Annotated in this window: 54 protein-coding genes, 1 tRNA gene and 2 riboswitches (1 of these 57 running past the window's edge); of the genes, 38 read left to right on the top strand and 17 right to left on the bottom strand. The window is 66.2% G+C overall.

Features of this window, described 5'->3' with window-relative positions; translation table 11 throughout:
- The 3 genes from BS38_RS25150 to BS38_RS25145 all read right to left on the bottom strand — a co-directional run.
- On the bottom strand, positions 1 to 1314 hold the 5' portion of the coding sequence (locus tag BS38_RS25150; RefSeq protein ID WP_051628907.1) for a sensor histidine kinase. The gene continues 198 nt to the left of window position 1, outside the view; only the first 1314 of its 1512 coding nucleotides appear in the window; the start codon lies at positions 1312 to 1314; the stop codon falls past the left edge of the window.
- Positions 1315 to 1316: 2 nt separating this feature from the next.
- Complete coding sequence (locus tag BS38_RS0113645) at positions 1317 to 2027, bottom strand: response regulator transcription factor (protein ID WP_028271318.1); 711 nt, start codon at positions 2025 to 2027, stop codon at positions 1317 to 1319.
- A gap of 73 nt (positions 2028 to 2100) precedes the next feature.
- A complete protein-coding gene (locus BS38_RS25145; protein WP_051628906.1) occupies positions 2101 to 2553 on the bottom strand; it encodes a MarR family winged helix-turn-helix transcriptional regulator in 453 nt (150 codons plus the stop codon).
- 66 nt (positions 2554 to 2619) lie between these two features.
- On the opposite strand from BS38_RS25145, the gene BS38_RS0113635 reads away from it, so the two are divergent.
- The 3 genes from BS38_RS0113635 to BS38_RS0113625 all read left to right on the top strand — a co-directional run bounded on the left by BS38_RS0113635 (position 2620) and on the right by BS38_RS0113625 (position 5089).
- Positions 2620 to 3816 carry a phosphotransferase gene (locus tag BS38_RS0113635; protein WP_028271317.1) on the top strand — a complete coding sequence of 399 codons (1197 nt, stop codon included), beginning with the start codon at positions 2620 to 2622 and terminating at the stop codon, positions 3814 to 3816.
- A 141-nt stretch (positions 3817 to 3957) separates the two neighbouring features.
- A complete protein-coding gene (locus BS38_RS0113630) occupies positions 3958 to 4215 on the top strand; it encodes a hypothetical protein (protein WP_028271316.1) in 258 nt (85 codons plus the stop codon).
- A 7-nt stretch (positions 4216 to 4222) separates the two neighbouring features.
- The gene (locus BS38_RS0113625; RefSeq protein ID WP_028271315.1) at positions 4223 to 5089 is read left to right on the top strand and encodes an FHA domain-containing protein; all 867 of its coding nucleotides are present in this window, start codon (positions 4223 to 4225) and stop codon (positions 5087 to 5089) included.
- A gap of 74 nt (positions 5090 to 5163) precedes the next feature.
- Here the strand turns inward: BS38_RS0113625 and BS38_RS0113620 are convergent, their stop codons facing one another.
- The 3 genes from BS38_RS0113620 to BS38_RS0113610 are packed head-to-tail and all read right to left on the bottom strand — an operon-like array spanning position 5164 to position 9608.
- A complete protein-coding gene (locus BS38_RS0113620) occupies positions 5164 to 6819 on the bottom strand; it encodes a DNA repair helicase XPB (protein ID WP_028271314.1) in 1656 nt (551 codons plus the stop codon).
- A 40-nt stretch (positions 6820 to 6859) separates the two neighbouring features.
- Positions 6860 to 9364, bottom strand: coding sequence for a helicase-associated domain-containing protein (locus tag BS38_RS0113615; protein WP_028271313.1), 2505 nt, complete (start codon positions 9362 to 9364; stop codon positions 6860 to 6862).
- Positions 9365 to 9374: 10 nt separating this feature from the next.
- Positions 9375 to 9608: a hypothetical protein gene (locus tag BS38_RS0113610; RefSeq protein ID WP_028271312.1), complete on the bottom strand. Its 234-nt coding sequence runs from the start codon at positions 9606 to 9608 to the stop codon at positions 9375 to 9377.
- 184 nt (positions 9609 to 9792) lie between these two features.
- Between BS38_RS0113610 and BS38_RS0113605 the strand changes: the two genes are divergently transcribed.
- Positions 9793 to 10176, top strand: a complete 384-nt coding sequence (locus BS38_RS0113605; protein ID WP_011690655.1) for a cold-shock protein — start codon at positions 9793 to 9795, stop codon at positions 10174 to 10176.
- Between the two features lie 8 nt (positions 10177 to 10184).
- Positions 10185 to 10760 carry a DUF3027 domain-containing protein gene (locus BS38_RS0113600; protein ID WP_028271311.1) on the top strand — a complete coding sequence of 192 codons (576 nt, stop codon included), beginning with the start codon at positions 10185 to 10187 and terminating at the stop codon, positions 10758 to 10760.
- Positions 10761 to 10842: 82 nt separating this feature from the next.
- On the opposite strand, the gene serC is transcribed toward BS38_RS0113600, so the two are convergent.
- The gene (serC, locus tag BS38_RS0113595) at positions 10843 to 11973 is read right to left on the bottom strand and encodes a phosphoserine transaminase (RefSeq protein ID WP_028271310.1); all 1131 of its coding nucleotides are present in this window, start codon (positions 11971 to 11973) and stop codon (positions 10843 to 10845) included.
- A 378-nt stretch (positions 11974 to 12351) separates the two neighbouring features.
- Here serC and BS38_RS0113590 point away from each other — a divergent pair, with 378 nt between their 5' ends.
- From BS38_RS0113590 to BS38_RS0113545, 10 genes are all read left to right on the top strand, one after another.
- Positions 12352 to 13047, top strand: a complete 696-nt coding sequence (locus tag BS38_RS0113590; protein WP_028271309.1) for a metal-dependent transcriptional regulator — start codon at positions 12352 to 12354, stop codon at positions 13045 to 13047.
- 139 nt (positions 13048 to 13186) lie between these two features.
- Positions 13187 to 13397, top strand: a riboswitch (cyclic di-AMP (ydaO/yuaA leader).
- A gap of 3 nt (positions 13398 to 13400) precedes the next feature.
- Positions 13401 to 14225 carry a M23 family metallopeptidase gene (locus BS38_RS0113585; RefSeq protein WP_028271308.1) on the top strand — a complete coding sequence of 275 codons (825 nt, stop codon included), beginning with the start codon at positions 13401 to 13403 and terminating at the stop codon, positions 14223 to 14225.
- A 148-nt stretch (positions 14226 to 14373) separates the two neighbouring features.
- Positions 14374 to 14533, top strand: a riboswitch (cyclic di-AMP (ydaO/yuaA leader).
- 70 nt (positions 14534 to 14603) lie between these two features.
- Complete coding sequence (locus tag BS38_RS0113580) at positions 14604 to 15278, top strand: C40 family peptidase (protein ID WP_028271307.1); 675 nt, start codon at positions 14604 to 14606, stop codon at positions 15276 to 15278.
- Between the two features lie 160 nt (positions 15279 to 15438).
- A complete protein-coding gene (locus BS38_RS0113575) occupies positions 15439 to 16200 on the top strand; it encodes an NlpC/P60 family protein (RefSeq protein WP_028271306.1) in 762 nt (253 codons plus the stop codon).
- A 222-nt stretch (positions 16201 to 16422) separates the two neighbouring features.
- Positions 16423 to 16923: an HNH endonuclease gene (locus BS38_RS0113570; protein WP_028271305.1), complete on the top strand. Its 501-nt coding sequence runs from the start codon at positions 16423 to 16425 to the stop codon at positions 16921 to 16923.
- A 151-nt stretch (positions 16924 to 17074) separates the two neighbouring features.
- Positions 17075 to 17638, top strand: coding sequence for a molybdenum cofactor guanylyltransferase (mobA, locus tag BS38_RS27625; protein ID WP_331280051.1), 564 nt, complete (start codon positions 17075 to 17077; stop codon positions 17636 to 17638).
- Between the two features lie 59 nt (positions 17639 to 17697).
- Entirely contained in the window at positions 17698 to 18036 is a 339-nt protein-coding gene (locus BS38_RS27620) for a DUF6457 domain-containing protein (RefSeq protein WP_028271303.1), read from the top strand.
- A complete protein-coding gene (locus BS38_RS0113555) occupies positions 18033 to 19490 on the top strand; it encodes a molybdopterin molybdotransferase MoeA (protein ID WP_028271302.1) in 1458 nt (485 codons plus the stop codon). Before BS38_RS27620 ends, BS38_RS0113555 begins: the two co-directional genes overlap by 4 nt.
- A 72-nt stretch (positions 19491 to 19562) precedes the next feature.
- Positions 19563 to 20435 carry a formate dehydrogenase accessory sulfurtransferase FdhD gene (fdhD, locus tag BS38_RS0113550; RefSeq protein WP_028271301.1) on the top strand — a complete coding sequence of 291 codons (873 nt, stop codon included), beginning with the start codon at positions 19563 to 19565 and terminating at the stop codon, positions 20433 to 20435.
- Between the two features lie 175 nt (positions 20436 to 20610).
- The gene (locus BS38_RS0113545; protein WP_028271300.1) at positions 20611 to 23637 is read left to right on the top strand and encodes an alpha-mannosidase; all 3027 of its coding nucleotides are present in this window, start codon (positions 20611 to 20613) and stop codon (positions 23635 to 23637) included.
- Between the two features lie 217 nt (positions 23638 to 23854).
- On the opposite strand, the gene BS38_RS0113540 is transcribed toward BS38_RS0113545, so the two are convergent.
- Together BS38_RS0113540 and BS38_RS0113535 are read right to left on the bottom strand one after the other, a co-directional pair.
- Entirely contained in the window at positions 23855 to 24589 is a 735-nt protein-coding gene (locus tag BS38_RS0113540) for a hypothetical protein (RefSeq protein WP_028271299.1), read from the bottom strand.
- Positions 24586 to 25332: a hypothetical protein gene (locus BS38_RS0113535; RefSeq protein ID WP_028271298.1), complete on the bottom strand. Its 747-nt coding sequence runs from the start codon at positions 25330 to 25332 to the stop codon at positions 24586 to 24588. Before BS38_RS0113535 ends, BS38_RS0113540 begins: the two co-directional genes overlap by 4 nt.
- 182 nt (positions 25333 to 25514) lie before the next feature.
- Between BS38_RS0113535 and BS38_RS0113530 the strand changes: the two genes are divergently transcribed.
- Positions 25515 to 27224 (top strand): ABC-F family ATP-binding cassette domain-containing protein, encoded by a 1710-nt coding sequence (locus BS38_RS0113530; RefSeq protein ID WP_028271297.1) that lies wholly within the window; start codon positions 25515 to 25517, stop codon positions 27222 to 27224.
- Entirely contained in the window at positions 27221 to 29134 is a 1914-nt protein-coding gene (locus BS38_RS0113525; RefSeq protein ID WP_028271296.1) for an ABC transporter ATP-binding protein, read from the top strand. Before BS38_RS0113530 ends, BS38_RS0113525 begins: the two co-directional genes overlap by 4 nt.
- Positions 29135 to 29143: 9 nt before the next feature.
- Here the strand turns inward: BS38_RS0113525 and BS38_RS0113520 are convergent, their stop codons facing one another.
- The 3 genes from BS38_RS0113520 to BS38_RS0113510 all read right to left on the bottom strand — a co-directional run bounded on the left by BS38_RS0113520 (position 29144) and on the right by BS38_RS0113510 (position 30092).
- Positions 29144 to 29548, bottom strand: coding sequence for an NUDIX hydrolase (locus BS38_RS0113520; RefSeq protein ID WP_028271295.1), 405 nt, complete (start codon positions 29546 to 29548; stop codon positions 29144 to 29146).
- A 2-nt stretch (positions 29549 to 29550) separates the two neighbouring features.
- A complete protein-coding gene (locus tag BS38_RS0113515) occupies positions 29551 to 30018 on the bottom strand; it encodes a DUF6314 family protein (RefSeq protein ID WP_028271294.1) in 468 nt (155 codons plus the stop codon).
- Between the two features lies 1 nt (position 30019).
- A tRNA-Arg gene (locus BS38_RS0113510) sits at positions 30020 to 30092 on the bottom strand.
- A gap of 85 nt (positions 30093 to 30177) precedes the next feature.
- On the opposite strand from BS38_RS0113510, the gene BS38_RS0113505 reads away from it, so the two are divergent.
- Complete coding sequence (locus BS38_RS0113505) at positions 30178 to 30978, top strand: DUF998 domain-containing protein (RefSeq protein ID WP_028271293.1); 801 nt, start codon at positions 30178 to 30180, stop codon at positions 30976 to 30978.
- Here BS38_RS0113505 and BS38_RS0113500 read toward each other — a convergent pair.
- The gene (locus tag BS38_RS0113500) at positions 30953 to 31573 is read right to left on the bottom strand and encodes a hypothetical protein (protein ID WP_028271292.1); all 621 of its coding nucleotides are present in this window, start codon (positions 31571 to 31573) and stop codon (positions 30953 to 30955) included. The two genes, BS38_RS0113505 and BS38_RS0113500, sit on opposite strands and share 26 nt — an antisense overlap.
- Positions 31574 to 31641: 68 nt before the next feature.
- Between BS38_RS0113500 and BS38_RS0113495 the strand changes: the two genes are divergently transcribed.
- From BS38_RS0113495 to sucD, 6 genes are all read left to right on the top strand, one after another.
- Positions 31642 to 32490 (top strand): inositol monophosphatase family protein, encoded by an 849-nt coding sequence (locus BS38_RS0113495; RefSeq protein WP_028271291.1) that lies wholly within the window; start codon positions 31642 to 31644, stop codon positions 32488 to 32490.
- A gap of 44 nt (positions 32491 to 32534) precedes the next feature.
- Positions 32535 to 35027, top strand: a complete 2493-nt coding sequence (gene pcrA / locus BS38_RS0113490) for a DNA helicase PcrA (RefSeq protein WP_043438673.1) — start codon at positions 32535 to 32537, stop codon at positions 35025 to 35027.
- Positions 35028 to 35082: 55 nt separating this feature from the next.
- On the top strand, positions 35083 to 36414 hold the full coding sequence (locus BS38_RS25140) for a glycosyltransferase (RefSeq protein WP_051628904.1): 1332 nt from the start codon (positions 35083 to 35085) through the stop codon (positions 36412 to 36414).
- 14 nt (positions 36415 to 36428) lie between these two features.
- Positions 36429 to 37136, top strand: coding sequence for a hypothetical protein (locus BS38_RS0113480; RefSeq protein WP_028271289.1), 708 nt, complete (start codon positions 36429 to 36431; stop codon positions 37134 to 37136).
- 224 nt (positions 37137 to 37360) lie between these two features.
- Positions 37361 to 38530 carry an ADP-forming succinate--CoA ligase subunit beta gene (gene sucC / locus BS38_RS0113475; protein WP_011690680.1) on the top strand — a complete coding sequence of 390 codons (1170 nt, stop codon included), beginning with the start codon at positions 37361 to 37363 and terminating at the stop codon, positions 38528 to 38530.
- Between the two features lie 11 nt (positions 38531 to 38541).
- Complete coding sequence (gene sucD / locus BS38_RS0113470) at positions 38542 to 39444, top strand: succinate--CoA ligase subunit alpha (protein WP_028271288.1); 903 nt, start codon at positions 38542 to 38544, stop codon at positions 39442 to 39444.
- Between the two features lie 111 nt (positions 39445 to 39555).
- On the opposite strand, the gene BS38_RS0113465 is transcribed toward sucD, so the two are convergent.
- The 3 genes from BS38_RS0113465 to BS38_RS0113455 are packed head-to-tail and all read right to left on the bottom strand — an operon-like array spanning position 39556 to position 40933.
- Complete coding sequence (locus tag BS38_RS0113465) at positions 39556 to 40050, bottom strand: SRPBCC family protein (protein ID WP_028271287.1); 495 nt, start codon at positions 40048 to 40050, stop codon at positions 39556 to 39558.
- Positions 40047 to 40574 carry an SRPBCC family protein gene (locus tag BS38_RS25135; protein WP_051628903.1) on the bottom strand — a complete coding sequence of 176 codons (528 nt, stop codon included), beginning with the start codon at positions 40572 to 40574 and terminating at the stop codon, positions 40047 to 40049. Before BS38_RS25135 ends, BS38_RS0113465 begins: the two co-directional genes overlap by 4 nt.
- Positions 40574 to 40933 carry an ArsR/SmtB family transcription factor gene (locus BS38_RS0113455; RefSeq protein WP_028271286.1) on the bottom strand — a complete coding sequence of 120 codons (360 nt, stop codon included), beginning with the start codon at positions 40931 to 40933 and terminating at the stop codon, positions 40574 to 40576. Before BS38_RS0113455 ends, BS38_RS25135 begins: the two co-directional genes overlap by 1 nt.
- Before the next feature lie 195 nt (positions 40934 to 41128).
- Between BS38_RS0113455 and BS38_RS0113450 the strand changes: the two genes are divergently transcribed.
- From BS38_RS0113450 to BS38_RS0113410, 9 genes are all read left to right on the top strand, one after another.
- Positions 41129 to 41533 (top strand): tautomerase family protein, encoded by a 405-nt coding sequence (locus BS38_RS0113450; protein ID WP_028271285.1) that lies wholly within the window; start codon positions 41129 to 41131, stop codon positions 41531 to 41533.
- Between the two features lie 209 nt (positions 41534 to 41742).
- Positions 41743 to 42747 (top strand): 5-dehydro-2-deoxygluconokinase, encoded by a 1005-nt coding sequence (iolC, locus tag BS38_RS0113445; RefSeq protein ID WP_028271284.1) that lies wholly within the window; start codon positions 41743 to 41745, stop codon positions 42745 to 42747.
- Entirely contained in the window at positions 42744 to 43694 is a 951-nt protein-coding gene (locus BS38_RS0113440) for a Cgl0159 family (beta/alpha)8-fold protein (RefSeq protein ID WP_028271283.1), read from the top strand. The genes iolC and BS38_RS0113440 overlap by 4 nt, the downstream gene beginning before the upstream one ends.
- A gap of 44 nt (positions 43695 to 43738) precedes the next feature.
- Positions 43739 to 45667: a 3D-(3,5/4)-trihydroxycyclohexane-1,2-dione acylhydrolase (decyclizing) gene (gene iolD / locus BS38_RS0113435; protein ID WP_028271282.1), complete on the top strand. Its 1929-nt coding sequence runs from the start codon at positions 43739 to 43741 to the stop codon at positions 45665 to 45667.
- A gap of 51 nt (positions 45668 to 45718) precedes the next feature.
- Positions 45719 to 47230 (top strand): CoA-acylating methylmalonate-semialdehyde dehydrogenase, encoded by a 1512-nt coding sequence (locus BS38_RS0113430; RefSeq protein ID WP_028271281.1) that lies wholly within the window; start codon positions 45719 to 45721, stop codon positions 47228 to 47230.
- A 22-nt stretch (positions 47231 to 47252) separates the two neighbouring features.
- The gene (locus BS38_RS0113425; RefSeq protein WP_028271280.1) at positions 47253 to 48164 is read left to right on the top strand and encodes a sugar phosphate isomerase/epimerase family protein; all 912 of its coding nucleotides are present in this window, start codon (positions 47253 to 47255) and stop codon (positions 48162 to 48164) included.
- 37 nt (positions 48165 to 48201) lie between these two features.
- Positions 48202 to 49215: a Gfo/Idh/MocA family protein gene (locus BS38_RS0113420; RefSeq protein WP_028271279.1), complete on the top strand. Its 1014-nt coding sequence runs from the start codon at positions 48202 to 48204 to the stop codon at positions 49213 to 49215.
- A gap of 85 nt (positions 49216 to 49300) precedes the next feature.
- Complete coding sequence (locus BS38_RS0113415) at positions 49301 to 50173, top strand: sugar phosphate isomerase/epimerase family protein (protein WP_028271278.1); 873 nt, start codon at positions 49301 to 49303, stop codon at positions 50171 to 50173.
- A 10-nt stretch (positions 50174 to 50183) separates the two neighbouring features.
- A complete protein-coding gene (locus BS38_RS0113410; RefSeq protein ID WP_028271277.1) occupies positions 50184 to 51662 on the top strand; it encodes a sugar porter family MFS transporter in 1479 nt (492 codons plus the stop codon).
- A gap of 81 nt (positions 51663 to 51743) precedes the next feature.
- On the opposite strand, the gene BS38_RS0113405 is transcribed toward BS38_RS0113410, so the two are convergent.
- Positions 51744 to 52193, bottom strand: a complete 450-nt coding sequence (locus tag BS38_RS0113405; protein ID WP_028271276.1) for a MarR family winged helix-turn-helix transcriptional regulator — start codon at positions 52191 to 52193, stop codon at positions 51744 to 51746.
- A gap of 166 nt (positions 52194 to 52359) precedes the next feature.
- Here BS38_RS0113405 and BS38_RS0113400 point away from each other — a divergent pair, with 166 nt between their 5' ends.
- From BS38_RS0113400 to BS38_RS0113380, 5 genes are all read left to right on the top strand, one after another.
- Positions 52360 to 53625: an MFS transporter gene (locus BS38_RS0113400; protein WP_028271275.1), complete on the top strand. Its 1266-nt coding sequence runs from the start codon at positions 52360 to 52362 to the stop codon at positions 53623 to 53625.
- Between the two features lie 28 nt (positions 53626 to 53653).
- A complete protein-coding gene (locus BS38_RS0113395; RefSeq protein WP_028271274.1) occupies positions 53654 to 54481 on the top strand; it encodes an aldo/keto reductase in 828 nt (275 codons plus the stop codon).
- A gap of 229 nt (positions 54482 to 54710) precedes the next feature.
- The gene (locus BS38_RS0113390; protein WP_028271273.1) at positions 54711 to 55706 is read left to right on the top strand and encodes a substrate-binding domain-containing protein; all 996 of its coding nucleotides are present in this window, start codon (positions 54711 to 54713) and stop codon (positions 55704 to 55706) included.
- A 71-nt stretch (positions 55707 to 55777) separates the two neighbouring features.
- On the top strand, positions 55778 to 56827 hold the full coding sequence (locus BS38_RS0113385; protein ID WP_028271272.1) for an ABC transporter permease: 1050 nt from the start codon (positions 55778 to 55780) through the stop codon (positions 56825 to 56827).
- A gap of 16 nt (positions 56828 to 56843) precedes the next feature.
- A partial coding sequence (locus BS38_RS0113380; RefSeq protein ID WP_043438666.1) for an ATP-binding cassette domain-containing protein occupies positions 56844 to 57671 on the top strand: 828 nt, incomplete at its 3' end.

Genomic DNA, 57671 nt, shown 5'->3' with positions numbered 1-57671 from the left:
GCCGCTGCCGCCCGTTTCCCGGGTCCGGGAGGTGTCCGCCCGGTAGAAGCGCTCAAAGATCCGTGACGCTTCGTCCTCCGGGATCCCGGCGCCGTGGTCGCGCACCTCGATGACGGAAAACAGTTGGCCCGCCTCGCCGGTGCGCACTCCGACGGCGAGCTCGATGGGCGTCCCGGCCGGGGTGTAGCGCAGGGCGTTTCCCATCAGGTTGCCCACCACCTGGCGCAGCTTGGCCTCATCGCCCAGCATCGGCGCGGGGGAGGGCGGTCCGCCGTCGAGGCCTGTCAGTGAAATCGTCCGGTCCCGGTCGCTGGCCTGGGTGTCCACCACGGCGTCGTTGGCGAGAAGCAGCAGATCCACGGGCTTCTGCTGCAGGGGGCGCTGCTCGTCCAGCCGGGCGAGGAGCAGAAGGTCCTCCACCATGGAGCCCATCCGTTTGGCCTCGCTCTCAATCCGGCCCATGGCCATGGCCACGTCCTCGTCCTTGGTCAGGGCGCCCTGGCGGTAGAGCTCGGAGAACCCCCGGATCGTCACCAGGGGAGTGCGGAGTTCATGGGAAGCGTCGGCGGCAAAGCGGCGCATCCGCTCTTCCGAGGCGAGCCTGGCCGCGAAGGCGGATTCAATGTGGCTGAGCATCGCGTTCAGGGAGCCGCCCAGCCGGCCCACTTCGGTGGCCGGATTCTCCACATCGACGCGGCGGGAAAGGTCACCGGCGGCGATGGCCGCGGCGGTCCTTTCCACGCGGGCCAGCGGACGGAAGGACCTGGACACTGTCCAGGTGGCAATGAAGAAGGCCAGCACCAGGGTCAGGAAGCCCACTCCCACCACCACCAGTGAAGCGTGTTCCACCACCGAGTCCACCGGGGCCAGCGACAGGCCGATGATGACGACGGCGTTGCGCTGGTTGCCGTCAACTACAGGCAGTGCCACGACGCGCCAGTTCCGCCCGTCGGTGCCGCGGACCTGGAACGGGGCGAGGTCGAGCTTGTTGGCTTCGGCCGGGGAGAGGCTTTCGATGTCCGGATGCGAGTCCTTGTTGCCGCCGAACGGGAACGGGTCCTGGTCCGGGCGCAGGAGCATGAGGGAGTAGTCGGTGGGAATGTTCGGATTCTGTTGCAGCAGCTGGTTGAAGGACTGCTGCTGCTTGACCGAATTGACGGCGACCTTGAGCTTGTCGTCCACCTGGCCCTGCAGATAGCTGTGCAGGAGGGTTAGTGTTCCCGAACCGGTCACGGCCAAGGCCACCAGCATAAGCGCCATCATGATGGCCACCAGCTGGGAACGCAGCGAGGCGGACTTCCAACGGTGCAGCAAGGTCAGCGCTTTTCGGCTGTCCGAAGTACGTAGCCCACACCGCGCTTGGTCTGGATGAGCGCCGGGGCATCGGGGTCGATGTCCACTTTGCGCCGCAGGTAGGAGATGTAGGACTCCACGATGGACGCGTCTCCGTTGAAGTCGTATTCCCAGACGTGGTCCAGGATCTGGGACTTGGAGAGGACCCGGTTCGGGTTCAGCATCAGGTAGCGCAGGAGCTTGAACTCCGTGGGGGAGAGCTCAATGACGGTGCCGCCGCGGCGCACCTCGTGGGCGTCGTCGTCGAGCTCGAGGTCGTCCACGCGGATGACGGCGTCGTCGTCGAGCAGGGGCTGGGTGCGCCGCAGCACGGCGCGGATCCGGGCCACCACCTCGTCCAGGCTGAAGGGCTTGGTGACATAGTCGTCGCCGCCGACGGTGAGCCCGGTGACCTTGTCCTCGGTGTCGTCCTTGGCCGTGAGGAACAGGACGGGGAAGTGCTTGCCTGAGGCGCGCAGCCGGCGGGTCACCGTGAAGCCGTCCATGTCCGGGAGCATGACGTCGAGCACCGCAAGGTCGGGGGCGTGGAGCTCGGCGGCGGCGAGGGCGTCGCGTCCGTTGCCGGCCGAGACGACCTCGAAGCCTGCGAACCTCAGGGAGGTGGAGAGCAGCTCGCGGATGTTTGGTTCATCATCGACGACGAGCAGCTTGGCTTCGGGACCGTTCTTTTTCATACCTCCCATGATGCTCCCAGAATCTGGGAGTTTTCTGAATGAATGTTGAGTGTCCCATGTGTGGAACCCGGCACTAGGCTGCCGGTGGCGGCGCAAGCCGGCCAATTTCCTGCAGTGACCGGCGCAGTTCCCGGTACCGCCCGGCCCCCAGCGCCGCCTCCCAGCGCGTTTCGGTCTCGGCAATGATTGCCGTGGAAAGTTCGACGGCGGAGGTCCCCGAAGGCGTCAGCCTTACGATTTTTGCCCGGCTGTCCGAGGGGTCTGGCCGGAGCGCCACGTATCCCAGATTCTCCAGGTACTTCATGAACTGGCCGATTCCGGCCCTGGTGATTGCGGCCCGCTCGGCGAGTTCGGACAACCTCAGGCCGCCGCCCGGAATGAGGGACATAACGCGGTAGTGCGAGGGCCGGAGTCCAGGGAGGGTCCGCGCGTTCAATTCAGCCCGGAGGGCGTCGAAGGCCCCTGCAAGCAGGGCGGCGATGTGCGGGGGAGGCGCGTCTGCCGGGAACTCATTGACATCAATCATAAAGTTACTTTACCATTTTTGGTCTCAGGCCTTTCCAGAGGCCGCCCGGCTACCGAGGGGTAATCCATGAAGGCGCCACTGCTCGAAAACATGGATGCCCTGGGTGCTGCCGGGGCGGAGCCCGCTGACTTGGCACTGCTGGCCGCTGCCGCCCTCGGGGAGCGGGACGTGGAGCTGCTGGGTGCCCGGGCCGACGCAATCGAGTTCCCCATGTTCAACATGACCACCGGAGGGCTCTGGCGGGTCGGCGGAACAGCCCGCACCAGTTGTGCCGGCGCTAGTAACACGGTCGGCGTCGCCCGCTTCAGCATGGTGGTCAAGGTTATCCAGTCGCCGTTGCTGTGGCAGGGCATCGGGCAGGTGCCGCCGCCATTCCGTGCTGCCCTCGCCGCCAACTATCTGTGGCGCACCGAGGCGCAGGTCTACGCTTCGGCGCTCGGCTCGGTGATGCCGCAGGGCGGTCGGCTTCCCGAGGTTTTCAAGATCGCGGAACTCGACAACCAGCGCACGGCGATCTGGATGGAGGACGTCGCCGAGGTCGCGGCGGCCGGCTGGACGGACCGGTGTTTCGTGGATGCAGCCAGATTCCTTGGCAGGCTGTCGGGAAGCTCCGAGGCGAGGGAATGCGTCGCCGCCATCCCGGATGCCAGCACTCCCGGCGCGCTCCGGTTCTTCGTGGAGGGTGTGGGCGCCAACGTCTTCATCCCCGCGATACAGGGCGACTCCCTGTGGCGGCACCCGGCGGTGGCTCCTGCCGCTGATGCCGCTCTGGTCGCGGGCCTTCGTGACCTGGCGGACAGGGCGTTCGCGCTGGTGGACGAAATGACCGCCCTGCCCCAGCTTCCCGCCCATGGTGACGCGAGTCCGCAAAACCTGCTGGTGGAGTCCCTGCCCGCCGGCACCGCCGCGGCGTCGTTCGCGGTTATCGACTGGGGGCGGTTCGGCCTGGCCTGTTGTGGCTTCGACCTGGGCCAGCTGCTCTCCGGCTGGGTCAACCAGGGCGTCATGGGCGGGGCCGAGCTGTACCGGCTGGGACCGCTGTGCCTGGAGGCGTACTGCGCCGGCCTGGCCGATGCCGGGGCTGACGTCGAGGAGGCGTCCGTCAGGCGGGGCCACGCGGCATCGATGGCCGTCTTCACCGGGTTGTCCGCAATCCCCACCCAGAAGCTGGCAGAGCAGGACTCAGACGCGCTCCGGGCCCTGGTGGCCGCGCGTGCGGACATGGCGCGGTTTGTCCTGGACCTGCTCGCGGCCACGGACTGAGGGGAACCCTTTTTGCGGCTAATTCGTTCGGGCCGCGGAGGGTTTCCCCGGCTACCGGCCGGTATTAGAGTGGGCGCACTGAGTCCATGAGGATTCGGGACCAATCGTTCATGCGGCACCCAATGAAGGGGAACAACCACCATGACGGAAATACAAGCGCCCGAGAGTACCCGCACGGCCGACCGCAGCATCCGCGACTGGGCAGACCTGGCTGAGGAAATGTGGTCCTACTTGACCGGCAAGGGCGCCGCGATCAACTACAACTTCATCGACATGACGGTGGAGGTTCCGCGCGACATCGGCCCGGACGCCCCTCGCGCCACCTGGAAGCTCAACGGCAGCCTCCGGGTGACCACCAGTGACAACGATGCCTCGGGGTCAGACGAGAACCGGAGCTGATCCGGACGTGAACGGATTCCGCCTCGACATGGATCTGGACTTTTCCTATACCGATGGGTCCGGAGCCGTAACGCGGGGAACAGCACAGGCCGGCGGCACCGAAGTGCGAATTGCCGTGGACGGCCTTGAGCCGTTCGGTTCCGGCGGCATGCCGTCGCTGGATGACATCCGGCCGCTGGCGAAGACCCTTGCCGAGCGGGGGCTTTCAGTGGTGGTTGACGGTCCGGACGGCCACATCGTGAGCCTCGGAGCCGTCGCCAGCCCGGCGTCGCAGCGGCTCATTACGCGCTCGCCGCACATCAAGCTGGGGAAGCTCGGCGCCCTGGCGCCACTCATGAAACGCGGACGGCGCGCGCCGCGGTTCTCGCTGCTGCCCCCGCAGACTCCGCTGCCGTTGATGCCGACAGTCAGGCGGAGCATCGCCCGCCGTGCCACCACCACCCACCACAGCCGGGGAAGCGGCCGGCCCCGGCTCATCTTCGTCCAGGACTCGGCAACGTGGAACGGCCAGGTGCCCCGCGAATACACACTGAGCAGGGAAATCGTAAGGATCGGCAGTGACGGGTCCTCGGACGTCCAACTGGACGGGCTGGACGGGCTCCATGCGGAAATAGTCCACAACGCGGACGACGAGTACGTACTGGTGCCGCACGGCAGGGTGACAGGCAGTGTCGCATCCACGGGTGAGTCCGTTCTTCGCACGGGCGCCCGGATTCAGATGGGGCAGTGGTGCCTTGCCTATTTCCGGGAGGAGTTCGCGGACCACGGACGTCCGTTCGGTGGCCGCAGCGGCGGCGAACTCGCCTATCAGGCACCGCAGCTTGACCCGCGGACAGGAACCACGGAACGGGACGGATCGTGGGGGATCAGCTGACTGCCACCCGCGGGTGACGTTCGGCCGCGGGACCCTAACGGGACAGGGTTCCGCGGAGGCTGGCGGCTGCCGCATCAGGTGGCCGAAGGATTCCGTCCCACGTCCTTGGCATCCATGATCCGGTAGGCATAGCCCTGCTCGGCCAGGAACCGCTGGCGCTTGGCCGCGAAGTCCTGGTCGAGCGTATCCCGTGCCACCAGTGAGTAGAACCGCGCAGCGCGGCCGTCCTGCTTGGGGCGCAGGAGCCTGCCCAGTCGCTGGGCTTCCTCCTGCCGGGAACCGAATGAGCCGGACACCTGGATGGCCACCGAAGCTTCCGGAAGGTCAATGGAGAAGTTCGCCACCTTGGAAACCACCAGGGTCTTCACTTCGCCTGCCCGGAAGGCTTCGAACAGCTTCTGGCGCTCCTTCACGGACGTGTCGCCCTTGATCACGGGGGCTTGGAGCCGTTCGCCCAGTTCGTCCAGCTGGTCGATGTACTGGCCGATGACCAGGAGCTGCTCACCGCGGTGCTGTTCCACCAGTTGCTCCACCACCGTGGTCTTGGTTTCGGACGTGGCACAGAGCCTGTATTTGTCGGCGTCCTCCGCCATGGCGTACGCAACACGTTCGTCGTGGGGAAGATCCACCCTGACTTCCACGCAGTCAGCCGGGGCGATGTAACCCTGGGCTTCGATGTCCTTCCACGGCGCGTCGTAGCGTTTCGGCCCGATCAGGCTGAAGACTTCGCCTTCGCGGCCGTCCTCGCGCACCAGGGTTGCGGTCAATCCGAGCCGGCGCCGGGCTTGGAGATCGGCCGTCATCCGGAAGATGGGTGCCGGCAGCAGGTGGACCTCGTCGTAGATGATCAGGCCCCAGTCGTGGCCGTCCACCAGTTCCAGGTGGGGGTAGAGCCCGCCGCGTTTCGTGGTCAGGACCTGGTACGTCGCTATGGTGACGGGGCGGACTTCCTTGACCGAGCCGGAGTACTCACCGATCTCGTCCGCCGTCAGCGAGGTCCGCTTGACGAGCTCGTCCTTCCACTGCCGGGCGGACACGGTGTTGGTCACCAGGATCAACGTGGTGGTGGAGCTTGTGGACATGGCTGCCGCACCCACCAGCGTTTTGCCGGCGCCGCAGGGGAGTACGACGACGCCGCTGCCGCCGGCCCAGAAGTTCTCCGTGGCCAGTTTCTGGTACGGCCGGAGCTTCCAGCCGGACTCGTTGAGCATAATGGGGTGCGGCGTGCCGTCCACGTAGCCGGCCAGGTCTTCGGCAGGCCAACCGATCTTGAGGAGCAGCTGCTTCAGCTGCCCGCGCTGCGAGGAATGGACCACGACGGTCTCGCCGTCGATGCGCGGGCCGAGCAGGGGCTGGATCTTCTTGGCACGGCAGACTTCCTCGAGCACGGGGTAATCGCTGGTCCGCATCACCAGCCCGTGCTGCGGGTCTTTTTCCAGCCGCAGCCGGCCGTAGCGGGACATCGTTTCTTCGATGTCGATCAGCAGGGAATGCGGCACCGGGAAGCGCGAATACTTCAACAGGGTGTCCAGCACGCGTTCTGCGTCCAGTCCGGCGGCGCGGGCGTTCCACAGCCCCAGCGGAGTCAGGCGGTAGCTGTGCACGTGTTCCGGCGCGCGCTCCAGCTCGGCGAAGGCGGCGATGGCGTGCCTGGCCTCGGTGGCAAGCTCATGGTCCACTTCGAGCAGGATGGTTTTGTCGCTCTGGACGATCAGTGGCCCGTCGTTCACGGCGCCCAGGCCCTGATGCCGCTGGTTTGTGGGGTGCTGGTCACTGCTGGGATCCCTCTTCCGCCTCAATGTCGATGATCCGGTGGATCGAGAGCACGCGTTCGGTTTCGCGTGCGGGGTCGAAGACCCTCACCCGGCCGCCGTTCACAGAGACCGGAACAACCGTTTCCCTGCTGGAATTCCCTTGGCTGTCCACCACGTTCATTACGACTGCTTGCCGGAGCCGGATGGCCTTTTGCAGGGTTTCGAGCCCGAGCTGCGTTGCTTCCTCTCCCGTTGCCCCCGACGCCGGGCGGTGGCTTCCGTTGCCGTTCGCTCCATGGGCGGCTCCGTGGCTGCGGAGAATCGCCAGCTGGGCGTCGACGTCGGCCTCTGCCGGTGCCGTCCGCGGCGCGCTGTACACAGGACGCCCGCTGCCCGGAACGGCGGTGGTCCGGCGCAGCCGGATCAGCCCTGACTCAGCCTCCTCGACGGCCGGTGACAAACCGAGTGCACGCAGGACCTGGGCGGTTTCCTTGGTTCCCGCGCGGGAAATCAGGACTGTGGGCGCAATGCGGACCAGCCCCAGCCCGGACGCGCTGGATTCCTTGATGAGTTCGAGCAGGGCTTCCTCGTCGTCGCTTTGGATGAAGCTGGACGCCACGCCCACGCGCAGCCTGCCGTGCCTGGCCGCGGTGTCCTCCACGAGGTATTCGAGTGGCTGCGGTACAGCGGTGGCCGAGTGCTCGCGCAGGAAACGCAACATGCTGCCGGCGTCGTGGCCGGCGTCGAGCGCCCGGCGGACGGACGCCACGGAGAACCGGTAGATCGTAGCGGGACCCTGGCCTTCGGCGTCGGCCATCACCAGCAGCTTCTCACTCAACTCGGGCGCCAGGTACCCCGGCGCTACGGCAGTGAGGTCAGCCTGCAGCAACACGTGGTTGAGGGCGGCCGGGAGATGTTCCCCCAGGATATCCAGCGCTTCATCGGGACGCTCCGCGGCGATGGCCGAGCCCAACTGGCTCAGCGCGCCCGAACCGATGAGGCCGAGCATCTCCGCTTCGGCCAGGACGCCGCGGATCAGCGAACTAAAGCGCCGTGCCATCCGGGGCTGGGTCCACTCTGCCCGTTGCAGCACCGCGGCTGCGTCCAGCACCGGCGCCTTGCCGTCGGCCTCAGCGGCCTCGTCCGTCAGTTCGTTGAGGATTTCCAGGATCCTCTTCCGGATGACGGGCGCGTCCGGCCGCTGGGCTTCAGCCGACAGCGCGTTGATGGTGGTGCCCGCCGCCGCACGGTGCGGGGCGGCCCCCGCGCCCGGACCGGTGACTGGCTGGCCCACCAGCGACGGGGCACGTTCGCTGGCCAGCCAGGCATTCACGAGCCAGAGCCATTGTTCCTGGCGCGGCAGCGTAAGCCACTCAAGCTGTTCCGGCTGCACCCAGGCGGAGCTGTCAACGTCCAGCCGGAGAAGGCCGGCCAGGGCGCAGAGTTCAACCAGCAGGCCGGCGGCGCGAAGGTCGATCCGGAGTGCGTCCGCCAGGCGCTTCATCTCGCGGACGCCGACGCCCCCGCTCCGCAACGTGACGAGGGGCTGCTCGCGCACGTTGTACAGGAGCTCTCCCGTCAGGCGGAGGGTTTCGGCAATGGCGCCCAGAGCGGCATTTCGCCGGAGCGCCGCTGTGGTCTGTCCCAGCCTGGGCACCGGGGGAGTCAGCGTGAAGTCCTCGATCACGGCCCCGCCGCGGAGGGCGATCCCCACGCTGTGCGGCAACTCCACGTGGGCGGCGTCCAGCGGTACCAGCAGGCCCCTCGCCAGGAGCCAGTCAACAGGGCCGACGTCGGGGCCCTCATTGAGGACGGAAGCCCGCCGCTGGGCCTGGGGCACCGCGCCCATGGCCCAGTTCCCGAAACGGGCCAGGAGCGCCGTGGTGCGCTCCGGGGCGGTGGCGAGGAGCCGTTCCAGGGCCTCGGGCGTGGCTGTCCAATGCTGCAATGACAGGGCGGCTTCCATAGGTGTTGTGGCGGGATGGATGGAGGCGCCGCTGTGGTGCAGTTCGCCCACCAGTTGCACCACGCGCTGGGCGAAGGCCGGCTGCAGCCGGACAAGTTCCGTGTAACTCCTGCCCAGTCCCGCCGGATATATTCCTACGACGTCACGGAGGCTTCCTACCGGAAGGTAGTAGCGCTGGCGGGCCCCTGCCGGCAGTGCGACACCGTGCGGGGGCTCGGCGCGGTGCACGAGGGCGAGTTCTTCAAGGGAGTGCAGGATCCGTTCGATGGCGGACAGCGATGCGCCGCGGATGAGTTTCTTGAGTCCCGCGGCAGAGGCGCTGTGGGCTGTGTCCGTGTTGGTGCAGAGGTGGAGCGTCTCCAGGACCTGCATCTGCGGCCGGTTCAGGCGCTCCAGTGCGCGCTGCACGCTGACCCTGGCGCTGGCCCGCGCCGCGAGGGCCGCAAAGTCCGGAACGTTGGGTGAGACCAGGTCCGGCCGCGCGGAGAACAGGGCCCGCAACGAGTCGTCGCTGCGTGCCTCCAGTTCCTTGCTGAGCGCGCGAATAAAGGACATCAGTCCAACGTTACCGCCCGCCGGACTTTCCTGCCCGGCGGCGGGCGGCGACGCCGTCGATCACCAGGAATATCATCAGGAGGAACGCCAGCGGCAGGCCGTACAGGGCCAGGGATGTCACCCACACCGGGGCGGCACTGCCGCCAAAGGCGATGGCCATGACGGCGCCCACGGCAGCCAGCGAAAAGACAGCAATAACCGCCGCAACTATCATCAGGGGCCGCCGGTAGCGGGAGGGTGTCATGGAAGTAACGCTAACAGCCCGGCTGAGCCCGTGCCGCAAAGCGGGAATCCGGGTCCCGGCAGGATAACCTTGAAGATACAGACCAACATGGTCCGGGCAGCCATACCCTGAACCCGCATATCAGTGCGGATGCGGTGGCCGCCGGCCGTGTCACAGGAAGTCCAGAACGAAGAAGGTTGATTACGTGCCTACCGGCAAGGTCAAGTGGTATGACAAGGAAAAAGGCTTCGGATTCCTCGCAGGTGAGGACGGCCAGGAAGTATTCCTGCCCAAATCCGCCCTGCCCGAAGGCGTAACGGAGCTCAAAGCCGGCACGCGCGTGGAGTTCGGTGTGGCCGACGGCCGCAAGGGAGCCCAGGCCCTCGGGCTGCGCGTGCTGGACAAGACCCCGTCCATCGCGAAGGCAAAGCGTCCCAGCGCCAAGGACCTGGCGCCACTCGTCCAGGACCTCGTGACCGTGCTGGACAACCTGTCCGGGACGCTGTCCGCCGGAAAGTACCCGGAAGGCAACAAGGCCAAGGCGATTGCAGCCGCCCTCCGTAAGGTTGCCGACGAGCTGGACGCTTAGGCATCCACATGACTTCCCAACCTGACCAGAGCACCCCCAAACCGGCGTCCAAGCCCCGTTCCGGCGTCCCCGTGTGGCGCGTCGGAAAACCGGATGCGGTGCTCGCTGCAGCCGTGGACTTTGCCCGGGCTGCAGTGCAGGGCATCGCCCCGGCCGAACAGATCGGACAGCACCTAGGTGCCAAGAGTGAAGGGGACCGCGTTGTCACTCATCTCTTCGAGTCCAAGCTGGCCGGGTACCAGGGGTGGCAGTGGTACGCGGTGCTCACCCGCAATTCCCGCTCCAAGGTCGTCACGGTGAACGAACTTGGCCTGCTGCCTTCGGAGGATTCCATCCTCGCGCCGGAGTGGGTGCCCTGGGCTGAACGGGTGCGCCCCGAGGATGCCCAGGAAAATGAACAGGACGCGGAGGCGCCTGTTGTGGACGCCGACGCCCAGGACACTGCCCCGGCGGGCTCCGGCGACGGCGCCGCGGTCTCCGTTGACGACGATTCCGACGATTCCGACGACGACACCGACGACGATTCCGACGACGACAGTGACGCACCAGAGGAACAATCCGGCTCCGCCCGCGAGACCGACTAGAGCACTTAACGACGACGGCGCCGTCCGGGACCAAACCCGGACGACGCCGTCGGACGTTAACGCGTCAGCAGCAGCTGACTTCCTACTTCCGCAGTTCTCCCACGACGTAGTCGATGCTGGAGAGGAGGGCCGAAACGTCGTCCGGGTCGATCGCCACGAACGTGGCGATGCGCAGCTGGTTGCGGCCCAGCTTGCGGTACGGTTCGGTATCCACGATGCCGTTGGCGCGCAGGACCTTGGCAATTGCGGCTGCATCGATCGAATCATCGAAGTCGATGGTGGCGATCACGTTGGAGCGGTCTTCTGCCTTGGCAACGAACGGCGTGGCGTATTCGGAGGCCTCCGCCCAGTCATAGATGCGGCCGGCCGAATCGGCGGTCCGTGCCGCGGCAAACTCAAGGCCGCCGCTGGCGTTCAGCCACTGCACCTGGGCGTCCAGGGTCACCAGGGTGGCCAGCGCCGGGGTGTTGTACGTCTGGTTGAGCCGTGAGTTGTCGATGGCGGTCTGCAGGTCCAGGAAATCGGGGATCCACCGGCCGCTTGCCTTGATCCGGGCGGCGCGTTCCAGGGCCGCGGGGGAGAAAAGCCCCAGCCACAGGCCGCCGTCGGATGCGAAGTTCTTCTGCGGGGCGAAGTAGTACACGTCGGCTTCCGAGACATCGACGTCCAGGCCGCCGGCAGCCGAGGTGGCGTCCACCAGGACAAGCGATCCTTCATCCGCGCCGGCAACCCGCTTGACCGGCGCTGCCACGCCTGTGGAGGTCTCATTCTGCGGCCAGGCGTAGACGTCCACGCCCGCCTCCGCGGCGGCTACCGGCCGCGTCCCGGGCTCGGCCTTGATGATGGAGGAGGCGTCCAGGAACGGAGCCTTATTCGTAGCCGAGGCGAACTTGGAGCCGAATTCGCCGAACGAGAGGTGCTGGGCCTTGCTGTCCACCAGTCCGAACGCCGCGACGTCCCAGAACGCCGTTGAGCCGCCCACTCCGAGGATGACTTCGTAGCCTTCGGGGGCGCGGAAAAATTCGCTGAGGCCGCTGCGGACAGATCCCACCAGGTTCTTCACCGGGGCCTGGCGGTGCGACGTGCCGAGGAGGGTGGCAGAGGCGGCAGACAGTGCTTCGATCTGTTCGGGGCGGACCTTTGATGGCCCGGCGCCGAACCGTCCGTCCTTGGGCAGGAGGTTGGCGGGGATAGTGATGCTGGTGTCACTCACAATGGCTCCAATTTATCGGCGTGGACGTGGTTTCCGGCGTGGACGTGGGCCCGGCAGTGCACGGGTTCCTGCAGGGGAATCCCCTATATTCTGCCTGACGTGCCTGCGGGGGAGGGAACGGCATCCGTCATAGTCCAGTCACTGAGACATCCCGGCGGCAGGTCAGAGCGATACGCTGAAGATTATCCGGAGTAATTCAAAATAGGCTAAGCTGGATGCTGTCGTACAGTGGGTCGCGAAGCCGGCCTGGCTGATCCCGTGGGGCTTTTCCCAGCGGCTGGTTGGTGGATGCAGGTCCACCCCGCCGAGGCCAACGTGGAAGCCTTTGCGCGGTACGGTGGGACTGACGCAAGGACTGTGCTCGAGGAGCTGAGCTGGATGACCGATCTGATCGACACCACGGAGATGTATCTTCGGACAATCTTGGAGCTTGAGGAAGAGAACATCGTGGCTCTCCGCGCCCGGATTGCCGAACGGCTGCGCCACTCCGGACCCACCGTTTCGCAGACCATCGGGCGGATGGAGCGTGACGGGCTGGTGGTTGTTTCGGGGGACCGGCACCTTGAGCTGACTGAAACCGGCCGGAAACGCGCCACCGAAGTCATGCGCAAACACCGCCTCGCGGAACGGCTCCTGGCCGATGTGATCGGACTGGACTGGGCATATGTCCATGACGAAGCCTGCCGTTGGGAACACGTCATGAGCGAGCGGGTGGAGCGTCGCATCTTTGAACTCCTCAACCACCCCACCGTTTCCCCCTACGGCAATCCCATTCCGGGACTGGCGGCGCTCGGCGGTCAGCCGACTCCCGCTTTCACCGATGGTGTGGTCAACCTCCTTGAAGCCATGACCGCGTACGGGGCCGACTCACGTATCACCGTGAGCAGGCTGGCCGAACCCATCCAGGTTGAGCCGGAGTTGCTGGTGCAGCTGGATGAAGGCGGAATCCGGCCCGGAGCGTCCCTGGCCCTGGAGCGCGTCGGCGAATACATCTCCGTGCGTGTGCCCGAGATCGAAGGCGCGCTGGAACTGCCGCCCGAGGTTGCGGCCCACGTGTTTGTTACGGTCAGCTAACCGCCTCCTTGTAGGACCACCTACAACGTACTGAGACCCAGATAACGGAATTATTACCGCGCTGATTAATCGCCTATAGTTGAGCACTAGCGCCGATACAAAAGCGTTACCTGATCCGAAGCCGAGCTCTGCCAGCGGATCAGTGTCAGAACCATCTCCTGGCAGAGGCGGAGGAACCACAATCGGCCGTTGAAAACGGCCTTGGGGTGAAGTCCGTCAGCGGCAAGTCACCTCCGACGAAGGATTCCCTAGGGACACCTGTGCCGGATGCCTTGCAATGGCGGACCGGGTCTTTGCACTCTCTGACCCGAATCCGACAGCTAACTTCGCAGGCTCTCCAGAGAGGATAATTCTTGACCACGCAGACCGTCAGGGGCCGCCGCAGGGCGACCGGTCCCGCTTCGGAGTACCCCGTGGCCGAAGCCGTTATGACGGTCAGGCCGCGCGATGCGCACCGTGATGCACGCCGGCGCCGCAGCCTGTTCAGCCAGGTGACGGAGTTCGCTTCGGCGAGCGGCGTGGGTCAGAAGGCCGGCATTGCCCTGGCCGCCACCGGACTGGTGCTCACCGTGACCGTCCCGTCGACAGGCCCCATGATGTCCACTGCGGACACCGGGAATGCCGGCGTGGCCGCTTCGGTTGCAGCGCAGCCGGAGGTTTCCGCCGCTGCCGGCGCCAAAATCGACTTCAACCGCACCTACGTTGCCACCAAGGGCGATCCCGACGGCAAGCTCAAGCAGCTCCTGAGCGCGCAGTCCGCGGGCACCATCACCCGCGCGGCTTCCGCCGGGAGCCTTGGGGCACCGCTGGAACACCTGGTTTCCGCGTCGCCCTTCGGTTTCCGGGTCAGCCCGATAACCGGCGGAGCCGGTGAGTTCCACCGGGGCCAGGACTATGCGGCACAGTGTGGCACCAGCGTCCTGGCTGCCGCCAGCGGAACGGTCACGTTCACCGGCTGGCACCCCTACGGCGGCGGCAACCGCGTGGTGATCGACCACGGCAACGGCCTCGAAACCACGTACAACCATCTTTCGTCGTCAAGCGTCCAGGTCGGCCAGAAGGTCAGCCGAGGCGAGGTTGTGGCCCTCAGCGGGACCACCGGCGCCTCCACCGGCTGCCACCTCCATTTCGAAGTGATGGTCAACGGCGAAGTCGTCGACCCCACCGGCTGGCTCTGACCCAAACGATGGGTCGCTCTCGCATTCCTGTGACATGCCGTGACCTGAATGTGACATTCGTTCGGAATTCCTGTACCGTTTAGAGCACGCCAACTTTTCCGAAGTTGGCGCTCTTGAGTGGATTGCCTAACTCTGCCACCGCTCAAGGTCCGTTCGCATGACATCGTCTGGCAGAGGCGGGGGAACCAATTTTGGTCTTCGCAAGAAGACCTTGGGGTTAAGTCGCAAAAGCTTCCCAGGAAGCCGAGCGGCCGGGTGACTCCCATCCGAATCCGACAGCTCACCTCGTAGGCATTGGGAGAGGCTACCTTCGTGTCTACACGCAACACTTCTGCGCGCCACCGTGCGCAAACGGTTCGTACGAACCCGTTGAACTCCGTGTCCAGGGCTGTTACTGCCAACGCCGGGACCGTAGGTCGCCAGGCGGCTGTGATCGCAGCTGCGTCCGGACTGATCCTCAGTGTTGGCATGCCGGCAAATGCCGCCGATACCAACCTGGGTGTTTCCGCTTCGACGGAGTCCGGCTCTCAGTCAGCCCAGCTGGCCGTAACCGCTGAACCGACAGCGACTGTTTCCTTCGAGCGTCCGTCCGTCACCACGACGGCAGCGCCCAAGATTGAAACCGTCCGGGCACAGTCCACCGGTGCCGACGCCAGCGAGACCTCCGCAGCAGCTGACGGGGAAGCAAAGGCCGGCAAGCTTGCCGACGCCGCCTCCTCTGCAGCAGCATCGGGCCTCGCCGCCATCGCGTACACCGGTATTGGCAGCGCCTACGTCTGGGGCGGCACCACCCCCAGCGGCTGGGACTGCTCAGGCTTCACCCAGTGGGTCTACGCCCAGGCCGGCATCAGCATCCCCCGCACCAATGCATGGACCGCCATGACGCCCACCGCCACCCCGGCGCCGGGCGACCTGGTCATGCAAAACGGCGGTGCGCACGTTGGCATCTACGTCGGCAACGGCATGATGATCAGCGCGCTGAACCCGTCGCAGGGCACGATCCTGCACGCTGTGTCCGCCACGGGCACTTCCGCGTTCTACACGCTTCGCTAGAACACGCGGCGCTTCGCTCCATCACGGGTTTCCCGTCGCTGAAGCGCGCGTTCTTCGCTAAATAAACCTGTTCGGGCCGTTCCGGCTTACCCCCAAGATGCCGGAGCGTCCAAAAACCGCGGCCTGCCACGCAGTCTGAGGAAAACGAAAGAGAGAAATAATGACTACTCGTGCGATCGCACGGCACCGCGCCGAGGTTACCAAAACCAACTCGCTTGCTGTCATTGCCAAGGCTGTCGGCGACAACGCCGGCGGCATGGGCCGTCAGGCTGCGGTTATCGCTGCAGCTTCCGGCCTGGTCCTGACCAGCGGTATCGCAGCCAACGCTGCCGACACCAACGTTCAGCGCGAAGCAACCTCTGCTTCCACCCTGGAAGTGCAGTCCTCTGCTCCGGCCAACATCTCGGCCGCTTCCAGCATCGCCATCTCCTTCGAGAAGCCGGCTGTCTCCACCTCCCCGGCTCCGGTCGTCGAGGCTCCCAAGCCCGTCGTTGAGGTTCAGGAAGCTGCTCCCGAGGCTGCTCCGGTTGCCGTTGCCGCGACCGTGTCGGCCCCGGCCGCCCCTGCAGCTGCAGCCCCCGCCGCCGCCAGCGGAAACGGTGCCGCGATTGCCGCTGCCGCCTACGCCCAGCTGGGTGTCGCACAGGACTGCACCGCCCTCGCCACCAACGCGCTTGCAGCCGTTGGCGTCAACTACCACGGCTGGCCGGCAGGCTACCTGTCCCTGGGCCGCACCGTGAGCGCCGCTGAGGCACAGCCGGGCGACCTCGCGTACTACCAGAACGGCGGCATGGGCATGGCCCACATCGCTGTCTACGTTGGCAACGGCCAGGCCGTCCACGGCGGCTGGAACGGTGGAACCACCTCGCTGTTCAGCGTCAACGTTGGCTCCGGCCCGGTCTTCATCCGCGTCGGCGGCTAATACCCCGGTTCACGCGTAACAAAAGGACCTCTGCCTTCGGGCAGGGGTCCTTTTGCGTTTCCGGCAGGTGAATTTTTGCCGACACGGAGTCTATGGTAATGAGCCGATTCGGCGATAGGCCACTTGAGTGTTTACTCTTGTGTTGTCGATCCATAGCCCGGACAAGCAGAGGGCAGCCGGCCCTCGAGCCCCTGACGGGTGCGGCCGTGAAGAGGTATGTGCATGCGCACTCTCGTTCTTAATGCTGGATATGAACCGCTGGCGGTTGTGACCTTCCGCCGGGCGCTGGTTCTTGTGCTGACCGGAAAAGCTAGCGTAGTGGCCGAAGGCGACGATCCTGTCGTCGGGCCGCAGGAGATCCTGGGCCGTCCGTCCGTGATACTCCTGAACCGCTACATCCGGCCCCGGTACAACACCATCACTGCTGTGAGCCGCCGGGGCGTGTTGCGCCGTGATGGCCACCGCTGCGCCTACTGCGGGAAGGCAGCACACACCATTGACCACGTCCACCCGAAATCGAGGGGCGGTGCCGATTCCTGGGAGAACCTGGTGGCCGCCTGCCTTCGGTGCAACAACGTGAAGGGCGACCACACGCCCGCCGAGATGGGCTGGAAGCTCAGGTTCGTCCCCGCGCCTCCGCACGGCACCATCTGGCAGATCAAGGAACTGGAAAAGCCCACGCCCGCGTGGGACCCTTTCCTCCTGCCCGAATCCGCCGCCTAAGGTTTCACGGTTCCTAAGGCTCCACGGTTCCTAAGGCTGCACGGTTCCTAAGGCTGCACGGTTCCGCGGTGTCGGCCTGCATGGCTAGGCTGGCACTGTGGAGTTTGATGCCTTAATACTGGCCGGCGGGCGGTCATCGCGCCTGGGTGGCGTGCCCAAGTCCCAGTTGGTGTACGACGGCGCCACCCTCCTGTCGCGGTCGCTCGCGGCAGCCGCGGGGGCGGGAGCGGTGGTGGTGGTGGGACCTGATCCCGGCGGACTGCCCGCCGGTGTCCTGTCATGCCGGGAGGAACCCGCGTTTGCCGGGCCGGCGGCGGCCATAGGCGCCGGCCTGGCCGCCCTGGATCGCGCACGCGGTCCGTTGCGCGCGGCGACGACCCTGATCCTGGCGTGTGACATGCCCAAAGCCGACCAGGCCGTTGCCGCACTTCTGCTCGCCCTGGCGGAGGACAGCAGCGGCGCGGCCGGCTCCGCGGGAGTCATGTCCGCTTCGCCTGATGGCCGCAGACAGCCGCTTGCGGGTTTTTATGGCACAGCTGCGCTACAACGTGCCGTGAACGAACTGGGGGAGAGTGGAGGCCTGGCAGGCGCTTCAGTCTTCGCCCTCCTTGCTAGGCTTGACGTGCGGACTGTTACCGTCCCCGCCGGTGCCACGGACGATGTGGATACCTGGGACGATGCCACCGCGCTAGGGGTATCCCGCCAGGGGTCATAAGCCACCGTTGGTGGGACCGGGCGGTGGTACTGCAACTGAATTTGAGTTTGGAGGCAACGGTGAAAAGCCAGGACGAAACGCTGGAGGACTGGTGCCGGGCACTGCTGCAAGCCTTCGAGCTGGAGGACGTCGAAGTGGACGTCAATGAAGTCTTGGCGCTCGCCGGGGTTGCGGCCCACTCTGTGGTCCGTCCTGCGGCGCCGCTGACCACGTTCATCGCCGGCTTCGCGGCGGGTATGGCGTCTGGTTCGGGGCAGGCCCCGGACGCGGTTTCAATGCAGGCCGCCATGGGCGTGGCGCGGGCGCTGGCGATGGATTACGCAGCGGCGGATTCCGCCGCGGCCACGCCGCAGCCCGATGACGGACCGGCCGTCAGCAGCGGGAACCCCGGCGCATGACGGCTGCGCCGCCGGGCGGCGGGGACGCCGCCAGCGACGTGCCTGAAAACGGGGAACCCTCCGAGGGCCCCGGCACCGCGGAAACTGGGACTGCCGAAGCGGGCACTGTTGAAGCGGGGACTGCCGAAGCGGGTACTGCCGACACCGGCCACACCCATTTGGCGCACACCTGGCAGGAGGCGCGGCAGGCGTCATTCGACTCCGCAACACCGATCCCGCCGGGGCCGGTGCCGCTCAGGACCGCGCTCGGCCGGACACTCGCGGAGGACGTCACCGCGCTCCAGGACATGCCGCACTACGCTTCATCGGCCATGGACGGCTGGGCGGTCAACGGAAGCGGGCCGTGGATCCTCGCGGAGCCCGGCCACCGGTTGGCACCCCACCAGGCCAGTCCCATCGTCACCGGCGGCCTGATTCCCCCTGGTGCCAAGGCTGTGCTCCGCAGCGAAAGCGGCGCCATGGCAACGGATGAGGAAGGGCTCCCCGTGCTGGTCCTGGGCGGCGGGGCACGGCCCGGTGAACCGAGGAACGGCCAGCACATCCGGAAAGCCGGCGAGGAAGCAGCGGCAGGCGACGTCCTGATCGCCAGCGGAACTGTACTCAACCCGGCCCACCTGGCCCTCGCGGCGCTTGCCGGCCACGACTCCCTCCACGTCCAGGGAAAACCTGTGGTGCGGATCCTGCTCACGGGCTCCGAGGTGGTCACCTCAGGCCTGCCGGCGCCGGGTAAGGTGCGCGACACCTTCGGACCACAGCTTGGCGCCGTCGTCGAGATGATGGGCGGCATCAGCGCCGGGCAGGACAAAATCGGTGACAGCTACGACGAATGGCTCGCCGCCCTGGAAGACGACGCTGCGGAGGAGGCGCCTGCCGACGTCGTCATCACCACCGGCGGCACCGGCCGGTCCGGGACAGACCACCTCCGCCGCGCGGTCGCGGAACTCGGCGGCCGCCTGTTGATCGACGGCATCGCGATGCGGCCCGGGCACCCGGCAGTCCTCGCCGAACTGCCGGACGGCCGCTTCATCCTTGGACTGCCCGGCAATCCCCTTGCCGCGATGATGGCGCTCTGCACAGTGGGGGCTCCGCTGCTGGCCGCGCTGGGCCACGGGTCGCTGCCGCCGATCAGTGAGGTACCGTGCGGGACGATGATCGACGCTGAACCGGGAAGGACCCGGCTGATGCCTTTCAGGCTGCTCTACGGCATGGCATCACCTGCCCAGCATGCGGGGTCCGGGATGATGCGCGGCCTTGCGGCTGCCGACGGCGTCCTGGTTGTACCTCCGCACGGCATCCAGCTGGGGGAGGCCGCGCCCGCTTTCGCCCTGCCGTGGGGTGCCCCGATCCCGGCGGCTGAACCGGCCGCGGCGAAGGCCAAAGCGGCTCCCCGCAAGACCCCGCGGAAGCCCGCCGCATCAGACGGCCCGGTGGACTGGAGTGCTTTGCTCGGCTAAAACGGTCCCGGCTGGTGAAGGCCGTCCGGGCTTGCAATGATGGTCATATCCCGCACTAAAGAGGAGCGCATCGTGGCCCGCATGACGCAACGCCGCAAAATTCACAAGTTTGTCCTGGACGGTTCGCCGCAGTCCCTCGCATATCCCGTGCGGCACCGGGAAGACGTACTTGCCGTGGAGGAGCCGCTGGAAGTCCGGCTGGGATCCCTCCCGTTTACCGTCACCATGCGCACGCCCGGGGACGATTTTGACCTGGTGGCCGGGTTCCTGGTGTCCGAGGGCATCATCTGGGACCCCGAGCAACTCATCTCCCTGCGGTTTTGCGCGGGTGAGGACGAGGACGGCGTTCAGACCTTCAATGTTGTGGAGGCGCAGTTGCGGCCGGACGTCGTCCTCCCCGAGAGGGGCCGCAACATCTTCACGTCGAGTTCCTGCGGCATCTGCGGCACCGATTCCATCGACGCCGTCCGCAAGTCATCGCATTTCAGCCCTGCCGGTGATCCGCTGACCGTCCCGGTCGTAACGCTCGCCGGGCTCCCGGACGAGCTTCGTAAGGCGCAGGCCGTCTTCGACGCCACCGGAGGGGTCCACGCGGCCGGCCTCTTCAGGATCACCGATGGCGGCGGCACTGAGTTGCTGTGCCTGCGCGAGGACGTGGGACGCCACAACGCCGTGGACAAGGTGGTGGGCTGGGCGCTCCGCGAACGGCTGCTGCCGCTGGCGGGCACCGTGCTGCAGGTTTCCGGCCGTGCCTCCTTCGAACTGGTCCAGAAGGCGGCGCTCGCCGGGATTCCTGTGCTCGCTGCCGTCAGTGCGCCATCCAGCCTGGCCGTAGAACTTGCTGACGCCAGCGGCATGACACTGGCCGGCTTCAGCAGGGGCGCCACCCTCAACGTTTATGCCGGGCAGCACCGGATCCAGGCACCGGCTCCGGTCCCCGGATAGGACAAAGTGCTTGGTTTATCGGGCCTGGCACAGTAGATTTTATCCATCGATTGGACGCGCCGATCCGCTCCTTCGGCAGTGTTCAAGGGCTTGCGCATAAGCTGAAGCCAACGCCAAGGCCAATACCGCGAGCCAGCCGTCAGCTTCCAGACCACAGGTATTAAAGAGGACCACATTGCACGACGACCGCCGCATCACGGAAGTCCGTCTTGACCGCTTCATGCGTGAACGCGTGGACCCCGCGGTGTACACCCGCAGCGTCCCGCTGAACCTGACCAGCTGGGACGTTCCGGACGAGCCTGTTTCCGTCATGGAAGCCCTCCGCCACGACTTCGCCCCGTTGGAACACGGAACTGCCTGGGGTAAGCCATGGAGCACCAAGTGGCTGAGGCTGCAGGGCGAAGTGCCCGATTCCTGGGGGACCGCTCCGGATACCGCGGTGGAGATCGTGGTGGACCTTGGCTTCACCCGCGAACTGCCGGGATTCCAGTGCGAGGGAATTGCGTGGCGGCCGGACGGCACCATCATCAAGGCCATCTCGCCGCGGAACCAGTACATCCCCCTGAAGCTCCTCGGAAGCGGAATGGCAGTGGACTTCTACGTGGAGGCAGCTGCCAACCCGGACGTCGCGCAGGGATGGACCTTCGCAGCCATGCCCTACGGGGACAAGGAAACAGCGGGAAGCGAACCCAAATACCGGCTGGGCACCATCGCCATCGCCGAACTCAACCAGACCGTCTGGGAGCTTCAGCAGGACGTCTGGACGCTCAGCGGGCTCATGCACGAGCTGCCGATGGAACTGCCCCGCCGCCACGAGATCCTGCGCGCCCTGGAGCGGATGCTGGACGTCATGGACCCGGACGATGTCAGCGGCACCGCGTCGGCCGGCCGTGCAGCCCTGGCTGAGGTACTCTCCCGCCCGGCGTACGCCTCGGCCCATCAGCTGGTGGCCACGGGCCATGCGCACATCGACTCGGCCTGGCTGTGGCCCGTCCGGGAAACCATCCGCAAATGTGCACGCACATTCTCCAACGTCGTGGCGCTGATGGACGAGTCTCCCGATTTCGTGTTCTCCTGTTCGTCCGCGCAGCAGCTCGCCTGGATGAAGGAGTTCTATCCGGAGCTGTTCGGCCGCATCCGCGAGAAGGTCAAAGCGGGCCAGTTCGTGCCGGTCGGCGGCATGTGGGTGGAATCGGACACCAACATGCCCGGCGGAGAGGCCATGGCCCGGCAGTTCATCGAAGGCAAGCAGTTCTTCCTGGACGAGTTCGGCGTGGAGTGCCGGGAAGCCTGGCTGCCTGATTCCTTCGGGTACTCCGCCGCCCTGCCGCAGATCGTCAAGGCAGCCGGCAGCAAGTGGTTCCTGACCCAGAAGATCTCCTGGAACCAGGTCAACAGGATGCCGCACCACACGTTCAACTGGGAAGGCATCGACGGCACGCGGCTGTTCACGCACTTCCCGCCGGTTGACACCTACAACTCCGAGCTGAGCGGGCGGGAACTGGCGCATGCGGAGCGGAACTACCGGGACCACGGCCGCGGCACTGTCTCCCTGGTCCCGTTCGGCTACGGCGACGGCGGCGGCGGCCCCACCCGGGAGATGATCGCAGCAGCCCACCGCACGGCCGACCTCGAGGGGTCCCCGAAGGTGCGGATCGGAACGGCCGCGAACTTCTTCAGCCAGGCACAGGCCGAATACACGTCCCTGCCGGTATGGGTGGGGGAGATGTACCTGGAGTTGCACCGCGGAACCTATACCAGCCAGGCCAAGACGAAACGGGGCAACCGGCGAAGCGAGCACCTGCTCCGGGAGGCCGAACTCTGGTGCGCCACCGCGTCCGTCCGTACTGACGGCAGCTTCACCTACCCGGCAGCCGAGCTGAAACGCCTCTGGCGGCTGGTCCTGCTGCAACAGTTCCATGACATCCTGCCCGGCAGTTCCATTGCCTGGGTCCACCAGGACGCGGAGCGGAACTACGCAGCCATCTCGGATGCCCTGGAGTCCATCATTGCCGGCTCTGCCCGTGCCGTTCTCGGCGAGGGCAGCCGCGAGTTCCTGCTCAACGCCGCGCCGCACGAACGCAGCGGCGTGCCTGCACTGGCTGCCGCCGAACCCGTCCGCAGCGACCACCCGGTGACGGTCACCGAATCCGGCGGGGGATACATCCTGGATAACGGCGTGATCCAGGCCGTGCTGGACTCCAACGGACTCCTGACCTCGCTGATCGACCACGCCAGCGGCCGGGAAGCGATTGCCCCCGGCCAGTTCGGGAACCACCTGGAACTCCACCGCGACACGCCCAACGAATGGGACGCGTGGGACATTGACGAGTTCTACCGCCGCAACGTCACCTCACTGACCGAAGCGCATTCGGTGACGCTGGAGCGGGGCGGCTGGGACGCCGTCGTGGTGGTGGAGCGGCTGGCCGGAACATCAGCGATCACCCAGCGGATTTCGCTGGAGGCCGGTTCCGGCTCCCTGGGCATCCTGACCTCCGTTGACTGGCAGGAACGGGAAAAACTGCTCAAGATCGGCTTCCCCCTGGACGTCCGCGCGGACCGATCAGCATCGGAGACGCAGTTCGGGCATGTCTTCCGGCCAACCCACACCAATACGTCCTGGGAAGCGGCCAAGTTCGAAATCTGCGCCCACCGCTGGATCCACGTGGCAGAGCCGGGCTATGGCGTGGCGGTCTCCAACGCCTCCAGCTACGGGCACGATGTCACCCGCAGCGTGAGGGACGACGGCGGCACCACCACCACCGTGCGCACGTCCCTGCTGCGCGCTCCCAAATATCCGGATCCCGGCGCCGACCGCGGGCGGCACGAGCTCCTGGTGACCATCAGGCCCGGGGCGGCCATCGCCGATGCCGTGGAAGAGGGCTACCGGACCAACCTTGCCCCGCGCATCGTGAAGGGCGCCAACGCCGTCAGCCCGCTGTTTACCGTGTTCAACCAGGGAATCGTGGTGGAAGCGGTGAAGCTGGCGGAGGACGGTTCCGGCGACGTCATTGTGCGGCTTTATGAGTCGCTGGGGGAGCGGTCCGAGGGTTTGGTGACGGCAAACTTTGACGCCAGGGAAGTGCAGGCGGTGGACCTGCTGGAGCGTCCGGTTGAGGACCCGGGCGTGACTGCCGGCAAGGACTCCGCAAAGCTGACGCTGCGGCCGTTCCAGCTGGTCACCCTGCGCTTTGCCCGCTAGTACGCCAGGGGTCCAGGGCGCTGGCCCGCGGCCATCCCGCCGTTAAACAGGCTGAGTGGGGGCGGTCCCCAACGGCCCGCCACCACTCATCCCCCCAATAGCGCTCAGTGGCCGGCCGGCGCCGAACGGATTATCCCCATTCACGACCCCAGCCCGCACCCACTTTCACACTTTCATGATTCTCTCACGTTCTAATGATTTTGTGAAAGCACTAAGTCTACTTTGCAGTAGATGACTTCCGGGTGCTCATTTGGGTCGCCCGGACCCGCGCAGCCCAAAAGGCGGCAAGGCCGAGGACAAAGCAGAGCGCGGCCCCGTAATTGATGATGAATCTGAGGAAGTGCCACTGTGCCGGAATGAAGGGGAAAAGCAGGCTTATGGCCAGCGAGATGCCGCCGACAGCCAGCAGAAGCGCCCCTGCCCGGACCAGCACCGGCAGCCGGCTGGCAACGGCCTTCGCCATGGCGGGGAGCAGCACCAGAGAGACATAGGCAGGATAGGCGCGCCCGGCGGCGCCATAATATTCGACGAGCCGGGCATTCCTCTCGCTGCTCTGGGACACAGCCACAAGCCCCGCCGATGAGCCGGACGAATCCATCATGGCGAAGAAGACGACCATGGCGGCAGCAATAACGCCAAGCACCAGCAGCCCGGGCATGCCCAGGAGCCACCGCCGCGCCCCATGGGCGCCGAAGCCCCTGATGAAACGCAGCCCGATGAAGAAGATGACGGCAAAGATGACGAACCGAAGGATGAGGTTGGCGACGTTGGTGCCTCCGAGCAGCCGGTCGATGGCAATGTACGGGCCATCGATGCTCAGGAGGATCGCCAGGGTGGCCAGTACGAAAATATAGAAAAGCGACCTGTTCTCACCCCTGACGGCGCTTGGAATTCGGGCCACGGCGGCGGCACAACAAATTGCCAGCGTGGACCATTGCAGGATCTCGATCATCCGAGGTTCTCCCAGATCGTTTTGGTTTGTTCGTGGTCTTGTTCCTGGCGCTTGAGGGTCTTCCCCAGTGCTTGCAGCCGGTCACCGGCCAGGGCGGCGAGCTCCCCATCGGACAACGCGTCCAGGGCTGCCTGCCGCGCCCCCCGCGGCCAGCCGGCCTCCACCTCGGTGATCATGCCGGTGGCCACCAGCCCGCCGGTCAGGCCGGTGCCGGCCGCCTTGGCCGTGGCGATGGCCAGCTCGGGAGTCAGCCGGTTGGCGGTCAGCTGCGCGGAGTAGTTTTGCGGGGCGATTCCCGTGGCTGCCGACACCCGGTGCCGCAGCTCGCCGTCGTCGATTGCGTCCACCCAGTTCTTCACCGACGTCGCATGCGGAACGGGGGTCAGCGGCGGGGCCGGCTGCGGCTGGTCCGTGTCGCCCGCTCGCGCAGCCTCGGCGGAGCGGGCAATGACTGCCTTCAGCAAATCCATCGTGGCGATCTGGCTGACCAGCTCGGCGGCGGTGGGAAGCAGCGGGCTCCCGCCGAGCTCGCCGAAATTTTCAAAGGTGGCCAGTGCCGCCACGGGGTTGATGTTGAAGGCCCGGCTGATGCTGACAACGGTGCTTTCCGCCACTTTCCCGCGGACCAGCTGCTGCGCCAACGTGGTCCGCTTGACCCCCGAGATCCTGCAGATATCGGCAGTGCTCGCCTGGGGTGCAATTCCGTGAAGCCAGCGTTGGAACGCCTTGGCGGGGAGTGGCATGGATGGCTTCCTGCGGGGTGGGGCGGGCTGGATTCGTCGGTCGATTTTACGGCGGGGGGTATATGAACTATGCTAAATGGTCGAACCCGTTGGTCCGTACACCCCCCAAGTCCGGACCAGCGGGTTCCTCCATGCCCGGCGGGATTTCAGGCCGTTTTGGGCCGCAGTGAGAGGATGGACTAATGACTGCAACCCTAGTTGCCAAAGATCTTTCTGGCGGTCACGACCACCGCACACTCTTCTCAAAACTTTCCCTCACAGTGGCGCCCGGCGACGTCGTGGGCGTCGTTGGAGCGAACGGCGCGGGCAAATCCACCCTGCTGCGGCTCCTGGCCGGTGTGGACCAGCCACTGGCCGGCACGGTGAACCTGGCCCCGGCCGATGCCTTCGTGGGCTGGCTGCCCCAGGAACACGAACGCGTGGACGGGGAAACCGTGGCGGACTACGTTGCACGCCGCACCGGCTGCGCCCAGGCAACGGCGGACATGGAATCCACTGCCGAGGCCCTGGGGTCCGGCGCCCCCGGCGCGGATGACGCCTACTCCCTGGCCTTCGACCGCTGGATGGCCTCCGGCGCGGCCGACCTTGACGAACGGATTGCGCCGGTCCTGGCCGACCTTGGCCTGGACGTGGGACCGGAAGCGCTGATGACCGGACTTTCCGGCGGACAGGCCGCGCGGGTGGCGCTGGCGGCCCTGCTGCTGAGCCGTTTCGATGTGGTCCTGCTCGATGAACCCACCAACGACCTGGACCTCAACGGACTGGCCAAGCTGGAAGCATTCGTCCAGGGCCTCCGTGGCGGTGTGGTCCTGGTGTCCCACGACCGTGAGTTCCTGGCACGGTGTGTCACCACCATCGTGGAACTGGACCTGGCCCAGAATTCCGTGGCTGTTTACGACGGCGGCTACGAGGCGTTCCTGGAGGAACGCGCCGTCGCGCGGCGCCATGCCCGGGAGCGCTACGAGGAGTTTGCGTCCACGAAGGCGGACCTCGTCTCCCGCGCCAGGACCCAGCGCGAATGGAGCTCCCAGGGCGTTCGCAACGCCATGAAGAAGAGCCCCGACAACGACAAGATCCGCCGGGCCGCCTCCACGGAATCGTCGGAGAAGCAGGCCCAAAAGGTGCGCCAGATGGAGTCCCGGATCGCCCGGCTCGATGAGGTCGAGGAACCCCGCAAGGAGTGGCAGCTGCAGTTCAGCATTGGCCAGGCGCCCCGGTCCAGTGCAGTGGTGGCCACGTTGCGGGACGCCGTCGTGCACCAGGGCGATTTCACCCTGGGACCGGTGAACCTGCAGCTCAACGCCGGGGAACGCATCGGTATCACGGGCCCCAACGGGGCCGGCAAGTCGACGCTTCTCCGGCTCCTGCTCGGCATCCGGGAGCCCGATTCCGGCAACGCCGCCATGGGCGCCTCGGTGGCCATCGGCGAAATCGACCAGGCCCGCGGCCTGCTCGCCGGCCACCTCAACCTGGGTGACGCCGTCGAAGCCGTCCTGACGGACCTGACCCCCGCCGAGGTCCGCACCCTGCTCGCCAAATTCGGCCTCAAAGCCGACCACACCTCGCGTCCGGTCGACTCGCTTTCCCCGGGCGAGCGGACCCGCGCTGCGCTGGCGCTCCTGCAGGCCCGCGGCGTGAACCTGCTCGTCCTGGACGAGCCCACCAACCACCTGGACCTGCCCGCGATCGAGCAGCTCGAAGAAGCACTGGAAAGCTACGACGGCGCCCTGCTCCTGGTGACGCATGACCGGCGGCTGCTGGAAAATGTGCGCCTGGACGTCCGGTGGAACGTCGAGGACGGTGTGGTGACCGAACAACTCGCCGGCGCGGGATCGCTGCAAGGCAACGCGGGCCGCGCCAATGAACGTGCCACGAAAGGCCAGTCACGATGAGCATGGACCGGGTAGCGTGGAGCTCCCTTTACAACATCACGCGCGCCTCGAGCGGATCGAAGCCGTTCTCGAAGGCAACGCTCAAGCGGGTGTTCGGCTTCGCCCGTCCGCACAAGGGCAAGCTGATCGCCTTCGTGCTGCTTTCGATCGCCATGGCGGTCCTGGCTGTGGCCACCCCCGTCCTTGCCGGGCAGGTGGTGGATGCCATCATCGCCGGCGTGGGTGCCGACGTCGTGATCCGGCTGGCTGTCCTCATCGCCGTCGTGGCAGTTGCCGAGGCCGGACTGGGCCTGGTGACGCGCTGGCTGTCCTCCACCATCGGTGAGGGCGTCATCGTGGACCTGCGCACCAAGGTGTTCGACCACGTGCAGAAAATGCCGATCGCCTTCTTCACCCGCACCAGGACCGGTGCCCTCGTCAGTCGCCTCAACAATGACGTGATCGGGGCACAGTCCGCCTTCGCAGGGACGCTGTCCGGCGTCGTGAGCAACGTCGTGGCTCTCGCGCTCACCCTCGTTGTGATGCTGGGCAAGTCCTGGCTCGTGACCGTGCTCGCCATGATCCTGCTGCCGATCTTCCTCATCCCCGCCCGCCGGATGGGCTCCAAGCTGGCCGACCTGCGCCGGGAAGCCGCGGAGCACAACGCCTCCATGGGCACCCAGATGACGGAACGCTTCTCCTCCCCCGGAGCCACCCTGGTGAAGCTCTTCGGCCGCCCGGACGAGGAATCCCGGGAATTCGCCGCCCGCGCGGGACGCGTCCGGGATATCGGCGTGCGGACGGCGATGCTGCAGTTCACCTTCGTGACTGCCCTGACGCTCGTCTCGGCACTGGCGCTTGCCCTGGTCTACGGGCTGGGCGGCTTCCTGGCGCTGCAGGGGCAGCTGGCCGCCGGCGACGTCGTGGTGCTCGCGCTGCTCCTCACCCGCCTCTATGCGCCGCTCACCGCCCTCTCCAACGCCCGGGTCGAGATCATGAGCGCCCTGGTCAGTTTTGAACGGGTCTTCGAAATCCTGGACCTCAAGCCGCTCATCCAGCAGAAGCCTGACGCGGTGACATCGCCGGCCGGTCCGCTGTCCGTGGAGTTCGACGACGTCCGCTTCTCCTACCCGTCCGCAGACAAGGTCTCGCTCGCCTCGCTGGAGGACGTGTCCACGCTCGACACCCGCGGCGGCGAAGAGGTGCTCCACGGCATCAGCTTCCGGGTGGAACCCGGCCAGACGGTCGCCCTCGTGGGCTCCTCGGGCGCCGGAAAGTCCACCATCGCGCAACTGCTCTCCCGCCTGTACGACGTCGATTCCGGCGCCGTCCGCTTCGGCGGAACCACTCCGGGGACCGGGGTGGACGTCCGCGACCTCACCTTCGATTCGATGCGGCACACGCTCGGCATGGTGACGCAGGACGGGCACCTGTTCCACGAGAGCATCGCCTCCAACCTGCGCCTGGCCAGGCCGGAGGCCAGCGACGAGCTCATGTGGGATGTGCTGCGGCAGGCCCGGCTCGAAGACATGATCCGGACGCTCCCGGACGGCCTGGACACGGTGGTGGGGGAGCGCGGCTACCGGCTCTCCGGTGGCGAACGCCAGCGCCTCACCATCGCCCGCCTGCTCATTGCCCAACCGCGCGTCGTGATCCTGGACGAGGCCACCGCGGCCCTGGATTCCACCAACGAAGCCGCGGTCCAGGAGGCCCTGGGCGCCGCGCTCGAGGGCCGTACCGCCGTCGTGATCGCCCACCGGTTGTCCACCATCCGCGCCGCGGACATGATCCTGGTGGTGGAGGACGGCACCATCGTGGAGCGCGGTACCCACACCGAACTCCTCGCGGCGGAAGGCCGGTACGCGGAGCTGTACCGCACGCAGTTTGCCGAAGCGAGCGCCGTCGTGGAGGAAGCTGTGCCGGAGTTCTAGCCCGGGAAGCTACCTGCCGCCGGCGGCGAGGGCAGGCAGGACGTGGTCCGTCAACAGGGGCGCAAGATCGGCCGGCAGTTCGCCGGCCAGGTCCAGCCAGCGGATTTCCGCTATCTCGGCGGACGGGTGCGCTTGCCAGGTCCCGGGGGCAGTGAAAACCGTGGCCTCGATATCCGTGGCGGCCTCGTTGGCGGCGTCGGCCAGCCATACGCCCATGAGCTGGAGATGTTCCGGCGCCACGATGATGCCCACTTCTTCCAGCAGTTCACGGGATGCGGCCTGGGCTGCCGTTTCGCCGGGTTCGGGTTTGCCGCCCGGGTGCATGAACTTGTCCGTGCCGCGCTTGCGGACGGTCAGCAGGCGGCCGGCGCGGTCATAGACGCAGACGGCGGACACAACAATGCGGTCTTTCACGGCTACGACCCTAGCCCATCCGCGTCCGGGGCGAGCCGCCGCAGCACTGATTCCAGGAGCAGGTCCTTCCGGGGCCCCTGGACGTCCCAGGAATAGCTGAATTCGTCGGGTCCGCGGAGGGCGTACGTCACGCGGTAGGTGTCCGGATCACACCAATGGTTGTCCTGGCTGGCCGTTTCCCGGAAGCTCATGCGGTGGAACGGCCGTCCGTCGGGGAACGTCATGTCCATCGCGTCGGGGGAATCGGCAGGCTGCAGGATGTAGTTCCGGCTTGCCGGGCCCGTGAACGCGCCGCCGTCCGGAGTAGGCCAGCGCACGGTGCCTTCTTCGTGGAAGTCAAGGCCGTCGTCGTCCGCGGGGGAAAACAGGGCGACGCCGGTGAAGGTCCCCCGGGTTCCGGAACTGCGGTCCCACAAGGTGCGCTCCACGGACCAGCTGCCCAGCAGGTACGCGCGCAGGTGGAAGTTCAAGTGCCCTCGATTGGAATCGAACCAACGACACCGGCTTTAGGAGAGCCGTGCTCTATCCACTGAGCTACGAGGGCGGGCGTCCGAAACGGTTGGCACAGGCCGTCCTGTTCGGGCACGGATACAAGCATACAAGGTACGGGCCCGTACTACGCTCTTGGCATGACTGCAGCAACACCAGCAACGTCCTACCGGGCCGGGTTCCTCCCGGATATCGCCTCCGCCCGGGAGTATTTCGGGGCGTGGGCCAAGCTGAGCGTGCTGCAATACTTCGTGGCGGAATCGGCCGTGATCGCGGCGTGGGCGGGGCCGGAACCCTACGACCGCCGGACCGGCTACATCAGTGACCTTGGGGCCGTGCACTGCGGGATCTACGAGGACCGGGACGTCTGCTCGCCCCTGCACGCGCTGATGAACGCCTCGTTCGTGGTGCAGGGGCTGGGCATGCTCGCGGGGGCATTGCTCCTCAGCTCCGCGCTCTTGTGCGTGGCAGCCCGTCCCGGTATACGGATCGCTTTCGGCCCGGGCCACCGCGCGCCCTGGCTCACCGCCCTCGCTGCCAAGGTCCTGACTTTCACCGCCGGAACCGGGACAATCATCGTGGGGCTGGTGCCCGAAGACGCCGGCTTGTTTGCCGTGCATCTGACCGGCGCCCTGATGTATTTCATCGGGGGCGCGCTGGCACTGCTGCTGCTGGGGGTGCTGTGGCTGCGGCAGTCACCCCTGGGCTGGTTCATCCTCGCCTGCGGCGCAGTTTCCTTCGGTGCCCTGGTGACCGGCGGCGTCACCGGGATGGCCGTGCCCGAGCCGGGCACGCTGGAGCGCTTCATGGGCTACCCGGTGACGGTCGGCCTGGCCACGGCGGGGCTGGTCATCGCCCAGCGGGTGCGGCAGGAGCTGAGGGCGCGGAAGGCGGCGCGGGCCGCTGCCCCGGGAGCTACTTCCGCGGCTTCCGGCCGATAAACACCGCAGCGCCGCTGGCCAGCAGGCTCAGCACGAGCAGCACCCAGCCGGAAACGGTGAGCACGGACGCTAGTGCAACCTGGCCGGCGTCGGCAGTTGACGCGGACATCATCGAATCAATGGCGGCGTTCCCCCACAACCGGACTGCAGCGAACAGCAGCGGGAGCGCCCAGAGCGCCCAGCGTAGGGGTTTGCGCGCAACGTTGGTCCCGATCAGCAGCAGCCAGGTGAAGGCGAAGATCAGCGGAAACAGGGTGCCCGCCGTCTTGTGGAGGTAGTTGAGCTGGCCGCGGGCGTCCTCGTTCATGGCCGCCCTCAACTGCTCCACGAAGCCCTGGTCAAAGCCCCCGATCAGCGAATCGGGCATGGGCAGGCCGCCCGAGAGCTGGGTGAGCTGGTTCAGCGTCAGCAAGTGCAGGTACCAGAACAGGAAGAGGCTGGCCACCACGCCCGCGATCAGGATCAGGCTGCTGTTGCTCTGGGCCTTCTCCGGCGTCCGCCGGGTGGTCGGGTTGATCACCGGCGGCAGATGATGCTGGGGAACGGACGCCCTGGCGCCGTGTTTCTTGATCCGCTGTGCTGGTGTCTTGGCCATGCGTTCATTATCGCTGGTTCTGTTCCTGTTCCTGTCCCTTGCGGGTGGCCCCGGATAGGCTGGGACGCGTGACGGAACTAGGAAGACACAAACTTGGCAGGCACAGCGCGGCTGAACTCAACGCGGGCCTGGACGACTACCAGCTGGCCGAGGCCCTGGTCAGGGAAGCCGGGATGCTGGCGCTCATGATGCGCCAGGGCGGCCTGGAAGGGCAGCAAAAAACGTCGGTTTCCGATGTTGTCACCGCCGCCGACCACGCCGCCGAAGCCTACGTCCTCGACCAGCTGCGCCGCTGCCGGCCGGACGACGGCATCCTGGGGGAGGAAGGGGCGTCCGTCCAGGGCAGCAGCGGCCGGACCTGGGTGATCGACCCCGTGGACGGCACGTACAACTTCCTGCACGGCTCCACGTACTGGTGCTCCGCGCTCGCCCTCAAGGACACTGCCGGGACCGTGCTTGGTGCCATTTTCCAGCCCGAAGAGGACAAGCTGTGGCTCGGCGGAACCACCCGGCCCGCAACCCTCAACGGAGAACGGATCACCTCCTTCCACGAAGACGGCGGGGCCAGGACCCGGAAACCGCTGGCCGAGCAGGGTGCCGCAACCTACATCCACCCGTCCTGGCTCGCGGACCCGCTCTGCGCCATGCCCTGGCACGCCGCGGCCACCGCTGCAGCGGCGCTGCGGATGTTCGGCTCTGGCTCGTGCGACCTGGGCCGGGTGGCCGACGGCGAACTGGACTGCTGGTTCCAGCACAGCTGCCCCGAATGGGACTGGCTCCCCGGCCAGGCGATCGTGATCGCCGCCGGCGGCGCCGCCGAGACAGTCCGTGTGAACGGACTCGAATGGTTCATGGCAGGCGGAACGACGGCGGTCCGGCAGCTCCGTTCGGCCCTCGAAGCCGGCTCGGTGGAGTAAGCCCGGACGTTAGTGTCGGCACCACCGCCTAGACTTATAGCACCATGGATATGTTGTTTGACCCCTACGCTGACGGACCGTTCAAGGCTGCCCCGCGAGCGGCAGCGCTCACTAAGTCGCGCCCCGGGGGCGGGGAAGATCCTGCACGGTACGGGAACGGCGGGCAGGAATCCGGCCGGGAACGGGCGCACCCGCGGCTGCCCGGAGCCGATGAACTGCTGCAGGGCCTCAACCCCCAGCAGGAGGAAGCGGTCAAGCATTCCGGCAGCGCGCTGCTCATCGTTGCCGGAGCCGGATCCGGCAAGACCCGGGTACTCAGCAACCGGATCGCGTACCTCATCGCCACCCGGCAGGCGCATCACGGGGAGATCCTGGCCATCACCTTCACCAACAAGGCGGCCGCGGAAATGCGGGAGCGCATCCAGGCGCTGGTTGGCGGCAAGGCCAAGATCATGTGGATCTCCACGTTCCACTCGTCCTGCGTGCGGATCCTCCGGCAGGAGGCCGCGAACGTCGGACTGAAGTCCAACTTCTCCATCTATGACTCCGCGGACTCCCTCCGCCTCGTGACCCAGGTGTCCAAGAGCCTGGACCTCGATCCCAAGAAGTTCGCGCCCAAGGCCATCCAGCACAAGATCTCGGCGCTGAAGAACGAGCTGATCGACGCCGACTCCTACGCCATGTCGGCCAACCACAACGATCCCTTCGAATCAGCCGTGGCCGATGTCTTCAAGGGCTACACCCAGCGGCTGCGCCAGGCCAACGCCATGGATTTTGACGACCTCATCGCCGAGACCGTCTACATGTTCCGGGCCTTTCCGGCGCTCGCCGAGTCCTACCGGCGGCGCTTCCGGCATGTCCTCGTGGACGAGTACCAGGACACCAACCACGCACAGTACGCACTGGTCCGCGAAATTGTGGGCGAGGGACCCGGGGCCTCCGAACTCACCGTGGTGGGCGACTCGGACCAGTCCATCTACGCCTTCCGCGGCGCCGACATCCGCAACATCGTGGAGTTCGAAAAGGACTACCCGAACGCCCGCACCATCAAGCTGGAACAGAACTACCGCTCCACCCAGAACATCCTCTCCGCCGCCAACTCGGTGATCTCGCGCAACCCCAACCGGCCGGAGAAACGGCTCTGGACCGCCGAGGGCGAGGGCCACAAAATCATCGGCTACGTGGGCGAGAACGAACACGACGAAGCCCAGTTCATCGCCAAGGAAATCGACAGGCTGCAGGACGAGGACAACCTGCGCCCCGGCGACGTCGCCATCTTCTACCGCACCAACGCCCAGTCGCGCTCGATTGAAGACGTCCTGGTGCGCGTCGGGCTGCCGTACAAGGTGGTGGGCGGCACGCGCTTCTACGAGCGCAAGGAAATCAAGGACGCCCTCGCGTACCTGCGCGTCCTGGTCAACCCCGACGACGACGTCAACCTCCGGCGGGTGCTCAACGAGCCCAAGCGCGGCATCGGCGACCGCGCCGAGGGCGCTGTGGCCGCCCTTGCCGAACGCGAACGCACGTCGTTCATGGCCGCCGCCCGCCGCGCGGACCAGGCTCCCGGCATGGCCACCCGCTCGGTCAATGCGGTGCTGGGCTTCGTGAAGCTGCTGGATGACCTCGCGGAGGTGGCCACCGGCTCCGGCGCGGCGGCAGCCCTGGAAGCCGTCCTGGAACAGACCGGCTACCTGGCCGGCCTGCGGTCCAGCACGGATCCCCAGGACGAGTCCCGCGTGGAGAACCTCGCCGAACTCGTCGCCGTCGTGCGCGAATACGAGCAGGAAAACCCGGAAGGATCCCTGGGCGCCTTCCTGGAGCAGGTCTCCCTCGTTGCGGACGCAGACCAGATCCCGGACGCCCCCGGCGCGGATATCGATGCCGCCGTCGCGGAAGCCAAGCGGCTGGGCGTTGTCACGCTGATGACCCTCCACACGGCCAAGGGGCTGGAGTTCCCGGTGGTGTTCCTCACCGGCATGGAGCACGGACTCTTCCCGCACCAGCGGTCCGCCACGGATCCCAAGGAGCTCGCGGAAGAGCGCCGGCTTGCCTACGTGGGCCTGACCCGTGCACGGAAGCGCCTTTACGTGACCCGCTCGGAGGTCCGCAGCATGTGGGGCCAGAGCCAGTACAACCCGGCCAGCCAGTTCATCGAGGAGATCCCGGCCGAACTGGTGGAATGGCGGCGGGAAGGCACCAGCCGCCAGGTCGGCGGCTGGGGGAGCGGCGCCGCCATCGGATCCAGCCGGTACAGCGGCTCGTTCTGGGGCGCCGGCACAGCCCGCGGCAACGCTGCGAGCCCTTCCGCCGGCTTCAACGCCGACGTGCCCGCCGCCGTCGCGAAGAACCGCGTGCAGCCGCAGAAGGAAGTGGTGGCCGTTAGCGTGGGGGACAAGGTCAACCACACAAGTTTCGGCAACGGCACGGTCCTGGCCGTTGAAGGCGCCGGCGACAAGACAGTCGCGAAGGTGAAGTTCAGCGTTGGCGAGAAGCGGCTATTGCTAAGGTACGCGCCGCTGACCAAACTGGACGCATAGCGCCGCAGTCTCGCGGCGCGGAGCCGCTCAGGCTCAAAGCGAGTCCGGGGGGACCATGAAGATCCTGTTCGCCAGCCAGGCCATTGAGGGCCACTTCAATCCGATGACCGGCGTTGCCGTGCGGCTCAGGGAGCGCGGCCACGACGTCGGCTGGTACACAGGACCTGTCTTCGCGGACAAACTGCGCAGGCTCGAGGTTCAGCACTTCCCGTTCCGCCGCGCCATTGAGCACCGGGGCGACAACCTGAACGAGCTGTATCCGGAACGCGCCAGGCTCAAGGGCCCCCGGGCCATCGGCTTCGACGGCGAAAAGATCTTTGCCAGCAACATCAGCCACTTCTTCGAGGACATCCGGGAGCTCCGCGGCGACTTCCCGTTCGACGTGGCCGTGGTGGACAGCTCCATGTTCATCCAGCGGCTGGTTTCCCGGTTGATGAGCACGCCGGTTGTGACGTTTGTGGCGATTCCCAACATGGAAAGCGACCCCCTGGTGCCGCCGCTCTTCTTCGGGTTCAAGCCGTCCCGCAACCTGGCAGAAAAAGCCGCCCAGGCCGCGGCGGGGCTGCTGTCAGACAAGGTCATCCTCCGGCCTGCCAGCCAGAGCTACAGGCGGCAGCACGCGGCGTACGGCCAGGAGGTCCCCCGCCGGGGACGGCTGACCGATGAACCGTACCGCTGCGCGGCTGCCGTCATCCAAACGGGCCCGGAGTCGCTGGACTTCCCGCGCCGGACCGTCAATCCGAAGGTCCATTACGTCGGCGCGCTTCTTCCCTACCGGGCAGCGGAGGCTGTCGGCCCCGGGGCGGAAGGTGCCCGCTCAGCAGAGGTGGTGCCGGGCGACGACGGGGCACGGCCGCGGTCCTACCCGGCCACCATCGTGGTGACGCAGGGAACCGTGGACAACATCGACCAAGGCAAGCTGATCGTCCCTGCGCTCGAAGCCGTGAAGGACCTGGACGCGCTGGTGATCGTTGCCACCGGCGGCCGTGGCACCGAGGAATTGAAGGCCCGGTATCCGCAGCCCAACATCATGGTGCGCGACTACGTGGATTTCGCCAAAGTCTTCGAGCACACCGATGTGTTCATCAGTAACGGCGGTTTTGGCGGCGTGCAGCTGAGCCTGTCCAAGGGCGTTCCGCTGGTGGTGTCCGGCATCAACGAGGGCAAGAGCGACGTCAACGCCCGCGTGGAATACGCCGGCGTGGGCATCAGCCTGCGGACCGAGGCGCCCAGGTCCGGCGACATTGCCCGGGCGGTGGCTGACGTCCTGGGGGATCCTGCCTGGAAAAGGCGGGCGGCGCAGATGCGTGAGCAGTTTGACCAGGCGGACCCCGCCGAGGCGGCTGCCGCCGTCGTCGAAAGTGCAGGACCTGCCGCCGGCTCCTAGCCGGTGACGGCATAATGGAGGCCATGCGACGGACTGTACCGGGGATCCTGGCCGCCCTCATCCTGCTGGCCTGCACTGCGTGCACCATCACCCGGGAGGACCCGGACTACGTCCCGCCGCCGCCGCTTTCCGCGCTGGAACAGCTCAAGCAGGCCCCGGTGGCGGACGCCGCCCCGTTCTCCGCAGGGGAAGGCGTGCTGAGCTTCGTCACTGCCGATCACAGCGCCGTCTGTTCGCTGACGTCGCAACGCGGCGAGCACATCAACCTGCCGTACGAGCAGAACGCCTACAGCGACGCCGCCAACAACAAGCTGGCCATCGTCCCGGTGGCGCACTGCGAACTCGCCGTCTACCCCAAACCCGAAGCCGCCGACGTGACCGACGACTGTGCCGGCACCGGCCTGGGCTACCTCGGCGGCGCCGCGCTGCTCACCCCGGACAAGGCGACGTACGGGGAATGCCGCTCCGGTGTAACCCGGATGGAAGCGGAATTCGGGCCCAAGGGCACCAAAGCCGGCTCCATCTCCCAGCTCCCCGTCCTGGCGGACGGACAGAACCTTGAGCGGAACGGCCTTCGCTGCTCGGCCTACAACAACGGTGTGGCCTGCGGAAACGTCTCGGCCGGCGTTGCTTTCTTCATTTCGCGGGACCATTACGAACTAGTTTCCGGAGCGGGCGCGGACCCCTCCGCAACGCCCTCAGTGGCGCCAAAATCCCCGTAATCTAGGGGTTTTTCTACGCTCCATAGAATAGTGTCCTTACTCACATAACGGGTACTCTGGAACGGGCCGGTCCGAAGAAAGGACTAGAGTTCCGAGAGGAGCATTGCGCCGTGTGGCTCGTTTCCTAACCTGTCGCAGGGTGCGTTTATTCCGCAGCCCGGTAACCACGATTACGTGGGGTCCGGCTGTACAGAAACTACTTCGACGTAGAAGGACACTAAACCGTGGACCTGTTTGAATATCAGGCGCGCGATATGTTCGAGGCGCACGGTGTACCCGTGCTTGCTGGCATCGTGGCGCACACCCCTGAAGAAGCAAAGGCAGCTGCCGAGAAGATCGGCGGCGTAACTGTCGTCAAGGCACAGGTTAAGGTCGGTGGCCGCGGCAAGGCCGGCGGCGTTAAGGTCGCTAAGACCGCCGATGAGGCGCTGGAGCACTCCACCAACATCCTGGGCATGGACATCAAGGGCCACACGGTCAACAAGGTCATGATTGCCCAGGGCGCGGACATCGCCGAGGAATACTACTTCTCCGTCCTCCTGGACCGGGCCAACCGCAACTACCTGGCCATGTGCTCGGTAGAAGGCGGCATGGAAATCGAACAGCTCGCCGTCGAACGCCCCGACGCCCTGGCCAAGGTCGCCATCGATCCCGCAGTGGGCATCGACCAGGCCAAGGCCGACGAAATCGTTGCCGCTGCCGGCTTCGCTGAGGAACTGCGCGGCAAAGTCGCCGACGTCATCCTGAAGCTCTGGGACGTTTTCAAGAAGGAAGACGCCACCCTGGTGGAGGTCAACCCGCTGGTCAAGACCGGCGCCGGCGACATCGTTGCCCTTGACGGCAAGGTGACCCTGGACGAAAACGCCGATTTCCGGCACGCCAAGCACGCACTCCTGGAAGACAAGGACGCTGCTGACCCGCTCGAGGCCAAGGCCAAGGCGCAGGACCTGAACTACGTCAAGCTGGACGGCGAAGTCGGCATCATCGGCAACGGCGCCGGCCTGGTCATGTCCACCCTGGACGTCGTTGCCTACGCCGGTGAAAACCACGGCAACGTCAAGCCGGCCAACTTCCTGGACATCGGCGGCGGAGCCTCCGCCGAGGTCATGGCAGCCGGCCTGGACGTCATCCTGGGCGACGAGCAGGTCAAGTCCGTGTTCGTCAACGTCTTCGGCGGAATCACCGCCTGCGACGCCGTGGCCAAGGGCATCGTCGGAGCACTGGCCGAGCTGGGCCACTCCGCGAACAAGCCGCTGGTCGTCCGCCTCGACGGAAACAACGTCGAGGAAGGCCGCCGCATCCTGGCCGAGGCCAACCACCCGCTGGTTACCCTGGCCGCCACCATGGACGAGGGCGCCGACAAGGCCGCCGAGCTCGCCAACGCAGCTAAGTAAAGGGACGCACCATGTCGATCTATCTGAACAAGGACTCCAAGGTCATCGTCCAGGGCATCACCGGCGGCGAAGGCACCAAGCACACCGCCCTGATGCTCAAGGCCGGCACCAACGTTGTTGGCGGCGTCAACGCACGCAAGGCCGGCACCACGGTCCTGCACGGCGATAACGAAATCACCGTTTTCGGCACCGTCAAGGAAGCCATGGCCGAGACCGGCGCCGACGTCTCCATCGTCTTCGTCCCGCCGGCATTCACCAAGGACGCCGTCGTTGAAGCCATCGAGGCCGGCATCGGCCTGGTCGTCGTCATCACCGAAGGCGTGCCGGTACAGGACTCCGCCGAGTTCTGGGCGCTGGCGCAGGCAACGGTTGACGCCAACGGCAAGCAGATCACCCGCATCATCGGACCGAACTGCCCCGGCATCATCACCCCGGGTGAGGCCCTCGTAGGCATCACCCCGGCAAACATCACGGGCAAGGGCCCCATCGGCCTGGTCTCCAAGTCCGGTACCCTGACCTACCAGATGATGTACGAGCTGCGCGACCTGGGCTTCTCCACCGCCATCGGCATCGGCGGCGACCCCATCATCGGCACCACGCACATCGACGCGCTGGAAGCCTTCGAAGCCGACCCCGAGACCAAGGCGATCGTGATGATCGGCGAGATCGGCGGCGACGCCGAAGAGCGTGCCGCTGACTACATCAAGGCTCACGTCACCAAGCCGGTTGTCGGCTACGTGGCAGGCTTCACCGCTCCGGAAGGCAAGACCATGGGCCACGCAGGCGCCATCGTCTCCGGCTCCGCGGGCACCGCACAGGCCAAGAAGGAAGCCCTCGAGGCTGCCGGCGTCAAGGTCGGCAAGACGCCGTCCGAGACCGCCAAGCTCCTCCGCGAGGTCTTCGCGACCCTCTAGGTCACGCCCCCTGCCCGCAGGAATGTTTTAGAGTACGACGGCGTCCGGCCGCCTTCCCCTTGGAAGGTGACCGGACGCCGTCGTACTTTTCTTTTAAGCGGCGTAAGCGGCTTAAGCGGCGGACCCGGCGGGGGACCGGCCGAGCAGCTCGTCCAGATGGTCGTAGCCGGCGGCGATGCCGGATTCCATGCCGTCGGCAAGGAACCTCTCGCGGGCCTCGACGCTGGGATACACGGAACGGCCGGTGAGCCGGGAGCGTCCGCCCGGCAGATCCTGGAATGTTGCGAATTCCAGGGTCACGGTGTCCGGGTAGCCCTCATACTCAAAGGTCTGCAGCACGAAGGCGTTCTCGCGGACCGTATGGAAGACACCGCGGAACGCGTGCTGGCGGCCGTCCCGCCCCTCCTGCACGAAGCGGTACGTTCCGCCCGGGCGGCAGTCGAAGACGTCGATCCTCGTGCTCAATTCCCGCGGTCCGATCCACTGCCGGAACACCTCCGCATCGGAGTGGGCGCGGAAGACAGCTGCCGCCGGGTAATCGAACTCGCGCTCGGAGTCCACAAACGGCACGTTCTCCGGGGCCAGGAGTTTCAGCGCGTTGCTCATGCCGTCACCTTTCCTGCCTTCCGCTGGCCCGTGCTGGACGTGTCGGTGGCCGCGCCGCTGAGGAGCTCGTCGAGCCGCTCGTAGCCCTCCGTCATGCCGCCTTCCATGCCGGACTGCGCCATGCCGTCGCGGGCCTCCTGGCTGGGGTAGACGGAGTGCCCTGTCAGGCGGCACCGGCCGCCGCCCAGGTCCTCGAAGGTGAGGTACTCGATGCTGACCACGTCCGGATAACCGTCGAATTCGAAGGTCTGGACGGCGAACTCATTGTCCCGGACGGTGTGGAAGATGCCGCTAAAGCCGTAGCTTTGGCCGTCTGGTGCCGTATGCGTGTAGAGGTAGCTTCCGCCCGTGCGGAAATCGTAGTGGTCGATGTCCATCCGGAGTCTGCGGGGGCCCAGCCACTGGGCGATCAGCTCCGGCTCCTTGTGGGCGCGGAAGACATCCGCAACCGGGAAATCGAACTCCCGCTCGTACTCGATGAAGGGCTGCCCCTCCGGAACGGAGAGTTTCAAGGAATTGCTCATCACGAATCCTTTGCCTGAGTGCCGCGTGGAGCGGCGTTTGCGTGGAGCACGGCATCAAGGCTGCGGAACTGCCCCTCGCGGACCAGCCTGTACTGGTCGATCCATGCGGTGAGCGCCTCCAGCCGTGCGGGGTTCAGGTGGACGGGCCGGCGCTGGGCGTCACGCGTGCGGGTGACCAGCTGTGCCTGCTCGAGGACCTGGATGTGCTTCGAGACCGCCTGCTTGGTGATCGCGAAGGGTTCCGCCAGTTCGTTTACGGTGGCCGGGCCCCGGCTGAGCCGGGAGATGATGCGGCGGCGGACCGGGTCGGCCAGGGCCAGGAAGGCTGCGTCGAGCAGTTCGTCGTCGCCGGTGTCCATGGCCTGCCAATCACCCCGTCCGTTGCCAGTTGTCAAAACAGTGAATATGTAATCAATCAATTGCTTTATCAACCTTTTGGTTGTTTAAGGCTACGCCCGGAACGGGATCCGTGGCAAGGGGTCATTTCCGACGGGCCTTGTCCTTCGTGGATGTACTTTGTTAGCATGTCAGGACAAACTACTTAAGGAGCTAATGTGCCGCTGGTACGAATTGATGTGAACCAGGGGCGCAGCCCCGAGGATCTGAGCCGCCTCAGCCGGGGGATCCACGATGCGATCCTGGCCGAGTACGGGATTCCGGAGCGCGACTATTTCCACGTCCTCACCGAACACCCCCGCGGGCAGATCTTCGCCCAGGATGCCGGACTCGGCTTTGAGCGCACGCCGGATGTGGTGATGATCCAGATTTTTACCCAGGGCGGCCGGAGCCAGGATGCGAAGCAGTCCCTCTTTGCGGCCATCGCCGGGAGGCTGGCGGAGCTGGGTGTGGCCGGTGAAGACGTGTTCATCGGGTATGTGGAGAACACTGCCGGCGACTGGTCTTTCGGCTTCGGGCGGGCCCAGTATGTCACCGGCGAACTGGCCGTTCCGCGCAAATAATCGCCGCACTTCAGCCCGCGGGGTGCGGCCCGGAGGCTGCCATTTCACCGCGCTATGCCAAGTTGTAAATATGTCAGTACAAACCTTTGACAGGACAATAATTCTAGGGCAAAGTAGTGGTTGTGGCCCCGCTCACGGGGGTCCGCCAGGAACCGGAGCTCTATCTGTTCAGAGGTACAGAGTTCAAACCAGAAAGGTCCGCGATTACCGTGACCCACGAACTGCTCACGATCGGGCGCATCAGCGTTGATATCTACCCGAATGACATCGGGGTTGATCTGGAGGACGTCACGTCCTTCGGAAAGTACCTCGGTGGATCACCTTCCAACGTGGCTGTCGCAGCCGCCCGGCACGGCCGCCGGACCGGAGTGATCACCCGCACCGGCGATGACGCCTTCGGAAAGTACCTGCACCGCGAACTCCACAAATTTGGTGTTGATGACACGTTCGTTGCACCGGTGAAGGAATGGCCCACCGCGGTGACGTTCTGCGCGATCAAGCCGGCCACGGACGAGTTCCCGCTCTACTTCTACGGACGCTTCCCCACGGCACCGGACCTGCAGATCAAGGCCGACGAGCTGGACCTTGACGCCATCCGGGACGCCGGGATCTTCTGGTCCACCGTCACCGGCCTGTGCCAGGAGCCCAGCCGCGAAGCCCACATCAAAGCCCACGAAGCGCGGGACCGGGACAAGCTGAGGATCGGCCAGTACACCATCCTGGACCTGGACTACCGCCCCATGTTCTGGGCGTCGGAAGAGGAAGCCCGGGCCCAGGTCGCCAGGATCCTGCCGCATGTCACGGTGGCGATCGGCAACGACAAGGAATGCGCCGTGGCTGTGGGTGAGGGCACCCCGGACGAGCAGGCCGACCGGCTCCTGGCTGCCGGCGTCGAAATCGCCGTCGTCAAGCTCGGCCCCGAAGGCGTGATGGCCAAAACCCGCACCGAGCGCGTAGTGTCCGCCCCCGTTCCGGTGGAGACCGTCAACGGCCTAGGTGCCGGTGACTCGTTCGGCGGAGCGTTCTGCCACGGACTACTGTCCGGCTGGAGCCTCGCCGAAGTCCTCGACTACGCGAACGCCGCCGGCGCGATCGTCGCCTCCCGCCTCTCCTGCGCCGACGCCATGCCGACGCCGGAAGAGGTCACCTCACTGCTGGCCGAGCGCGGCCGCCTGGTTCCCGGTCAGTTCGCCACTGAAGGAGCAGCACTGTGACCCTCACACCCATCGCCTCGAACAATGCCCTCGACGACGATCCCCGCCGCTACGCCCACCTGAGCACCATCCGCCTGGAGGACCCGGAGGCTGTGGCCCGCGCCGCCAAGGCCCGGCGCCGGCACCCCGGCCTCAAGTACGGCCGGCAGAACTTCATCGTCGCGGCGGACCACCCGGCCCGCGGCGCCCTCGCCGTCGGCAATGATCCCGTGGCCATGGCGGACCGCCGCCAATTGCTGGACCGGCTGCAGATCGCACTGGCAAACCCGGACGTGGACGGCGTGCTGGCCTCCCCGGACATCATGGACGACCTGCTGCTGTTGGGCGCACTCGACGGCAAGCTGCTCTTCGGATCGATGAACCGCGGCGGGCTCTCCGGCCTGGTCAACGAATTCGATGACCGCTTCACCGGCCACACCGCCGCCGCACTGGAAGCGCTCGGGGCCGACGGCGGCAAGATGCTCACCCGCATCTGCCTCGGCGACACCGACACCGTGGCCCTGCTGGAAGCGACAGCCAAGGCCATCGACTCCCTCGCCGAACGCAAGCTGATCGCCATGGTGGAGCCTTTCCTGTCCGTCCGCGAAAACGGCAAGGTCCGCAACGACCTCTCCACCAACGCCGTCATCAAATCCATCGCCATCGCCGAAGGCCTCGGCTCCACCAGTGCCTACACCTGGATGAAACTCCCCGTGGTGGCCGAGATGGAGCGCGTGATGGCCGCCACCACCATGCCCACCGTGCTGCTGGGCGGAGACCCGGAAGGCACCCAGGACGAAGTGTTCGCCACCTGGGAAGCCGCCCTGGCCCTCCCCGGCGTGCAGGGCCTCACGGTCGGCCGGACCCTCCTGTACCCGCAGGACGGCGATGTTGCCGGCGCCGTGGCCACCGCCGCCTCCCTCCTGCACCACACCGCATCAGCCCACACCGCAGAAGTATCGGAGTAATTCCCATGGGGATCAGAACTGGCAACGCCGCCGGAACCCGTCGAATGACCGTGGCCCAGGCCGTGGTGGAGTACCTTTCCAAGCAGTACACCGTTGATTCCGTCGGCGGGCTGGACTACCGGGAGCGCCTGATCCCCGGAACGTTCGGCATCTTTGGCCATGGCAACGTTGCCGGCGTCGGCCAGGCCCTCAAGCAGTACCAGGCTGCCGACCCGACGATCATGCCGTACTACCAGGGCCGCAACGAGCAGGCGCAGTCCCACCAGGCCGTGGGCTACGCCCGCCACACCCGCCGCCGCCAGACGTTCGCCATCAGCACCTCGATCGGGCCCGGCTCCTCGAACCTGCTGACCGGCGCGGCCCTGGCCACCACCAACCGCCTGCCGGTGCTGCTGCTGCCCAGCGACACCTTCGCCACCCGCGCCGCGGACCCGGTCCTGCAGCAGCTTGAACAGCCCTACGCCTACGACATCACGGTCAATGACGCCTTCCGGCCGCTGTCCAAGTTCTTCGACCGGGTCAACCGGCCCGAACAGCTGTTCTCCGCGTTCCACCACGGTCTCCGCGTCCTGACGGATCCGGCCGAAACCGGCGCCGTCACCATCTCGCTGCCGCAGGACGTCCAGGCCGAAGCCTTTGACGTGCCCGAGGAATTCCTGGCCGAACGCGAATGGCGCATCCGCCGCCCCGACGCCGACGACGAGGACATCCGCCGGGCTGCCGTTGCGATCCGCGCCGCGAAGCGCCCGCTGATCATCGCCGGCGGCGGCGTCCTGTACGCCTTCGCCAACGATGAACTCGCCAAGTTCGCCGACCTCACCGGCATCCCGGTGGGAAACACCCAGGCCGGCGTCGGCGTCCTTCCGTGGGACCACAAGTTCTCCCTCGGAGCCATCGGCTCCACCGGCACGACGGCGGCCAACGCCATCGCGGCCGAGGCGGACCTGATCATCGGGATCGGCACCCGCTACGAGGACTTCACCACCGCATCGCGGACCGCGTTCCAGAACCCGGACGTGAAGTTCATCAACATCAACGTCGCTGCCATCGATGCCTACAAGCACGGCACCACGCTGCCGATCGTGGCCGATGCCCGCAAGGCCCTGATCAAGCTCAACCAGGCGCTGGGCGGCTACCGCGTCGGCGCCGACCTTGAACAGCAGGTCGCTGCGGAGAAGAAGCGCTGGGACGCCACCGTTGACGAAGCGTTCGACACCCGGTTCACGCCGCTGCCGGCCCAGAACGAAATCATCGGAGCCACCAGCCGGGCCATGGATGCCCAGGACGTCGTCATTTGCGCCGCCGGTTCGCTGCCCGGTGACCTGCACAAGATGTGGCGCGTCCGCGACGCCTTCGGCTACCACGTGGAATACGCCTACTCCTGCATGGGCTACGAAATCCCCGGCGGCCTGGGCGTCAAGCGCGCCGCCCTGGCGGAAGCCGCCGCCGGCGGTGCCCAGCGCGACGTCGTCGTGATGGTGGGGGACGGCTCCTACCTGATGATGCACACCGAACTGGTCACCGCCGTCGCCGAGCGGATCAAGCTGATCGTGGTCCTGATCCAGAACCACGGCTACGCCTCCATCGGGTCCCTTTCGGAATCCCTCGGTTCACAGCGCTTCGGCACCCAGTACCGCGCCCTGAACGAGGAACAGCACAGCTTCGACGAAGGCGAAACCCTCCCGGTGGACCTGGCCCTGAACGCCGAAAGCCTCGGCGTGAAGGTGATCCGGATCGAACCGGGGGAGAAAGTCATCGCCGAACTCGAACAGGCCATCCGCGACGCGAAGGCCGCACCGGAGCGCGGCGGACCCATCCTGATCCACGTCGAATCCGACCCCCTGCTGGATGCCCCGAACTCCGAGTCATGGTGGGACGTTCCCGTCTCCCAGGTCTCCGACCTGGACTCCACGCAGCAGGCCTTCAAGACCTACACCGACCACAAGAACCGCCAGCGCAAGCTGCTCGGCTGAATTTCCAGACACGCAGCCCTCTTTCCCCACAGACCAAGGAAGTCCCACACCATGTCAACGACGACCGTCACCACCACGATCAACCACTTCATCAACGGGGCCGAAACCGCCGGCGAAGGCACCCGCACCCAGCCCGTCTACAACCCCGCGACCGGCGCCGTCTCGGCAGAGCTGCGTCTGGCCAACCGGGCGGACCTGGACGCCACCGTGGCCGCGGCCCGCAAGGCCGCCGATTCCTGGGGCGACATCTCCCTGGCCAAGCGCACCGCGGTGCTGTTCAAGTTCCGCGAACTCGTCGCCGCGCATGTGGATGACCTCGCCGAACTGATCACCGCCGAGCACGGCAAGGTGCTCTCCGACGCGAAGGGCGAGATCGGCCGCGGCCTGGAAGTCATCGAGTTCGCGTGCGGCATCCCGCAGCTGCTCAAGGGCGACTACTCGGACCAGGTCTCCACCGGCATCGACGTGTTCTCCTTCCGCGAACCGCTCGGCGTCGTCGCCGGCATCACCCCGTTCAACTTCCCGGTTATGGTGCCGCTGTGGATGGCACCGATGGCCATCGCCACCGGCAACGCCTTCATCCTCAAGCCCTCCGAGCGCGACCCCTCCGCCTCCATGCTGCTGGCCAAGCTGTGGAAGCAGGCCGGCCTGCCCGACGGCGTCTTCCAGGTCCTGCACGGCGACAAGGAAACTGTTGAGGGCCTGCTGACCCACCCGGACGTGGACGGCATCTCCTTCGTCGGCTCCACCCCGATCGCCCAGTACGTCCACGAGACCGCCACCAAGCACGGCAAGCGCGTCCAGGCCCTGGGCGGCGCGAAGAACCACGCCATCGTGATGCCCGACGCCGACCTCGACAACGCCGCCGACCACCTGGCTGCCGCCGCGTTCGGTTCCGCCGGCGAACGCTGCATGGCCATCTCCGTCGCAGTCGCCGTCGGCGATGCCGCCGAACTGCTGGTCAAGAAAGTCGAAGAGCGCGCCCTCGCCGTCAAGGTCAACAACGGCACCGCGCCCGGCGCCGAAATGGGCCCGGTCATCACGCCCGCCTCCAAGGAACGCATCGTCAAGATCGTCACCGAGGCCGAAGCCGCCGGCGCTGCCATGGTGGTGGACGGCCGCGACCTGGTGGTCCCCGGCCACGAGGACGGCTTCTGGGTGGGCCCCACGGTCCTGGACCACGTCAAGACCGAAATGACCGCCTACACCGAGGAAATCTTCGGCCCCGTCCTCGTCGTGGTCCGCGTGGAGGACCTGGACGCCGGCATCGCGCTGATCAACTCCAACCCGTACGGCAACGGCACCGCCATCTTCACCTCCTCCGGAGCCAACGCCCGCAAGTTCCAGCGCTCTGTGACCGTGGGCATGATCGGCATCAACGTGCCGCTGCCCGTCCCGGTGGCCTACCACTCCTTCGGCGGCTGGAAGGCTTCACTGTTCGGCGACAAGCACATCTACGGCCCGGAAGGCGTGTCCTTCTACACCCGTGGCAAGGTAGTCACATCACGCTGGCCGGAGCCCACCCACGCCTCGGGTGCCTCCTACAACTTCCCGTCCAACTAACACCCAGAGAGACAACGCTGTCATGACTGAGAACAAACTGATCATCGGCACCGCACCGGACTCCTGGGGCGTCTGGTTCCCGGACGACCCCAAGCAGACCCCGTGGGAGCGCTTCCTCGACGAAGTGGCCGAATCCGGCTACAAGTGGATCGAACTCGGCCCCTACGGCTACCTGCCGACCGACCCCGCCCGGCTGGCCGAGGAGCTCAAGGCCCGCGACCTGAAGGTCACCGCCGGAACGGTCTTCACCGCCTTCCACCGCGGCCTGAACCAGTGGGAGTCCGCCTGGGAGCCCGCCCGCAAGGTCGCCGAGCTCACCGCTGCCATGGGCGGGGAACACATCGTGGTCATCCCGGCCATGTGGCGCGATGACGTCACCGGTGAAGCCGTGGAAAGCGGCCAGCTCACCGAGAAGGCCTGGAGCGACCTGTTCGCCGGGCACAACCGGCTGGGCAAGACCCTGCTGGAGGACTTCGGCCTCAAGCAGCAGTTCCACTCCCACGCCGATTCCCACGTCGGAGCCCAGGAGGACATCGAAACCCTCCTGGCCGCAACTGACTCGAAGTACCTGAACCTCTGCCTGGACACCGGCCACGCCGAATACTGCGGGGCCTCCAGTTTGGAGCTCATCAAGAACTACCCGGACCGCATCGGCTACCTGCACCTGAAGCAGATCAACCCGGACATCCTCAAGAAGGTCAACGAGGAAAACATGACCTGGGCCGCAGCCAACCTTGCCGGCGTCATGACCGAGCCGCCGAACGGGCTGCCCGACCTGCGCGCCGTCATCGAAGCAGTGGAGGCACTGAACCGGCCCATCTTCGGCATCGTGGAGCAGGACATGTACCCGGTGGCCTTCGACGTCCCCATGCCGATCGCCAAGCGTACCCGCAACTACCTGCTGTCCTGCGGCTCCCGCACGGCAGTCAACTAACCGCCGCCCAGGCACCCGAAACGTAAGGAAAAGAACAATGACTGAAACCCTTCGCGTCGCCGTCATCGGCGCCGGCCGCATGGGCGCGGACCACATCCAGCGCCTCAGCAAGCGCATCCACGGCGCTGAAGTCGCCGCGGTAGTCGACGTCGACCTTGCGCGTGCACAGGCTGCCATCGAAGGCATCCCGGGCGCAGTGGCCCTGGCCGACGCCGACGAAGCCCTCAACAACGGCGACGTCAACGCCGTCCTGATCGCCACGCCGGGCTTCCTGCACGAGGACATCCTGCTGAAGGCCCTCGCCAAGGACATCCCGATCCTCTGCGAAAAGCCGCTCACCCCGGACGCCGCATCAGCATGGAAGATCGTCGAGGCCGAGGAAAAGCTGGGCCACAAGCGCATCCAGGTGGGCTTCATGCGCCGCTTCGACGCCGAATACGCAGCCCTGGGCCAGGTCATCCGCGACCACGAACTCGGCGAACTGCTGATGCTGCACCACCAGCACCGCAACCCCACCACCCCTGCCGGCTTCACCAACGAGATGCTGATCAACGACTCCGTGGTGCACGAATTCGACGCCATCCGGTACTTCACCGGAGAGGAAATCACCAGCGTCCAGGTCCGTCTGGGCAAGGCCACGAAGAACGCTCCGGCCGGCCAGCACGATCCCCAGCACGTCCTGGTGGAAACCGAGTCCGGTGTCCTGGCCGACGTCGAAATCTACGTCAACGCCAAGTTCGGCTACGAAGTGGCCACGCAGGCCTCCTTCGAAGACGGAATCGTCAGCATCGGCGGCGACAAGGGCCCCTACACCCGCAGCGCCGGCCGTTGGGGCGGCAACGTGACCCCCGGCTTCGAAGAGCGCTTCGGCGCGGCCTACGACGTCGAAATCCAGTCCTGGGTGGACGCCGCCCTCCGCGGCGAAATCGGCGGCCCCACCGCCTGGGACGGCTACGCCACCGCAGCATGCTGCGAGGCCGGCGTCGAGGCGCAGAAGAACGGCGAAAAGGTCGCCGTGAAGCTGAACGCCAAGCCCGCCCTCTACAGCTAGGAGGAAAGGGAAGGGGGCCGCGGCTCCCTTCCCTTTCCGTCCCGTCCCTCGCACAACCTGACTCATCCACAATGGAGTGTTCCACGTGAAAATCGCACTTGATCCAACGCCGTTCCACCACTCGCACGGCCTGCTCGAATTTCCCCGGGTGGTGGCGGACCTCGGCTACAAGTACATGCAGATGACCCCGCACGCCGACTTCATCCCGTTCTACAACCACCCGAAGGCCGACGACGAACTGGTGGGCCAGCTGAACAAGGCCTGCAAGGATGTGGGGATCGAAATCGCCTCGGTCCTGCCGGTGCTCCGCTGGTCGGGTCCGGACGAGGATGCCCGCGAAGCCGCCGTCCGTTACTGGAAGCGCGTCATCCAGATCACCGTGGACCTCGGGGTCAGCACCATCAACACCGAGTTCAGCGGACGCCCGGAGAAAGCCGAAGAATCCGAGCGCGCCTTCTACCGCTCCATGGAAGAGCTGCTGCCCATCATCGAACGCGAGGGCATCGACCTGCTGATCGATCCGCACCCGGATGACTTTGTGGAGGAGGGCCTGGCCGCCATCCGCGTCATTCGCGGCCTGAACTCAAAGAACGTGGGCCTGGTCTACGTGGCATCGCACAGCTTCCACATGAAGAACGCACCCCTGGACATCATGCGCGCCGCGGGGGACAAGCTCCGCCTGGTCCACGTGGCAGACACCATGAACCACCACGCCTCGCACGGCCTGCGCTACATCACCAACCCGCCCGGCAACGCGGTCCGCGTCCACCAGCACCTGAAGATCGGCGACGGCGACGTGAACTGGGAAGAATTCTTCGGCGGCCTGCAGGAGATCGGCTTCCTGGACCGCGAAGACACCGTGATGGTGTCCAGCGTGTTCGCCGAGGACGAGAACGCCGCCGAGGTTTCCCGCTACCAGCTGGACACGATGAACAACTACATCGCGAAAGCCCGGTAGCGGCCGCCCTATGAAGCAAACGGAAAATACACTTCCCAGTGCTCCGGCACGGCCGCAGGCCGGCCCGGCGGATTCTGCCGCAGCAACACCCAATCCCAAGGGATTCATGCGGCGGGTGGCCCTGTTTTCGACGTTCGGCGGCCTGCTCTTCGGCTACGACACCGGCGTCATCAACGGTGCCCTGCCGTTCATGCAGCGGGACCTCGGGCTGACCCCTCTGACCGAGGGCCTGGTCACCTCGACCCTGCTGTTCGGCGCGGCGTTCGGCGCCATCACCGCCGGCCGGCTGTCCGACCGGTTCGGCCGCCGCAAGACCATCATGGCGCTGGCGATCATCTTCGCGCTCTCCACCATCGCCTGTTCCCTGGCGCCCACCACCGAACTGCTGGTGCTGGCCCGCACGGTCCTGGGCCTGGCCGTGGGCGGGGCATCGGTGATCGTGCCGGTGTACCTCGCGGAAATGTCGCCGGCCGCCCAGCGCGGCCGGATCGTGACGCAGAACGAGCTTATGATCGTCACGGGACAGTTCCTGGCGTTCACCTTCAACGCAGTCCTGGGCAACGCCTTCCCGGAAGCCTCCCACGTGTGGCGCTGGATGCTGGTCATCGCAACGCTGCCCGCCGTCGTCCTCTGGTTCGGCATGCTCCTCCTCCCCGAGAGCCCCCGCTGGCTGGCGTCCGCCGGACGCTTCGGCGAGGTCCTCGAGGTGCTGCGCAAGACCCGCGCCTCGGCCGACGTCTCCACCGAATTCGATGAGGTGCGGCAGGCGGCCCGCGAGGACTACCAGTCCAAGCTCGGAACGTTCCGGGACCTCACCGTGCCATGGATCCGCAGGATCTTCGTGGTGGGCCTGGGCATGGCGGTGATCAACCAGATCAGCGGCGTCAACGCCATCATGTACTACGGCACGTCCATCCTCTCCAGCTCCGGTTTCGGTGACCAGGGCGCCCTCCTGGCCAACGTGGTCAACGGTGTGACGTCCGTCGTGGCCGTCATCATCGGCATGTCCCTGATGACCAAGGTGCGCCGCAAGTCCATGCTGGTCGTGGGCCTGGCCGGCACGGCATCGTCGCTGCTGGCGATCGGCCTGATCTCCATGCTGATCCCGGAAGGCACGCTCCGCGGCTACCTGGTGCTGCTGTTCATGGTGACCTTCCTGGCTTCCATGCAGTCCTGCATCGGCACGGTGACGTGGCTGACGATGTCCGAAATCTTCCCGCTGCATGTCCGCGGCATCGGCATGGGCATCTGCGTGTTCGTGCTGTGGATGATCAACTTCCTGATCGGGTTCTTCTTCCCGCAGATGGTGGCTTCGATCGGCGTTTCGACCACCTTCTTCATCTTCGTTGCCATCCAGCTGGCGGCCATCGTCTGGGTGAAACGGGTAGTGCCGGAAACCAAGGACAAGAGCCTCGAGGACCTGGAGCACTACTTCAAGAACGCCGCTGCCGAGAAAACGGCGGTCAAGGATCCGGCCGACGTGAAATAAGGCCACGCACGGAAGCAAGGCCACACAGCAAAAGCCCCGCGGGCGCGCTTCGGCGCGGCGCGGGGCTTTTGCGTTGTCTGCCTAGGCGTGTGCGTGCAGCCTGGGCAGGGCGTCGACCAGCGGGGCTAGCTCCGGGATCTCCTGGGCTTCGGCGAGGGCCCGCTCCAGGGTGGCGTCGTGGGCAGGACGTGCCTCGTCCAGCAGCTTGATGCCGCTCTCCGTCAGTTCGGTGTAGATGCCGCGGCGGTCGTCCGCGCACAGGATCCGCGTCAGCAGGCCGCGGTCCTCGAGCCGGTTGACCAGCCGCGTGGTGGCGCTGGCGCTCAGTGCGGTGGCACGGGCCAGCTGCTGCATGCGCATGTGCCAGCCGTCCTGCCGGCTCAAGGCATCGAGCACGGTGTATTCGACGACGGACAGCTGGGCTTCGGCCTGCAGCGAGCGTTCCAGTTCCGACTCGATCAGTCCGTGCAGGGCCGCGAGGGTCCGCCACCCTTGCGCGCGGACTTCAACGGCGTCGTCCTTGATGCCCATGTGTACTTCCCTTCGAAATGGCGTACCCCGCGGACGTGTGAAACGGGGCACAACAAATAATAGTTGCTTGCGCGCTGTATCTGCTTGTGCAACAATAAATAACGCGTCTGCAACTACTAGCTTACGCGCCCTACCCCATTCCGTACAGTTTTGAAGGAGCTTCGCCATGCCTATTGGCCTGTTAGCCCTCGCCCTCGGCGGGTTCGGGATCGGACTCACCGAGTTCGTGATCATGGGCCTGCTGCCCGAGGTTGCTGCCGACTTCGGTGTCAGCGAGGCCACGGCCGGCTGGCTGATCTCCGGCTACGCCCTCGCTGTCGTCGTCGGCGCCCTGCTGCTCACCGCGGCAGTGACGCGCTTTGAACGCAAGCCCGTGCTTGCCGTCCTGCTGGTGCTGTTCATTGCCGGCAACCTGATCTCGGCCATCGCCCCCGGCTACTCCATGATGATGGTCGGCCGGATCGTTGCCGCACTGGCCCACGGTGCGTTCTTCGGTATCGGTGCCGTGGTGGCCGCTGACATGGTTGCCCCCACCAAAAAAGCCGGTGCCATCGCCTTTATGTTCACCGGACTCACGGCCGCCAACGTCCTGGGCGTGCCGTTCGGCACCATGCTGGGGCAGGCCGCGGGCTGGCGCTCCACGTTCTGGGCCATCACGGTCATCGGCGTCCTCGCCCTGATCGGCATCCTGACCCTGGTGCCCAGGACCGGCCACGGCGACGCGGCTGCCCAAGCCTCCTCCGGCGGCCTCCGGGGCGAGCTGCGCGCCTTCCGCTCCGGCCAGGTCTGGCTGTCCATCCTGGTCACCATCCTCGGTTACGGCGGCATGTTCGGCGCCTTCACCTATATCGCCTTCACCCTCACCGAAGTTTCCGGATTCGCAGCCTCCACGGTGCCCTGGCTCCTCATCCTCTTCGGCGTCGGACTGTTCGTCGGCAACACCGTGGGCGGCAAGGCCGCGGACCGCAATGTGGACCGCACCCTGCTGGTTGTCCTTGCGGTGCTGGTGGTGGTCCTCGTGGCCTTCGCCCTGACTGCCGGCAACCAGCCCCTCACCATTGCCTCCATCGTGCTGATGGGCGGCTTCGGATTCGCCACGGTCCCCGGACTCCAGATGCGCGTCATGAAGTACGCCAGCAGCGCCCCCACCCTGGCGTCCGGTGCCAATATCGGTGCCTTCAACGTGGGGAACGCCCTTGGCGCCTGGCTCGGCGGCGTGACCATCACGGCCGGGCTCGGCTACACCTCACCGATCTGGGCCGGTGCGGTGATCACCGTCCTCGGGCTCGGTGTGATGGCTTTCGCCGCCGCCAAGGCCGGCAGGCGCGCCGACAACGGTACGACGGCGGCAGTCCCCGCACCCGCTGGTGGCGACTCACCCGCCGCTGTTGAAGCACCCGCCGGTGTTGAAGCGCCCGCCGGTGCCCGCTGACTTGAAGACCACCAACACAGGAGTAGCCATGACTTCCATACCCTCCGTCACGCTCAACAACGGCGTGGAAATGCCGCAGCTCGGCTTCGGCGTCTTCCAGGTGCCCGACGACGAAACCGCGGCGGCGGTCAGCGCCGCCCTTGCCGCCGGCTACCGAAGCATCGATACGGCGTCCATCTACGGAAACGAGGAAGGCGCCGGCCGCGCGCTGGCTGGGTCCGGCATCACCCGCGAGGAGCTGTTCGTGACCTCCAAGCTCTGGATTGACGACCTCGGCCGCGAGGCCACCCTTGCCGCGTTCGACGCAAGCCTGGCCAGGCTCGGGCTCGATTACCTTGACCTCTATTTGATCCACTGGCCTGCTCCGGAATCCGGCAGGTACGCCGACTCGTGGCTGGCCCTGGAGCAGCTCCTGACGGACGGCAGGGTCCGGGCCATCGGAGTCTCCAACTTCCTCCCTGAGCATCTGCAGCGGGTGATTGAGCTGGGCGGAACAGTTCCTGCGGTCAACCAGGTGGAGCTCCACCCTGCCCTGCAGCAGCGCGACGTCCAGGCGTTCGGTGATGCGCACGGCATAGCCACCGAGGCCTGGAGCCCGCTGGCGCAGGGTGCGGTGCTGGACCACCCCGCCGTCGTCGATATCGCAGCACGGCATGGCCGTAGCCCGGCGCAGGTTGTGCTGCGCTGGCACCTGCAGCAGGGGAGGGTTGTCATTCCCAAATCGGTGACCCCCGCCAGGATCCGGGAGAACCTGGATGTCTTCGGGTTCACCCTCACCGTGGAGGATTTGGAAGCCATTGACGCCCTGGAACGGGACGGGCGCACCGGGCCGCATCCCGCCAGCTTCCACGGCTGAGGAGCGTGCCCCCAGGGCTGATCAAGGGCTCTCACCGCGGCGCCGGGGATGTCGGAATCAGCCGTCATCCCCGGCGTTTTTGGTGTCTTATGCCAGCGTTTCACGTCAAAACATCCTAATGTCAGGACAAACTATTGACATTAGTGAGCTGAATCACCATGATCTAGGTAGACAGTGCTCCGGCGGCTGCAGAGTGGCAGCCCGGAACCTGAGATCAAAGGAGATTAACGTGGCAAAATTTTCCTGGCGCAAGGCGGCTCTCGTTGCGGCGGTGGTGCCGATGATGGCGCTGAGCGCTTGCTCAAGCACGGGCGGAAAGCCTGCCGAGAGCGGTGGCGGCGCAGGCGGCGGCCAGGTGGCCACCACCGAGCGCATCAAGATCGCCCTCATCACCCACGCCGCAGCGGGGGACACCTTCTGGGACATCGTCCGCAAGGGCGCTGAGGAAGCCGCCGCGAAGGACAACGTGGAACTGCTCTACACCTCCGATCCGGAAGGCGGCCGCCAGGCCCAGCTGATCGAACAGGCCGTTGACCAGAAGGTGGACGGCATCGCGGTCACCCTGGCCAAGCCGGACGCCTTGAAGGATGCCCTGAAGAAAGCCACTGACGCCGGCATCCCCGTCGTCAGCCTCAACGCGGGTGAAGACGCTTCCAAGCAGCTCGGAGCCTTCACCCACTTCGGCTCAAACGAAAAGCTCGCCGGACAGGCAGTCGGTGAGAAGCTGGCTTCGCTGAACTTCAAGCACCCCATCTGCATCATCCAGGAGCAGGGCCACGTGGGCCTGGAAGCGCGTTGCGCGGGCGTGAAGGCGAAGGTAGCCGGCACCGAGATCCTGTATGTCAACGGCCGCGACATGACCGAAGTTTCCTCCACCATCACGGCCAAGCTGCAGGCCACCAAGGACGCTGACGCGATCATCGGCCTCGGCGCCCCCATCACCCTGACCGCGCTGAAGTCCATCGCCGACTCCGGCAGCTCCGCGAAGGCGGCGTCGTTCGACATGAATGCCGACCTGGCGCAGAAGATCGTGGACGGAACGGTCCTGTTCACGGTGGACCAGCAGCCCTGGCTGCAGGGATACGGCTCCATCGATGCGCTGTGGCAGTTCAACCGTGGCGGCTTCGAAGTGGGCGGCGGACTGCCTGTCCTGACCGGCCCCACTGTTGTGGACAAGGACTCCGCCGCCGACGTCCTCAAATTCGCCCAGCAGGGCGTCCGCTAACCAGCAGGCATCCCTGGCCGCGGGAGGGCCGGCCATCGGTTCTCCCGCAGCCAGACCAACAAGGAGTTTCCATGACACAGACGTTAGCCAAGCCGGCCCCGCTGGCACCGGATGAGCGGATCGGCCGCCGCAGCCCGTTCCAGAAGCTGCTCGGGCGGCCCGAAGTCGGCGCCCTGGTAGGCGCAATAGTCCTGTTCGTTTTCTTCTCAGTGGTTTCATCCACCTTCATCCAGCCGAGCTCGTTCGCGACTGTGCTGTACGGATCCTCCACCATCGGCATCATGGCGGTGGGCGTGTCACTGCTGATGATCGGCGGCGAGTTCGACCTCTCCACCGGTGTTGCAGTGATCAGCTCCGCACTGACCGCCTCCATGTTTGCGTGGTACTTCTCCCTCAACGTCTGGGTCGGTGTTGCCCTGGCCCTGGTGGTGTCACTCACCATCGGTTTCATCAACGGCTGGATCCTGGTGAAGACCAAGCTGCCCAGCTTTATCGTCACGCTGGCCACGTTCCTGATGCTGACCGGCCTGAACCTGGCCCTGACCCGCATGATCTCCAACGGTGTATCGTCCCCGTCGATCGCGCAGATGGATGGCTTTGCCTCGGCCCGGGCGGTCTTCGCTTCGTCGGTGAACATTGCCGGTGTTGAAGTGAAGATCACCGTGTTCTTCTGGATCGTCCTGGTGGCCGTGGCGTCCTGGGTGCTGCTGCGCACCAAGGTGGGCAACTGGATCTTCGCCGCCGGCGGCGACGCCAACGCCGCCCGCGCCGTGGGTGTTCCGGTCAAAGCCACGAAGATCGGTTTGTTCATGGCGGTCGGTTTCTGCGGCTGGGTCCTGGGCATGCACAACCTCTTCGCGTTCGACGCCGTGCAGTCCGGTGAGGGTGTGGGCAACGAGTTCCTCTACATCATCGCCGCGGTGATCGGCGGCTGCCTGCTGACCGGCGGCTACGGCTCGGCGGTGGGCGGCGCGATCGGCGCGTTCATCTTCGGCATGGCCAACAAAGGCATCGTGTACGCGCAGTGGAACCCGGACTGGTTCAAGTTCTTCCTGGGCCTGATGCTGCTGCTGGCCACCATCGTCAATCTCATCGTCAAGCGCCGCGCGGAACTGAAGTAAAGGGGCCTCCGAGAACATGAATGCCAAAGAGATCGACCAGCAGACCCTGCTGCAGAACGAAACGGACCCGCTGACCCACACCCCGGTGCACCTGCTCGCCCTGGAAAAGGTCGGGAAGAACTACGGCAACATCGTCGCGCTCAGCGATGTGACCATGGCCGTGGACAACGGCCGCGTCACCTGCGTCCTGGGCGACAACGGCGCCGGCAAGTCCACCCTGATCAAGATCATCGCCGGCCTGCACCAGCACGACCACGGCGTCCTGAAGGTCATGGGGGAGGACCGGAAATTCACCTCCCCGCGTGACGCGCTCGATGTCGGCATCGCCACCGTGTACCAGGACCTCGCCGTCGTCCCGTTGATGCCGATCTGGCGGAACTTCTTCCTCGGCTCCGAACTGACCTCCGGGTTCGGGCCGTTCAAGAGCCTGGATGTGCAGCAGATGAAGGACATCACCAAGCATGAACTGGCCGAGATGGGCATCGACCTCCGGGACGTGGAGCAGCCCATCGGCCAGCTCTCCGGCGGTGAACGCCAGTGCGTCGCGATCGCCCGCGCCGTGTACTTCGGCGCGAAGGTCCTGATCCTGGACGAACCCACCGCGGCCCTGGGCGTGAAGCAGTCCGGCGTGGTGCTGCGCTACATCCTGCAGGCCCGCGACCGCGGCCTGGGCGTCATCTTCATCACCCACAACCCGCACCACGCCTTTCCCGTCGGTGACCGGTTCCTGCTCCTCAAACGCGGCAAGTCCATCGGCTACTACGACAAGAAGGACATCACCCTCGACGAGCTCACCGCGCAGATGGCCGGCGGCGCGGAACTGGCCGAACTCGCCCACGAACTC

It is taken from the genome of Arthrobacter sp. UNC362MFTsu5.1 (genome assembly GCF_000685965.1).
In the GTDB taxonomy this organism is placed as follows: domain Bacteria; phylum Actinomycetota; class Actinomycetes; order Actinomycetales; family Micrococcaceae; genus Arthrobacter.
This window is presented reverse-complemented; position numbering and strand designations above follow the sequence as displayed.

Coding starts and splice junctions, on each gene's coding strand:
- pcrA (WP_043438673.1), top strand. CDS start 32,535: ATGGATATGTTGTTTGACCCCTACGCTGACGGACCGTTCAAGGCTGCC.
- BS38_RS0113590 (WP_028271309.1), top strand. CDS start 12,352: ATGACCGATCTGATCGACACCACGGAGATGTATCTTCGGACAATCTTG.
- BS38_RS0113405 (WP_028271276.1), bottom strand. CDS start 52,193: ATGGGCATCAAGGACGACGCCGTTGAAGTCCGCGCGCAAGGGTGGCGG.
- iolD (WP_028271282.1), top strand. CDS start 43,739: ATGACCGTGGCCCAGGCCGTGGTGGAGTACCTTTCCAAGCAGTACACC.
- BS38_RS0113410 (WP_028271277.1), top strand. CDS start 50,184: ATGAAGCAAACGGAAAATACACTTCCCAGTGCTCCGGCACGGCCGCAG.
- BS38_RS0113400 (WP_028271275.1), top strand. CDS start 52,360: ATGCCTATTGGCCTGTTAGCCCTCGCCCTCGGCGGGTTCGGGATCGGA.
- BS38_RS0113525 (WP_028271296.1), top strand. CDS start 27,221: ATGAGCATGGACCGGGTAGCGTGGAGCTCCCTTTACAACATCACGCGC.
- BS38_RS0113395 (WP_028271274.1), top strand. CDS start 53,654: ATGACTTCCATACCCTCCGTCACGCTCAACAACGGCGTGGAAATGCCG.
- BS38_RS25135 (WP_051628903.1), bottom strand. CDS start 40,574: ATGAGCAATTCCTTGAAACTCTCCGTTCCGGAGGGGCAGCCCTTCATC.
- BS38_RS0113465 (WP_028271287.1), bottom strand. CDS start 40,050: ATGAGCAACGCGCTGAAACTCCTGGCCCCGGAGAACGTGCCGTTTGTG.
- BS38_RS0113615 (WP_028271313.1), bottom strand. CDS start 9,364: ATGTCCTTTATTCGCGCGCTCAGCAAGGAACTGGAGGCACGCAGCGAC.
- BS38_RS0113500 (WP_028271292.1), bottom strand. CDS start 31,573: ATGGCCAAGACACCAGCACAGCGGATCAAGAAACACGGCGCCAGGGCG.
- sucD (WP_028271288.1), top strand. CDS start 38,542: ATGTCGATCTATCTGAACAAGGACTCCAAGGTCATCGTCCAGGGCATC.
- BS38_RS0113455 (WP_028271286.1), bottom strand. CDS start 40,933: ATGGACACCGGCGACGACGAACTGCTCGACGCAGCCTTCCTGGCCCTG.
- BS38_RS0113530 (WP_028271297.1), top strand. CDS start 25,515: ATGACTGCAACCCTAGTTGCCAAAGATCTTTCTGGCGGTCACGACCAC.
- BS38_RS0113630 (WP_028271316.1), top strand. CDS start 3,958: ATGACGGAAATACAAGCGCCCGAGAGTACCCGCACGGCCGACCGCAGC.
- BS38_RS0113505 (WP_028271293.1), top strand. CDS start 30,178: ATGACTGCAGCAACACCAGCAACGTCCTACCGGGCCGGGTTCCTCCCG.
- BS38_RS0113645 (WP_028271318.1), bottom strand. CDS start 2,027: ATGAAAAAGAACGGTCCCGAAGCCAAGCTGCTCGTCGTCGATGATGAA.
- BS38_RS0113600 (WP_028271311.1), top strand. CDS start 10,185: ATGACTTCCCAACCTGACCAGAGCACCCCCAAACCGGCGTCCAAGCCC.
- BS38_RS25140 (WP_051628904.1), top strand. CDS start 35,083: ATGAAGATCCTGTTCGCCAGCCAGGCCATTGAGGGCCACTTCAATCCG.
- BS38_RS0113480 (WP_028271289.1), top strand. CDS start 36,429: ATGGAGGCCATGCGACGGACTGTACCGGGGATCCTGGCCGCCCTCATC.
- BS38_RS0113430 (WP_028271281.1), top strand. CDS start 45,719: ATGTCAACGACGACCGTCACCACCACGATCAACCACTTCATCAACGGG.
- BS38_RS0113385 (WP_028271272.1), top strand. CDS start 55,778: ATGACACAGACGTTAGCCAAGCCGGCCCCGCTGGCACCGGATGAGCGG.
- BS38_RS0113425 (WP_028271280.1), top strand. CDS start 47,253: ATGACTGAGAACAAACTGATCATCGGCACCGCACCGGACTCCTGGGGC.
- BS38_RS25145 (WP_051628906.1), bottom strand. CDS start 2,553: ATGATTGATGTCAATGAGTTCCCGGCAGACGCGCCTCCCCCGCACATC.
- BS38_RS0113555 (WP_028271302.1), top strand. CDS start 18,033: ATGACGGCTGCGCCGCCGGGCGGCGGGGACGCCGCCAGCGACGTGCCT.
- BS38_RS0113540 (WP_028271299.1), bottom strand. CDS start 24,589: ATGATCGAGATCCTGCAATGGTCCACGCTGGCAATTTGTTGTGCCGCC.
- BS38_RS0113575 (WP_028271306.1), top strand. CDS start 15,439: ATGACTACTCGTGCGATCGCACGGCACCGCGCCGAGGTTACCAAAACC.
- BS38_RS0113635 (WP_028271317.1), top strand. CDS start 2,620: ATGAAGGCGCCACTGCTCGAAAACATGGATGCCCTGGGTGCTGCCGGG.
- BS38_RS0113610 (WP_028271312.1), bottom strand. CDS start 9,608: ATGACACCCTCCCGCTACCGGCGGCCCCTGATGATAGTTGCGGCGGTT.
- BS38_RS0113570 (WP_028271305.1), top strand. CDS start 16,423: ATGCGCACTCTCGTTCTTAATGCTGGATATGAACCGCTGGCGGTTGTG.
- BS38_RS0113420 (WP_028271279.1), top strand. CDS start 48,202: ATGACTGAAACCCTTCGCGTCGCCGTCATCGGCGCCGGCCGCATGGGC.
- BS38_RS0113535 (WP_028271298.1), bottom strand. CDS start 25,332: ATGCCACTCCCCGCCAAGGCGTTCCAACGCTGGCTTCACGGAATTGCA.